We start from the raw sequence: 52,223 nt of genomic DNA, 5'->3' as shown, positions 1-52,223 counted from the left end.
ACGAATTTCCCAGCGCCGTTCCTCTACCCGCGGCTTCGGGCTCACAGGGACTACCCGCCCTGCCCGCGCCATCTCGTGCCGACGCTGCCGCGTCCACCGCAACCCGGCCCGCGTTTCGAACGACTCGCGAACCGCCCCTCTTCGTCGGGCCGGGCTGTGTCGACTTATGCCGCAATTCCGAATTTCGGTAAAGCGTAATATTTTTTCGGGAAGGGATTGACGGGGTGGCGACACAGCAATCTTGTAAGGTGGGTTAGCGAAGCGTAACCCACCTCTTTTGTGTCTGCATCGACAGAAGTGGTGGGTTACGCCAGCGGATGCGCTCTGCGCAGCCGCTTGCTAACCCACCCTACGAAACCTCACGCCACCGCCATGTCCGGAATCCTCGCCGCTTCCATCGGCGCCTTGCCGCGGATCAGATCCGAGGCGCGGTCGGCGATCATCATGGTGGAGGCGTTGAGGTTGGCCGAGATCATGCGCGGCATGACCGAGGCGTCGATGACGCGGAGGCCTTCGAGGCCGTGGACGCGGAGCTGGTCGTCGACGACGGCCCAGGTCGAATCCGCCGGGCCCATGCGGCAGGTGCAGCCGGGGTGGAAGGTGGTGGTGCCCCGCTCTGTTGCCGCGTGCAGGAATTCGTCGTCGCTGTTGACGTTCGGGCCCGGGAAATCCTCGTAAGCGTAATAGGGCGACAGCGGTGCACTCTTCAAAAGACGCCGCGCGAGCTTCATGCCGCCGACGATGACGCGGCGATCGAGCTCGGCATCGAGATAGTTGGTCTGGATGATCGGCGGCGCGAACGGATCGGGCGAGCGGATGCGGACATAGCCGCGGCTCTCCGGGCGCTGCTGCCAGGACGCGACCGTCATGCCGGGCTCGTCCTCGAGCTGCCCCTGCACGCCTTCCTTGTAGCTCGCCGGGGTGAAGGTGAGCTGCAGATCTGAACTATCGGCGCTCTCGCCGGAGTGCCAGAAGCAATAGACCATGGTCGGCGACAGCGACAGCAGGCCCTTGCGCTGGGTCGCCCATTTCATCGCCTCGACCCAGAGCCGCCAGCCGCGGCGAAGCTCGTTGATGGTCTTGATGTCCTTGACGCGCGCCACCGTGCGCGGGGCATAGTGGTCCTGCAGGCCTTCGCCGACCGGCAGCGCGTGACGCACGGTGATGCCGTGGGCGTTCAAGAGATCGGGCGCGCCGATGCCGGAGAGTTGCAGGAGCTGCGGCGAATTATAGGTGCCGCCGGAGAGGATGACCTCCTTGTTGGCGCGCACCTCCACCGGCGTGCCGCCGCGACCGCCCTTGGAGTAGCGCACGCCGACGGCGCGCTTGCCCTCGAAGATGATCTCGGTCGCGTGCGCATGGGTGTGCACATGCACGTTGGGCCGCTTCATCGCCGGCTTCAGGAACGCGGTCGCGCCGGAGACGCGCAAGCCGTTGTTGATGGTGCGCTGGCAGTAGGAGACGCCTTCCTGCTTCGCGCCGTTGTAATCAGGGTTGCGCGGGATGCCGAGCGAGACCGCGCCTTCCATGAAGGCCTCGCAGAGCGGATCGCGCCAGTCCATGGTGGTGACGGTGAGCTTGCCGTCGCGGCCGCGAAACGTGCTGTCGCCCTCGCCGACCCGCTTCTCCAGCCGCTTGAAGTACGGCAGCACGTCGGCATAGCCCCAGCCGCGATTGCCCATCTGCGCCCAGGTGTCGAAATCCATGCGCTGGCCGCGATTGTAGATATGGCCGTTGATCGAGGACGAGCCGCCGAGCGTCTTGCCGCGCGGCGCATAGATGCTGCGCCCGCCGGTGTAGGGCCCCGGCTCCTGCTGATAGGCCCAGTTGATGCTCTTCATGTGGAAGGTCTTGATGAAACCCGCCGGCAGATGGATGTAGGGGTGCCAATCGTTCGGACCCGCTTCGAGCACGCAGACGCTGGTGTTGGGATCTTCGCTGAGCCTGGAGGTGAGGATGCAGCCGGCGGAGCCCGCGCCGACAATCACGTAGTCAAATCTATCCATGGTGCCTCGGCCGCCCCTAGCGCGGCTTTTCGTTGAGTTGATAGTTCAAATGCGCTTTCACCGTCGGCCATTCGGCGGCAGTGATGCTGTAAACGACCGTGTCGCGCAACGTGCCGTTCGGCGCGATCTGGTGGCTGCGCAAAATGCCGTCCTGCTTGGCGCCGAGGCGCTCGATGGCACGGCGGCTCTGGTGGTTGAAGAAATGCGTGCGGAATTCGACCGCGATGCAGTTCAGCGTCTCGAAAGCGTGGGTGAGCAGAAGCAGCTTGCACTGCGTGTTGAGCGGGCCGCGCTGCGCGCTCTTCGCATACCAGGTCGAGCCGATCTCGACGCGGCGGTTGGCGGCATCGATGTTCATGTAGGTGGTCTGGCCGACGATCTTGCCGGCGGCGTCAAACACCGTGAACGGCAGCATCGAGCCTGAAGCCTGCAGGGCGAGGCGTCGGTCGATCTCCTTGGCAACGTTGTCCGGCGTCGGGATCGCGGTATACCAGATCGTATAGAGCTCGCCGTCCTTGACGGCCTCCACCAGCCCCTCGCGATGCTCCTTCGACAACGGCTCGAGACGGGCGTGCTGTCCACGCAGGGTAATGGGATCAGGCCAGGGCATTGCAATCTCTCTCCGTTGTCATTGCGAGCGAAGCGAAGCAATCCAGAACCTTACCGCGGAGGCAGCCTGGATTGCTTCGTCGCCAGCGCAAAATTGCTTCGCAATTTTGTCGCGGGCTCCTCGCAATGACGGCTTGGCTCACTTATTCAGAAAATTCAACGGCAAACCGCCCCGCGGCCAGTCCATGGCGACGAGCTCGCCCTTGCCTGATAATGTGATATAGGCGGTCTTCAGCTCCGGGCCGCCGAAGGCGATGTTGGTGGTGACGCGGTCGCCGGTCGGGACCTGCTCGACCAGGGTACCATCGGGCGCGATCACCGAGATGCAGCCGGACACGAGCGTGGCGACGCAGACATTGCCATTCGCTTCCACCGCGAGCGAGTCGAACATCTGGTAGCCGCCGAGGCCGCAGATCGGCTTGCCCCGTTCGCCGCGGTAGATCACGTCGCGTGGCTTCAAGGTGCCGGGCGCGGACAGCTCATAGGCCCAGAGCCGGCCCGTGGGCGTCTCGGCGATGTAGACGGTGTTTTCATCCGGCGACAGGCCAATGCCGTTGGCCGGCAGCACGCCATGCACGATTTCGACGATCTCGGTCATGCCGGGCTTGAGGTAATACATGCCGCCGACATCCATCTCGCGGGCGCGGCGCTTGCCGAGATCGGAGAACCAGAGGCCGCCATGCTTGTCGAATACGAGATCGTTCGGCCCGCGCAGATCGTGCTCGCCGCATTTGGTTACGACGGTCTCGACCTTGCCCGATTGCAGATCGACGCGCTGGATCGAGCCGCCGAGATAATCCTGCGGCTGCGGGCCGGGCATGATCATCTTGCCGGTCGGGATCCAGGAGAAGCCGCCATTGTTGCAGATGTAGATCTTGCCGTCGGGACCGAGCGCGGCGCCGTTCGGACCTCCCGGCACTTTCGCGACGATCTCCTTGCGGCCGTCGGGATGGACGCGGGTCAGACGCTGGCCGCGGATTTCCACCAGCACCACCGATCCGTCAGGCATCACGACCGGCCCCTCAGGAAATTCGAGGTCGGTGGCGAGAACGCGGACGTTGGACATGGTGGGGCCCTCCCGGCTGCTTGTTATGGCTTGCGCGGGATGTCCGACACGGGCCCCGCAGGCAAGATTTGCCTGCGGTTATGACAAAGCCGCTTCCGCTTGCCAAGCAAGCGGGACGGTATGCCAGCGTTGCGCGTTACTCCTTCACCGGCACCCAAATCTCGAAGCCACCGTCGCCGGTGACGGGATCGAATTTCTCGTCGTAGCGCTCGAAGTTCGGTGCGTCCGCGGCCTTCAGGCCGGAGGCCGGCAGCCATTGATTCCAGATCGCGTTGACGGTGCGGCGGACCGAGGCGACGTGGTCGGCATGGGTGAAGACCGCATAGCGCTGCTCGGGGATGCGGATGTGACCGAACCCGCGGGGCAAGTCCGAGAAATCGGCGACCTCGACGCCGGCGATGTAATCGAAATTGCCGACATCATCGCCGTTGCAGCAGACGCCGTAGGCAACGTTGCCGATGCGAGCGGGAATGTCGGCGACCTCCTGGTGGAAGCGGTGCCACAGGCCGGGAATGGCCGCGCCGTTGTCGCAGGAGATGCGCTCGGCGAGGCCGGCGATAAGGAAGGCCTTGGCTGTTTCGAAACGCGGGCTAGCGAGATTGTCTGACATGGTGGAGTCCATGAGGATCGGCTCCTGGAGCTTGAGAGCGTCAGTGCATTTCGCGGCCCGGACCGCTTCGGGGGTGGTGCCGAACTGGTCGCGGAACGCGCGGGTGAATGCTTCGTGCGAGCCGTAATCCGCCTCCAACGCGACGCTCAGAATGTCCTGCGCGCCCCCGGCCAGGCTGCGCGCCGCCTCACTCAGCCGCCGTGCGCGCACGTAACGCATCACCGGATAGCCAGTGGCTGCGGCAAACGCGCGCACGATGTGGAACCGCGACACGCCACCGATCGCAGCGATTTCGTCGAGCGTCATCGGCTCGGCCAGATGGCTTTCGATGTACCAGAGCGCGCGCTGGGCCGGGTTCATGGGTTAAGGCTCTCGTTCGAAGCCTGGACGGTTTAAGTGAACGCGAGGCGCGCCGCTTGATCGCCATTGCTCTCGTGCCCGGACGCGGCGCAGCACTTTGGTGATGCGCTGCAGAACCGGGGCCCATCTCACCACGTCGCGTGGAGCTCCTGGGTCCCGGCTCTGCGTCGCGTCATTTCATGCCGCGCCGCGTCCGGGACACCGCACCATTTACTTCGCTGCATCCTTCGGCGGCGGTGCATCTTGCTTCTTCTTCAGATCCTCCGCCGTCTTCGTCTGTGCCGCCTGCAGATCGCCGATGGTCTTCTGCAGGCCTGCAAGCGTCACCTTCAGCGCATCGATCTGGCGGCCCGCCGCATCGATCTTCTGCTGGTGGTCGAGATTGAGCTTGGTGATGGTCTTCTGCAGGAAATCGACATTGCTCTGCAAGCAGCTGGTGCGCCGCTCCATCGTCTTCTCGACTGTGCAGATCTCGATGCCGGGGACGTCCTGTGCCAGAACCGGCGCGTGCACGACGAAGGGTAGCACAACGAAACAGACGGCAACGATCCGGCGCGGCATAAAGGTTCCTCGTCAATTGATCACGGCAATGTGCGCCGATTGCGCGCAGCCGCGTAAGGCTACCACACTCGCACCGCATTCTCGCGTTGAGCTTGACGTGTTCCCTTTGGACGGGAGCAGTGAACCGCGCGCGGAAGAAGTGGGCGCTCTTTCCGCGGCTTTGATTAGGGGAGATTTTTGGAATGGCAACGCGCGAAAGACGTCTGGCGGAGTTCGATGGCGCCGGAGAACCACCGCCTGGCCTGCCGCTCGAGGTTTTGTGCGAGGATCACAGCGGAACGTATCAGCTGCCGTTCGCCTGCCGCTATGTCGAGGGACGCTGGCAGAACCACGCGGCGGGCGTTCCCGTGGAAGCCACCGTCATCGCCTGGCGCGTGCCGCGCGTGAAGCATTCCGGCGCGGCCTGACGGCTTGCATCTGTCTCAAAATGCAACGGGGCCGCGCTCCGTCTTAACGAAGGGAACGCGGCCCGAACGAATCACGTCCGAATCAGCCTGACAGCCCTGTACGCTGATGTTCACGGCTAGATGTCGACAAGGCGGTGCCGGCGCGCACAACATCTGTGCGGCGCAAAATCCTTCCTCGCCGGTTACCGGTGCCAAAAGTTAACGATGGCAAAGAGATAGAAGCCAGGGAAGGCAGCGGCCGTCGCCGCCCCGGAAACAGGCAGGGCTGCGCAGGACTTGCCTAATATTCGACCTCGAGCTCCTCGATCTCGGCCGGCTCTTCCCGCGCCGCAGCAATCCATTCTTTCATCTCGGGCATGCCCATGATGGTGTCGGCATAGGCCTTCAGCCGCGGCTCAAGCTTGACGTCATAGGTGACGAAGCGCGTCACCACCGGGGCGTACATCGCATCCGCCATGGTGCGCTTCTCGCCGAACAGGAACGGGCCGCCCGACTTCGCCAGGCAGTCGCGCCAGATGAACCAGACGCGGTCGATATCGGCCTGGGCGCGCGACCAGACCTTGAAGCCGGGGAAATGCCCCTTCAGATTGACCGGCAGCGAGGCACGCAGCGTGGTGAAGCCGGAATGGATTTCCCCGCAGATCGAGCGGCAATGCGCGCGCTGGACGCGGTCATCAGGCAACAGGCCGGCCGACGGCATCACCTCGTTGAGATATTCGGCGATCGCCAGCGTATCCCAGACGGTCGCGCCCTCGTGCCGCAGGCAAGGCACCAGGATCGAGGACGACAGCAGCAGGATTTCCGCGCGCGCCGACGCGTCGTCGGGCGCTGTGATGATCTCCTCGAAATCGAGCCCGGAGAATTTCGTCAGCAGCCAGCCACGCAGCGACCAGGATGAGTAGTTCTTGCTGCTGATGGTCAGTGTCGCCTTCGCCATAGGGCCTTTCCCTCACGTTTCCGGCCCAACGCGCAGCAAGCGACGTGCCAATTTTGCCGGCCGGCACCTCTTGTCTGGCTCCGATATTGCATGGCGAGGCAGGACAGGTGGGCGCTTCAGTATGATGTCGATGTATTATCAGGCCTTTCAGAACCATATGGACTTGACGGCGCCGCTTCGGGCGGGCGCCTCGTCCGCACTCAAATTCCTCAACCTGGTGCCCCAGGGCATGTCGGACCAGGTCGTCGGCCGGCTCTCGGCGGCGCTGGAGCTGATCTCGCGCTCCACCCTCACCTATGACCGCCCGGCCTACGGCATCGACAGCGTGATGATCGGCAATCGCGAGGTTGGCGTCACCGAGGAGATCGCCTATGCGACGCCGTTCGGCTCGCTGCTGCACTTCAAAAAGGACGGCGTGGGCGAGCAGCCGCGCATGCTGCTGGTGGCGCCGATGTCCGGCCATTTCGCAACGCTCTTGCGCGGCACCGTGAAGACGCTGCTGCAGGACCACGACGTCTACATCACCGACTGGCACAATCCACGCGACATTCCGCGCAGCGAGGGCCGCTTCGGGCTCGACGACTACACCGAGCACCTGATCGACTTTCTCGGCCAGCTCGGTCCGCGCCCGCATATGGTGGCGATCTGCCAACCGTCGGTCTCGGCGCTCGCGGCCGCCGCGATCATGTGCGAAGGCAACCATCCCTCGCGGCCCGCGACGCTGACGCTGATGGCGGGGCCGATCGACACGCGGATCCAGCCGACCAAGGTCAACGAGTTCGCCAAAAGCAAGCCGATCGAATGGTTCGAGCAGAACCTGATCAACTACGTGCCGGTGCAGTGCCGCGGCGCATTCCGCAAGGTCTATCCCGGCTTCGTGCAGCTCACCGCCTTCGTCTCGATGAATCTCGAGCGGCACATCAAGCAGCACATGGATCTGGCCAACCACATCGCCAAGGGCGAGAAGGAGAAGGCGGCGACCATCAAGACCTTCTACGACGAATATTTCGCGGTGATGGATCTGCCGGCCGAATTCTACATCGAGACCGTGCGCGACGTGTTCCAGGAGCACCTGCTGCCGCAGGGCAAGCTGATGCATCGCGGCCGCCCTGTCGACACCAAGGCGGTCAGCCGCATGGGGTTGATGACGGTCGAGGGCGAGAAGGACGACATCTGCTCGATCGGCCAGACGCTCGCTGCGCAAGACCTCTGCACCGGCGTGCGCGCCTATCGCCGCGTCCACCACATGCAGGCCGGCGTCGGCCATTACGGCGTATTCTCCGGCAAGCGATGGAACAACGAGATCTATCCGCTGCTGCGGGATTTCGTGCACGTCAATTCGTGAGGCTCAAGCCTGCGTCTCAGGCCGACCACTCCTGGCCCCACGCCTGCACGACGTGGCCCGGTGATACCTCGCGATACTGCCGCGCCGGCGGCTGGTAGTCCGGCGAGCGCACCGGGCTTCTGATCTCATCGTTGGCGATTTCGCGCCTGCTGCCGCGGCGTGCGGGGTCGGGGACAGGCACGGCGGCCATCAGCTTCTTCGTGTAGGGATGCTGCGGGTTGCCGAACACATCCGCGCGCGCGCCGATCTCGACGATCTCGCCGAGATACATCACCGCGACGCGGTGGCTCATGCGCTCGACCACCGCGATGTCGTGCGAGATGAAGAGATAGGCAAGGCCCATGCTGGCCTGAAGATCGAGCATCAAATTGACGACCTGCGCCTTGACCGAGACGTCGAGCGCGGAGACCGCCTCGTCGGCGACGATCAGCTTCGGTCCGAGCGCGAGCGCGCGAGCGATGCAGATGCGCTGGCGCTGGCCGCCGGAGAATTCGTGCGGAAAGCGCGCGCCCATGTCGGCGGAAAGACCGACGCGCCCGAGCAGGTCAGCAACCTTGTCGCGCGCCTGCGACGCCGTGGCGAGGCCGTTGGCGAGCAGCGGCGCGGCAATCGCCGTGCCCACCGACATGCGCGGATTGAGGCTCGCGAACGGATCCTGAAACACGATCTGCATGTGCTTGCGGAAATCGCGCAAGGTACGACCGCTCATGGCGAGCACGTCCTGGCCGTCGATCAGGACGGTGCCGCTGTCTGGCTCGGTCAGCTTGAGGATGGAGCGGCCCGTGGTCGATTTGCCGCAGCCGGACTCACCAACCAGCGCCAGCGTCTCGCCGGCACGCAAGGTGAAGGAGATGTTCTCGACCGCATGGACGCGGCCCGAGACCTTGCCGAACAGGCCCGAGCGGATCGGAAAGCGCGTCGTGAGGTTCGAGACCTCGAGCAATGGCCGCTCCGCGGTCGAGATCGTATCCGGCGTCTCGGCCGGCTCGTCGGAGGTGCCGGTGACCTTGTCGACGACAGGAAAGCGCATCGGCCGCGGACGTCCGTCCATCGAGCCGAGCCGTGGGACAGCCGACAGCAGTGCGCGGGTGTAGGGATGAGACGGCGCGGCGAAGATGCGCGCGGTCGCATCCGTCTCCACCGCCTGGCCGCCATACATCACGACCGTGCGGTCCGCGATCTCGGCGACCACGCCCATGTCATGGGTGATGAAGAGGATCGACATGCCCTCTTCCTGCTGAAGCTCTTTCAAAAGCTCCAGGATCTGGGCCTGGATGGTGACGTCGAGCGCGGTGGTCGGCTCGTCCGCGATCAGGAGCTTCGGCTTGCAGGCGAGCGCCATCGCGATCATGACGCGCTGGCGCATGCCGCCGGAGAAGCGATGCGGATGCTCGTGAAAACGCGACTTCGCCGCGGGAATGCGGACACGATCCAGCAGGCGGACGGTCTCGGCCTCGGCGGCCGCGCGCGACAGGCCACGGTGCTGGATCAGCGCTTCCGCGATCTGGAAGCCGATTGTGAGCACCGGGTTGAGGCTCGTCATCGGTTCCTGGAAGATCATGGCGACATCGTTGCCGCGGATGTCCTTCATATCGGCTTCCGCCAGCGCCAGCAGATCGCGGCCGGCGAGCGTCACCCGGCCTTCGATCCGGCCGATCTCTTTCGGGATGAGCCGCATGATCGACAGTGCGGTCACGCTCTTGCCCGAGCCGGACTCGCCGACGATCGCGACGGTCTCGCGCGGCGCGATGTCGAACGAGACGTTGCGAACGACGGGTATCCATCGGCGTTCCAGCATGAAGGACGTGGTCAGGCCCGCGACCGACAGCACCGGCGCCTGCGCTGCGGCGACGACTTGGTTGCTGTTTGCGCCGATGCTCATGTGACGATCCTAGTAGCCGAGGTCACGGTCGACACGCCCCGGCAATTCCTCGCCGCGGCGATGGCGCGCGATGGTGTCGAGCACGTAGTCGACCGCGGTTTCCGGCTTCGTCGTGCTGGCGATGTGCGGCGTCAGCAGGATGCGCGGATGGCTCCAGAACGGATGGCCCGCCGGCAGCGGCTCGGGCTCGGCGACATCGAGCACGGCGGCGGACAGCGCACCGTTGTCCAGCGCCGCGATGAGATCGGCCTCGACCAGATGCGCGCCCCGCCCGACATTGAGCAGCCGCGCACCGCGTGGCAGACGCGCGAACAGATTGGCGTCGAGGATGCCGCGCGTCTCCGATGTCAGCGGCAGCAAACAGACGAGGATGTCGGTCTGCGCCAGGAAATCAGGCAAGGCGTCGGCGCCGGCATAACAGGTGACACCGTCGATCTCCCGCGGCGAGCGGTTCCAGCCGCAAAGCAAGAAGCCGAATGATTTGAGCCGTTCGAGCACGGCCTGGCCGAGCAGGCCGAGCCCCATCACGCCGACGCGCCGCTCGCTTGTATAGGTCGGAGGGAGCTCGTGCCAGACCTGGGCGCGCTGCTGGCCGATGAACTGCACGAGATCGCGATGCAATGCGAGCACGGACATGCAGGCATATTCGACCATGCGATCGGTGATGCCGGGCTCCATCATGCGGATCAGCGGAACGTGCGGCGGCAGCTTCGTGATATCGAACTGATCGACGCCGGCGCCGACCGAGAACACCAGTTCGAGATTGGGGAACGTCGCCGCGATGTTGTCAGGCGGCTGCCACGCCACCAGATAGCGCACATCAGCGGGATCGCCCATATCGGGCCAGAGCCGGAAGGGCACGCCAGGGGCGCGCTCGGCGAAGAAGCGCGCCCATTCCGCGCCGCGAACCAGATTGGCCTTGTAGAGAACCGTCATGCCGCAAGCGCCCTCAGAACGGGCTGACCGGCGCGAGCCGACGGCCGTCGATCATGCGCTTGTGGCTGTAGGGCGCGGGATCGACCAGCGGCGTTGCGCCGGTCACGATGTCGGCGGCAAGCTTGCCGGCCGCGGGGCCGATGCCGAAACCATGACCGGAGAAGCCGGTAGCGAGGAAGAATCCGGGCAGTGCATCGACCGGCGAAATCACCGGGATCGTGTCCGGCGTGCAGTCGATGGTGCCGCCCCAGGCTTCCGCGATCTCGATATCCTTCAACTCGGGGTTCGACTTGATCAGCGCCGCGAGCGCGGCAGTGACCAGCGACATATCGGGCGCGGGATCGCGCACGCGCTCGGCTTCGAACGGAGACGGCTTGTCGAAGCTCCAGCCGGTGCCGCGCATGAGCTGGTCGAAGAACGACTTGCCGAACGACAGCTTCAATCCGTTCTTGCGGTGCTGATAGGTCGGCCAGAAGGTGCGCGCGTAGCGGAAGAGGTCGGGCGATAGCTCGACCGTGCCGCGGTTGCGCAAGGCCAGCGTGAAGCCGCCATCGAGGCGGCGGCGGATGCAGTAGAAATCGGTGCCGAGCGCGCCCGAGGTGATCTCCGGCCCCGGCGTGGTGCGGCACGCGGTGGCGTTGACGAGACCGATCGGCAGCTCGATACCGTGGCGGCGACAGAACAGCGACGACCACGCGCCGCCCGACAGCAGCACGGACTGCGTGCGGATGGTGCCCTTCTCGGTGACGACCGCGCTAACCTTCCCGCCTGTCGTCTCCAGCCCGCGCGCGGCGCAGCCCTGATGAATGGTGACGCCGTGCTTGCGCGCGGCGGTGGCGAGTGCCGGCACGGCCATCGACGGTTCGGCGCGGCCGTCGCTTGGCGTGTGCAGGCCACCGACCCATGTGTCGGTATTGCCAGGCATGCGCTCGGCCACCTCGGCCGGCGTCAGCACGGTCGAATGCACCTGCATCTCGCGCGCGACCGCCGCCCAGCGCTCCCAACTCGCGAGTTCGTCCTTGCTCTTGGTCAGGAACAGCACGCCGGTGCGGCGGAAGCCGGCATCGACGCCGGCATCGTTCTGCATGTCTTCCCACAGACGCAGGGCTTCGCGAGCAAGCGGGATTTCCTCGCGGGCGCGGCCCTGCTGGCGGCACCAGCCCCAATTGCGGCTCGACTGCTCGCCGCCGACATGGCCCTTTTCGACCAGCGCGACCGAGAGGCCCTTCTTCGCAAGATGATAGGCCGCGGAGACGCCGATGACGCCGCCGCCGATGACGACGACATCTGCCTGCGCCGGCAGGCGTTCGTCGCTGTTTATACGGTTGAGCGGCGGGGACATGATGCACTCCTAAAGATCAGTTCGAATCTCTTTGTCATGGGATGTTCATCCGCGGATCGAGCGCGTCGCGCAGGCCGTCACCGAGGAAGTTGAAACTCGTCACCGCCAGCGTGATGACGATGCCGGGCGCAATCGCAAGCCACGGCGCGCTGGTGAGATAGATCTGCGCGTTGTTGAGCATGTTGCCGAGGCTCGCCGCCGGCGGCTGGATGCCGTAGCCGAGATAGCTGAGATAGGATTCCAGCAGGATCGCCTTGGCGACGTTGAGCGTCGCAGCCACCAGGATCGGTGCCATCGCATTGGGCACGAGCTCACGGAACATGATCCGCAGGTTCGACGAGCCGAAGGCGAGGGCTGCGACCGCAAATTCGCGCTCCCGCAGCGAGCGCACCTGGGCCTCGACGACGCGGGCCACCCACATCCAGGCTGTCGCCGCGATCAGCACCGTGGTGGTGGCGAAGCCGGGCTCGGTGAGCGCCGCCAGCGCGAGCAGCAGGAAGATGGTTGGAAAGCACAGCACGGCATCGACGAGCCGCATCAGGACCGCACCGACGACGCCGCCATAGAAGCCGGCAAAGGCGCCGACGACGATGCCGACCACCATCGCGATCACCATCGCGACGAAGCCGATCGACAGCGAGACGCGCGCGCCCATCATCAGCCGCGCCAGCACGTCGCGGCCGAGCTCGTCGGTGCCGAGGATATGCGCGCCCGAGAGCGGCGGGGCAAACCGCTTCATGATGTCGATATAGGTGTCGTCGAACGGCAGCAGGTAAGGACCGAAGGCGGAGGCGAGGACAAGCAGCACAATGGTCAGGGCGCCTGCAAGCGCGAGCCGGTGCCGGCAAAACCGTCGCCACGCGGCGAGACGGGGTGCGGGATGAGCGGTGGAGAGAGCCACGGTCGCCATTGCTTCAGCCCACCCGGATGCGCGGATCGACGACGGCGTAGAGTATGTCGGCAAGCAGCGAGCCGATCAGCACCATGATCGCCGAGAACATCAGGATGCCCATCACCACGGGGTAGTCGCGATAGCCGATCGAATCCAGGAACAGCCGGCCCATGCCGGGCCAGGTGAACACGGTCTCGGTCACCAGCGCGCCACCGAGCAGCGTCGGAAATTGCAGGCCCGCCACCGTGATCATCGGCAGCAGCGCGTTGCGCAAGGCATGGACGGTGAGGATGCGCCATTCCGGCATGCCCTTGGCGCGTGCGGTGCGGATGTAATCCTGGTTGATCACCTCGAGCATGGAGGAACGCATGAAGCGCCCCCACATCGCGGTCTCGACCAGCCCCAGCACCATCGCCGGCGCAATGAGATGATGCAGCAGGTCGAGAAAGGAGCCGTCGCCAACCGTCTCGCGGTTGCCGGCGGGCAGCCAGCCGAGCGTCACCGAGAACACGTAGATGGTGACGAGGCCGAACCAGAAGGTCGGGATCGACAGCGCGATCATGGCGCCGACCGTCGCGAGCGAATCGAACAGCGAGTAGCGCCGGAGCGCGCCCAAGATGCCGATCCAGCAGCCGAGCAGCACGGCGATGATGGTCGCTGTCGTCATCAGCTCCAGCGTCGCACCGAGATGCGAGGAGATCACCGACAGCACGGCCTCGCCGTCGCGATAGGACTTGCCCCAATCGCCTTTCAGCATGCGGCCGAACCAGTCCAGATATTGGATCGGCAACGGACGATCGAGCCCGAGCTGCCTGGAGACGCGGTCGAGATCCTCCTGCGTCATCTGCGCGGAGGCTGCGAATTGCGACAGCGGGCCGCCGGGCGCCAGATGCAGCAGCGCGAAGCCGATCGCGGAGACGATCACCAGCATTATGACCGCCTGCGCCAGGCGGTTGAGGACGTAACGGGCCATCTCAAGCGATCCAGCTGGCCAGAGGCATCAGGCCCAGTACCATTCGCGGATGTTCCAGCAATTGCTCGAGGTGTTGATGTTGGGCCGGAAGCCCTGCAGCCCCTCCTTCACGCCCTCGGCGATGAAGCCCTGGAACAGCGGCAGGATCGCAAGGTCGTTGCGGATCAGTTTTTGCAGGTCGCCATAAGTCTTCTTGCGCTGTTCGAGATCGAATTGCCTGGCGCCCTCGGCAAGGAGACGATCGGCCTCCGCGCTCTGATATTGGTAGGTGTTGTAGCCACGGCCGCCCTTGGCCGGAATGGCGCCGGAGCCGAACCGCGGCGTCACATCAGGGTCGCTGCCCAGCATGAAATTGACCCCGACGATCACCGAGTTGAACTTCGACTGCTGCCAGAAATCGCCCCAGATCACCGCGGCCGGCATGTTGTTGACGCGCATGCTGGCGCCGATCGCGCGCCAGTCCTGGATCAGGAGCTGCTGCGTCTGCTCGCGCACGGCATTGCCAGAGGTCGTCGAGTTGGTGAATTCGAGCTTCACGCCGCCCTTCTCGCGCACGCCGCCGGAGTCCCGTACCCAGCCGGCAGCATCGAGCAGCGCGTTGGCCTTGGCCGGATCGTATTTGTGTTGCGGCAGGCCCTGCTGGAATGACCACGCCTCCTGCGGCACGAAGCTTTCGGTCTGGGTCGGCAGGCCGTAGTTCAGCGCATCGATGATCGCCTGCTTGTTGATGGCAAGGTAGAGCGCCTCGCGCACCGCGCGATCGGCGAACGGGCCGAACTCCAGATTGGGCGCGATGTGCTCCACCGACGACGTCGACGACACGAAGATCTTGCGCGCCTTCAGCGCTTTCGCCTCCTGCACGAAGTTCGGCAAAATGCCCTGCAGGCCGGTGTAATCGACCTGGCCGGTGCGGAACTGGGTGTAGAGGACGGTCAAACTGGGAATATACTTGAAGACCACGCGTTCGACGTAAGGTCCCTTGCCATGATAGCCGGCATAGGCGTTCAACTGAATGTGGTCGCCGGGCACCCGCTCGCCCCAGCTGAACGGCCCGGTGCCGACGGGCGCGTTGTGGAACGGCGACGAATTCGGATCCGACACCTTCTCCAGGATGTGCTTGGGCACGATGAAGGTGAGCGACAGGATCGACATGTAGGGCGAATAGGGAGCTTCCATTCGCCAGTGGATCTCGTCGGGCGCGACGATGGTGATGTCCTTGACCAGGCTGTGGCCGACACGATTGCGGACGCGGAAGTCGGGATTGTTGATCAGATCGAGCGAGAACTTGACGTCATCGGCCGTGAAGGCGGTGCCGTCGTGCCACTTCACGTCCTTGCGCAGCTTGACCTTCCAGGTGAGGCCGTCGGCCGACAGGCCGCCGTTCTCGACGGTCGGCACTTCGCGCGCGAGGTCGGGCACGAACTTGCCGTCGGGATCGATGAACCAGAGCGGGGAAAATACCTGCCACCAGACGCCCTGATCGACCTCGATGCCGGGCATCAGGGGATGAAAGACGGTCGGCTCCTGCGACAGCGCCGCGATCACCTGCCCGCGTGGCTTGTCCGGCGGAGTGCCAGGACGCTCTGTCTGCGCAAGGGCATTGCCTGACAGCGTCAATCCGGCTGCGGCGCCGGCGCCAAGCTGGAAGAATTGTCGGCGAGTTGGAATGCCGAGAGGATGCAGTCCGCCAACGCCGAACTTGCCGGTGTTGTCTGCCATGACCAGTCTCCGTTCCCGCACGCGGCACCGTCTCCCGCGCCCCCGAGACCCCGGCAAAGGGACAGGAGTGGGCTTTAGTGCTTCTAAATTTTTCGATCAAAATTTCACCATGACTAAATACAGCTGTCAATCGCATTGCTAGTATGCGCCGTCTTTTCACTCCGACTGAAGCTTCGGATCGACGCGGTCCGCGGCCAAGACGATGCATGGGAGAAGCGGCATGGATGGTCGCGGCGACTCGAACCACACCAAGGAGGCTCCGGCGATCGAAGCCGAGGATGCGACCGACCAGCGCCTCGGCGAGACCGTGCGGCTCCTGCGCCAGCGCGCCGGCCTCTCGATCCAGGACGTCGCCAACAAGACCGGCCTCTCCACCGGCATGATCAGCCAGCTCGAACGCGCACGCGCCATGCCCTCGATTCGGACGCTGCGCCTGCTCTCGATCGCGCTCGACGTGCCGATCTCCTATTTCTTCGAGACCAGCGATCCCACTGATGTGCAGCGCTACATCGTGCGCAAGAACAACCGGCGACTGCTGCGGCTCACCGCCAGCGGCGTCGTCAAGGAAGCGCTCACCCCGGAAGGCAAGGGCCAGCTCGAACTCTACGAGCTCACGCTCAATCCCGGTGCCTCCTCTGGCACCGACTTCCTGCAGCATACCGGCGAGAAGGCCGGCTACGTCCTCTCCGGCAGCCTGCGGCTGTGGCTCGACAACCAGGCCCATGTGCTCGAAGCGGGCGACAGCTTCCGCTTCCCGAGTATCGTACCGCACATGTTCGACAACCCGACGCAACAGGCCGCGCGCGTGGTCTGGGTCACGACGTTGCGCCAGACCGATTCGCCGGCAAGTTGAGCCCGAAAACCTCGCCCCGATACCGCCGGAAATTGCCCTCGACGTCGCCGCAGGGAGTCTGTAGCTCACAGGAAGCCGGACTCATTTGACAGGCGGACTTTGGGGGTCCGCGGCTGACGTCGTCGGTAGGAGACCATGGCACTCAGGGGGCTTCTGACAGCAGCGATGGCCGCACAGGCCGTCGTGACCGCCGTGGCGCTCGTCGTTTCCGGCCCTGGGTTCGGCGCCGCCCAGATGGTTGCGCTGCTCGTCAGCGCCGCCGTGGCAGTGTTGCTCGCGCGGCTCTGCGCAACCAGGATCGCGACGTCGCAGCAGGCGCGCCTCGCCGCGCAATTGGCGGAGCAGGCGCAGGCACGCGCCGACAGCGTGCAGATGACGCAGGCGGTCATCAAGACTGCGCTCGATGCCTTCATTCAGACCGACGACGCCGGCAAGGTGCTGGAGTGGAGCCTCCAGGCGGAGGCCCTGACCGGATGGTCGCGCACCGAGGCGATCGGCGCCGACGTCGTCGCGCTGCTCGTCGCCGAGCCGCTGCGCGCAAGCTTCAAGCAACGCATGACGCGGCTCTTGCCGGAACTGTCCGATACGCCGATCGGTATCCGCTTCGAAGTGAGCCTCGTGCACCGGAACGGCGACGAGATCCTGGTCGAGGTATCGAGCTCGGCGCTTCGCCTCGGCAGCCGCACCATCATCAACGTCTTCGTCAAGGACGTGACGCAGAAGCGTGCCGCCGAGGAGCAGTTGATCCAATCGCAGAAAATGGAGGCGGTCGGCCAGCTCACCGGCGGCATCGCGCACGAATTCAACAACATGCTCACGGTGATCACGGGCACGATCGAGATTCTCGCCGACGCCGTCAAGGACAACCCACCGCTCGCCACCATCACCAAGCTGATCAGCGAAGCCGCCGATCGCGGCGCGGTGCTGACCTCGAGCCTGCTGTCCTTTGCGCGCAAGCAGGCCTTGCAGCCGGCGGAGATCGACGTCAACGACCTGCTCGAGGAGCTCGCGAAGCTGCTGCTGGCGACCTTCGACAGGAAGATCGAGATCGTCAGGAAGTTCGACGACAACGTCTGGCTGGCCTTCGCCGATCGCGGGCAGCTCTCCTCGGCGCTGCTCAATCTCGCCATCAACGCCCGCGACGCCATGCCGGACGGCGGCCGCCTGACCCTGAGGACGCGCAACGTCGTGTTCGGCGTACGCGAGGCCGTCGCGGTCGGCGCCGGCTATGCCGGCGATTATGTCGAGATCGAGGTCGCCGACACCGGCACCGGCATTCCGCAGGCGATCGTCGAGCGCATCTTCGATCCGTTCTTCTCGACCAAGGAAGTCGGCAAGGGCACCGGTCTCGGGCTCAGCATGGTGTTCGGCTTCGTCAAGCAGTCGGGCGGCGGCATCAAGGTCAGATCCGAAGAAGGCCAGGGCACGGTCTTCACCATCTACCTGCCGAAGGCCGAGACCAGCGCGCTGCGCCCCGCAAGCTATGATGCGCGTAAGATCGTGGGCGGCACGGAGACCATCCTCTGTGTCGAGGATGACCCCGACGTCCGCCAATACGTCACGGTGCAGCTGAAGAGCCTCGGCTACCAGGTCATCCCCGCCGCCAATGCGACCGAGGCGCTCGCGATTGCCGCCAGCGGCACGCGGTTCGACCTGCTCTTCACCGACATCGTGATGGCCGGCGGCCTCAACGGACGCGAGCTCGCCGATCAGATGGTGGCCGCGCGGCCCTCGCTCCGGGTGCTGCTCACCTCGGGCTACGCCCACGACACCCAGCACACGCCGGGCGGCGCCACCATGGGCGCGCCGTTTTTGACAAAGCCCTATCGCAAGGCCGAGCTCGCGCGCATGCTGCGCCGCTGCCTCGACACGGCGGTCGATGCCGCGGGCGATGCGATTCCGACACCCTATTCGGTGCAGGCCGATCTCGAAGGCTTCCTGCGCAAGCAGGCGTCCGACGACCGCGCAACGCGATCGCGACCGGGAACTCCCGGCGCCTCTCGCTAGCTCATCCGTCGCCGCAGCGTTGCCGACGGTGCCTCACCGAATTTCGCGCGGTAGGCGCCGGCCATGCGGCTGAGGTGAGTAAAGCCGAGATCGAAAGCCATGTCGGTGATCGAAGCGTCGGCCGGCGCCTGCGCAATCCGGGCGTGGAGACCGGCGAGCCTGATATCAAGCAGCATTTGCGAGATCGACATCCCATAATGACGGCGGAAGCCGAGCTGAAGCGCACGGATGCCGATGCCGGATGCGCAGGCGAGTTGCACGAGGTCCAGCGGTTCACCGGCATTTTCGGCAAGATAGTCCCGCGCGATGCGAAGCGCGCGCGGCATGCGTTCGGCTTGCCCGGAGAACGTCCTGATCGCATCCGACAGGTCATGCCGCAGTCCGGCGAGCAGACCATCGAGCAATGCCTCGCGCCAGTCGGCCAATGCAACCGGCGAAAGCCGGGCGGACGGCCCGAGACGCTCGGCGAGCATCATCAGCTCGGCAAGGTCGGTTTGCAGGCGGCGACCGGACGGCGCATTCAGGTCGATCTCGGCATCGAACTCGATCGTGCCGGCCGCCCTGCCCGACAGCGCCGCGGCGCGTTGCTCGACCATGCGGCGGTCGAACAGCAGGATCGCTTGTGCACAGTCGCGCCACGTCATCAGGGTCGGGATGGTCGGCGACAGCAGCGATGCCATCCTTGCGGGCGCGACGTCGAATCCGCTCCTGCCCGAACAGATGCGGGCTGTGCCCGCAAGTGGGATCTGCACGAGGAAGAAGCGGTCGAGACACCCGGGATCGATGCTGACAGTCCCGCCATAGCCGACATAGTTGATGGAAAAGCCATCGAAATCAGCGCAATTGTGCCGGGCCGAGAAGCCGCAAGCGCGGGCCTGCGCGGGCTTGAGATCGTGCGGACAGAAGATGCGACCGATCTGCTCGGCGGCCTCATCAACATCGTCGGTGGTGACGCGGGCGAAGTCCGCAAGCCGTTCGGCTACGGGCGGCCTTGCGCTCATTTCCAGCACGGCTGCGGACATGGTCGACCACGCTTCGCGTCACGGAATTGCTTTAAGCCTATAATAGTTCGCAAGGTGCGAAAAGAGCCGCGCCGGCAAAATCGTCGTGCTGCATGGCAACAGCGATATCCGGATTCGTTTGGCGGATAGACAGCCGCCCGCGCCTGGCCGAAGCTCCATCCTCGCCGGAATCCAACAGGAGGCGAGCCATGACTGCACTCGAAAAGGGCATTACCGCAAACGGCACAGGCTACGGCGGCAAGACCTGGAACATCCTTGGGCAAGTCTACTTCCCCAAGGCCGTCACGGACTCCACCTTCGCATTCGAAACCAACAGCGATCCCGGCCAATTCGTGCCGGTGCACATCCACCCGACCCAGGACGAATTCATCCTGGTGCAGGAAGGCACGCTCAACCTCAAGCTCGACGGCGTCTGGGTCAAGGCCCATGCCGGTGATCTCGTGCGCATGCCCCGCGGCATCCCGCACGGCTATTTCAACAAATCCGACAAGCCGTGCCGCGCGCTATTCTGGGTCTCGCCGATGCAGAAGCTGGAGGCGCTGTTCAACCAGCTCCACAATCTGACCGACCCGGCCGAGGTCGTGCGCATCTCGGCGCTGCACGAGGTCGACTTCCTGCCGCCCGAGGCCAACGACTAGGCGCTTCGCCTCCTCGTCCGCTTTCATCTGCTTGCAGCTCAGCCGGCCGCGCCTTGCGGCCGAACGAGGCCGCTTGCGCGCGAAACACATCGATTGCGAGCCCTCCCATGGTCAACCCCAAGCATGTCTGCGTGATCGGCGCCGGCGTCTCCGGCCTTGCCACCGCAAAGGCGTTCTCCACCCGCGGCCACTGCGTCACCATCGTCGAGCGCAGCGGAGATCTCGGCGGCGTCTGGGAGCCGGCGCGCTCCTATCCTGACGTACAGACGCAAAGCCCGAAGGACCTCTATCGCTACACCGATCGCGCCATGCCTGAAACCTATCCGGAATGGCCGACCGGGCCGCAGGTACACGCCTATCTCGCCGGCTATGCGCGGGAGCTCGGCCTCGATCGCATGCTGCGCCTCAACACTGAAGTCGCAGGCATGGCGCGCCGCGCCGACGGCAAACCGGGCTGGACACTGACGCTGACGACCAGGCACGGCGCGACCACGAATGAGGATTTCGATTTCGTCGCCGTCTGCATCGGACAGTTCAACGAGCCGCGTGAACTGCATTGCCCGGGCGAAGACGGCTTCCTGGCGCAGGGCGGACGGATCCTGCATTCGTCGAAATACAGCGACCCTGCGCTCGCAAAAGGACGCCGCGTCGTCGTGCTCGGCGGATCGAAATCGGCGACCGACATCGCCGTCAACGCGGTGAAATCAGGCGCGCGCGAGGTCACCATCGTGATGCGCGAACCGGTCTGGCGCATCCCCTATTTCATAGGCGGCCTCGTGAACTTCAAGCGCATCCTCTACATCCGCGCGCAGGAGGAGATGTTTCCGGGCTGGGGCATCGGCACGATGTCGCGGCTCGCCTACCGCCTCGCCGCGCCGCTGATCTGGGCCAACTGGCGCGGGCTGGAGAGCCTGTTGAAGGCACAGCTCAAGCTTGGCAGGTGCAAGATGGTGCCGAAGGAACGGATCGAGGATGGCGTCAACTGCTCGGTGCCGATCGCAACGCCGGGCTTCTACCCGATGGTCGCCGACGGCCGCATCAAGGCGGTGTTCGGCACGTTCGATCACTATGACGGCGACAGCATCGTGATGAGCGGCGGCGAGCGTGTTGGTGCCGATATCGCGGTGCTCGCGATCGGCTACAAGCTCGGTGTGCCCTTCTTGCCGGACAGCTACCAGCAAAAGCTGGTCGATGCGGACGGGCAGTACCGGCTCTACCGCCTGATCGCCAACCCCGATCTGCCCGAGCTCGGCTTCGTCGGCTTCAACTCGTCGTTCTGCACCGTGCTCTGTGCCGATCTCGCCGCGAACTGGCTGGTGCGCTATGCCGACGGACAGCTTGCGAACCAGCCGACGGCGCAAGCGATGCGCGACAACATCGAGATGATGCTGCACTTCAAGCGCGTCGAGCGGCCGGCCGCCGGCGTCTATGGCGGCCTGTGCGTCGCGCCCTATCACTATCGCCATTTCGACGAGTTGATGACCGATATCGGCGCAAAGATCAGCAAGCGCGGCGGCCTCAAGGGACATTTCCTGCCGCCGGATGCGGATGCCTATGCCAAGTTCCTGGAGACGGCGCCGGCATACCGGGCGACGCAATGTTAGTTGGTGATGCGGGCTTCCTGCACTGCATGATTGAACATTGCGTTCAACGCCGCGGTGATGTCGGCGGGCGTGTTCGCGGTATAGAAGAAGCCTGGCGAGGCGCAGTTCTGCAGGCTCGTCGGAATGTCCGGAATGTTCCAGTTGGCGTAGTCGTCCTCATCCCCGGCGAAGGACGTGTTGACCGGATTGATCTTCTGATAAGGAATGTACAGCACAGAAATGATGATGCCGCGGTTTTTCAGCGGCGTGCATGAGGTGGCAGGATCGATCGTCGTGGCATGATTGCTGCCCGACCAGGAGCCGTTGGGGACGCCCTTGACCTGCGGATCCTGCGCACCATCGGTCACAAGGAAAACGTAGGGCAACGTGTTGTTCCAAGCACTGCCGTCACCCACGCTCGTGATCAGCGTATTAACGCTCGACAACGCGGTGTCGATATGCGTCCCGCCCGACCCGAGGTTCGCGTTCATGTTGGTATCGAGCAGCGTCGCCAGGTTGGCCGCAGCATAGTTGATCGTCGACGGGTTGGTAATCGAGCCGTTGATGCTGCTGGTCAGCGGGAAGTACGAATAGAGGTAGCGGATGAAGGGATAGAGACCGATGCGGAACTGGTTCGCCACTTTCTCGGTGTTGTTGGCCGTAACGAACAACTGGTTGACCGCATAGCCGACGGCATCAAGCCGCAACTGAATGCAGGAATCAGTGCCGTCCGTCGGGCAGTTCGCCACCGTCGTAAGATTTGAGTAGAGCGAGTTCGGCAATCCGGAGACAATCGACGATGGCAGTTGAACGCCCATGGGGTTGCTCGTCTTTGTCTGGAGCAGCGCCCTGTACCCACTCTGGCTAACGCGCGAGATCGCATATCCCAAGCAGTAATTGTTCGTGGGATAGCCTTGCGTTCCCGAATCCGTGCAGGCGCTGTTCTGCGGCGAGAAATGGCAGGCTAGGGTGCAGCCGGTCGGATATTGCCGGTAGTTGTCGGGATTGATCGACTGCATGCGCTGGGCCTCCGCCGTGGTCGACGGCAACCCCATCGAACCCGAAACGTCCAACGTCAGATAGAAGTCCAGATACAGCGGCAGGGTCGTCGACGAGGAGGAAGTACCTGACACCGTCAGCTTGTGGTAGCCCAGAAGCTGCATGAAAGTGACCGGCACATCCGCACTGAACTGCACGGACGAGGTCATCCTGGATCCGGTCTTGGTGACCGTGCTCGTCTCATTCAGATTGGTGTAGCTGTTGAAAAAAGCGGAGGCATTCCCCTTGAAGATATTGTCTGCCTCCACAACGCCTGCAGCAACCGATCCGTTCGACGCCATGGACATCGCCGCGTTGTAGCCGGCAGAATTCACCGAGATCGAGGCGACGCTTGCGGAATCTGCCGCCCCCTGCAGCTTGGCCTTGATGCGAGTCGCCATGCTGTAATCGATGGCGCATCCAATCGACGTGATAATCGGGATGAGTGCAATAGCAAAAGTGACGCCGATGTTGGCACCGCTGTCGCGCTTGTATCGCGATACGAGCCGGCCAACGCGACGCATGAACTCAATATCCGGCATGTATTCAGCCCTTTGAAAAAAGATTGAGGCGAACTGCAACGAAGACGGGAAACGATGCCACGACGAACTTATGGTAGCGAAGGGAGCAAGCCTGCCCGTGAGGAGGCCGCGCCAAATAAGAGCCTCATAGTGCCGGCGCGAAACTACTGAAACGTAAAAACGTTTCGTAAGGCTCCTGTAAGCTCCGGTGAGTTCATCCGTGATTCTACGTAGATTTGGACGAGCTTCCTCGACCACAGCCGCGCGAACACTTACGATCTACAATCGCCGAATCGACAACGACAGGCCCCGCGATGCTATCGCGACGTCACTTCAATGCATCGCTTGCCCTGCTCTGCGCAGCACCTGGCGCAAGCCCGGCACAAGCGCTGACGCCGGCGCAATCGGAGGCGCAAGCCGCCTATGATCGCGCGCTCGCCGATTTCAAATCGATCCTGGCCGAGCGGCGCCGCCAGATCGAGGCGAAGCAGCCGTTGCCGAACCTGCCGGGCCAGGCACTTTATCTGGCGCGCGTCGCCGTCATCAGCACCTTCAAGGATCTCACCGACGTCCTGCGGTCGCGGATCGGACGACCGAACAAGTTCGGGATTCCTCCGGCCTATTTCGATGCCGACATCGAGCCGCTGGTCGACGAATATGCAGACATCTTCGACATCATGGAAGCACCGCCGGCAAGCGCGCAGAATTCGGCGACACCGTTCAAGGACGTCGTCGATCTCGGCACCGCGATTGCGCGCGCGAAAGGGCTTGGACCTGCTGACGCCGAGGCCGCGGGCCGCATCAGCCTCGGACTGTTCTATGCGGAGACCAACGGCAAGCAGAACGTCCGCAATGCGCGATCGAACACCTATATGGGCAGCTTTCAGACTGGCCCCTCCGAGGACCGCAACGGCCAGCGCAAATGGGAGGCGATCAAAGGGACGATCGCGGCCGCCGATCCCGCCTTGAACGCGCGCGACGACAAGGAGGAGGCGCGGTCCCGCGGCACGGATCGGCGCTTCAATCACTGGACCAATGTCCGCGACGGCCTGATGAACGCACATGCGGAGCTGTTTGCCGAGATCCCGGCGATCGTGAAGACGTTGCCAGATCCGATCGATCAGATGAAACTGTTCGAGCTGATCCAGATCATCCCGGCGCCGACGCGCTCAGCACTGAAGTCGGGTGACCTTCTGAACTACCGGGTCTCCAATCCCACCATCATGAAGCATCTGCGCAACAACAGCATCTTCGCCTTCGGAAAGGTCGACCGGGCGCGAAGCTCGGCCAGCTTCCGCGAGATCCTGGGCGCGATGTGGCCGTTCAAGCGGAAGTTCGACAAGGCGATGGTGAAATATGCGGAGATCAGGCCGCGCTAGGGCCACAACGGGCCGCACGCACCTTGCTGCTCCAGCTTTCAGCTATCGATCGAGCGAGTTCAGAAACTGGTCGGCGATCGCACGCCAGCGCTCGGGATAGAGCCGCAGCAAATGGCCGTCACCAGGGACGCCGTGCAGCAGCTCAAAGCGAACCGTGCCACCGGCGGCCGCAAACGCCTGCTGATAGTCGCGGATCAGCTCTTCCTTGTAGAGGCGATCGTTGTCGGTATAGAGCCAGAGTTGCTTGACCTTGTCGCCTGCGCCGCGGCCAGCATTGGCATAATATGGCGTCGTCACCGGCCCGTACGGGTACCAGCCGCCGCAAAAGTTCACCACGCCCATCACCTCTCCAGGCTTGAGGCCGGCATAGTGCATGGCAAGGAAGCCGCCGCGCGACTGGCCGGCGAGCAGCACCCTGCCAGGCTTGACCCCCGGGAGCGTGCGACCAAAGGCGATCGCGGATTCGAGATCCTCGACGGCCTCGGCGACACCTGAGGAGACGTCGATCAGGCTGCCGTCGTGAGCGCGTCCAAAGGTTTCTTCGCCGTTGATTCCTTCCGAGCTGCCGCGTCCGCGGCGCATCAGCGCCAGCACCGCAAATCCATTGTCGCGCAGCCAATGGGCCTCGGTCGAGAACGACCAGGACCTGAGCTGATTGCGGCCGATGTCGGAGCCGTGGGTGAAGATCGCGAGCGGTGCCGGCCCCTGCCCTGACGGCGGATAGAACGTGCCCTCGAGCGTGATCGGCCGTGCGCCGTCGGGCGTTCGAACCGTCAGGTGCGGAATCCGCAAGCGTTCGCCGGGCCACGGCCAGTCGACCGGCCGCTCGCCTTCGGCAAGACGGGCCGGATCGGTGCGGACCAGCGCCCCCGATGTGACGATCCCGTTCTTGAGCGTCGCCGTCATGTACAGCCGATCAGGTCCGTCGAAGGCATAACGGAAGATGCGAAATCCCGTCATCGTCAGCACGCCGTCGACGACCGTCGCCTGGTCCCGCCACCATTCGCGATTCATGCCGTTGAAGGCCGAGTCCGACCGCGCGAAGACGAGGTCGGCATGCCCGTCAGCCCTAACACGCTCGACCACGAGGATGTGCCGGTCGTCTTGCCAGGTCCCGATCCATGCGCCCTGGAAGCGCGCGATCTCGGGAGCCACGTCGGACGCCGGCACCTCCATATCGAACCCGGGCGGCAACGGGACGATGGTCTCGGGGTCGACCGTCAGCGGCTGGGCGCGAGCGCTCTGCATCATCGAGGCCAACATCAATGTCGTGATTGCAATCCAACGTCCAAACATGCGCGCCCAGTCGAATTCCATTATGGCCAACCTATTCAGTGCGGATCGGCGCGTCCTTCAGCCCGTTATTGTCATAGGCCTTGCGCAAGGTGCCGTTGGTGACGGCCTCGGTCATGAACCTGCTGACGAAGGCCAGAGCCTGGCTGTGGCCAGGCGGGACAGCAACGGCGGTCACCGTCTTCTTGAAGGTCTCGTCCAGCACCCTCGTCCCCGGTATCGCCTGCGCCATCTTGTTGAGCTGGTCGCGCGACAGCGCAAAGGCGTCGATCTCGCCGCTTTTCAGCAGCCCGAAGATTTCATCGTAGGTCTGGTAGCCCGTGACCTTCGCATTCTTCAAATGTGCGACGGCGCCGCGCATCGTGGTCGTGGCGTTGACGGCCGCGACCTTGATGCCCACCTGGTCGAGCGTGGCAAAATTGGTGATGCTCGAACCGGCCTTGACGATATAGGTGGCGTCCGCGACCTCGTAGATCGGGCCGAACATCATCCTGGCCTCACGCTCGGGGTCTTTCGGCAGCCAGGTGACGTCCCAAGCGCCTTTACCGGCGGCATCCGTGATCTGCCCGGAATTCTGGTACACGATATATTCGACGGGGACGCCGAGCTGCGCGGCCATCTCCTTGCCGAGGTCGACGGGGACGCCGGCATAGCCCGCTTCGGTCTTGGTCGACCAGAACGCGCCCCCCGCCGGGCTGATCGCGATCGCGACCCGAAGCTTGCCGGTCGGCGCGATGTCGCCTTTCAGGCCATCTGCTAGCGCGGGCATGGCAATCGCGGCCGCAACAGCGAGCCCGGCAAGAGCCGACCAGAATGGCGTTGGCATGTCATCGTCTCCTCGCGCTTCTTCTTGTGATGTCCACGTGCCTGTCCGTTGCCCGCCCTGCGCCGGTCACACGGCCTTTGACACAATTCTGGTCGATCATGCGCTTGGTGAAAAGCGGTTTGTCATGACAAATCTGTCAAAGGTCACGTCACCGTTTGCAGTGCAAGAGCTGTGACTGCCATGGCTATGGTGTTTCACGTCGGGCCGTTTGTTGCTAGCCTGCCGCACCGACAGACAATCATCTGGGGCCCACCGAATGACCTGCGCGAACTCCGCCCGTCTTGAACAAAGCCATCGCGCGTGGAGACATATCGGACGAGCGTTGGCCGCGACGGCCGCCGTGGTAGCGCTGGCCGGCTGCGAAGACAAGAACACCTTCGTCGCGCCGCCGCCGCCGAAGGTGGACGTCGCCACACCGGTGCAGCGCCCGGTGACGCGCTATGTCGAGGCCACCGGCAACACCGCGCCGATCAAGAGCGTCGATCTCGTCGCGCGGGTGCAAGGTTTTCTGCAGACGATCGACTACACCGACGGCACCTTCGTCAAGCAGGGCACGCAGCTGTTCACGATCGAGCCGGAGACCTACAAGCTCAAGCTCGAGCAGGCGCAGGCGGCCGAGACCGGCGCGCAGGCCTCGCTCAAACAGGCCGAGGCCGACTACAAGCGGCAGGTCGATCTGGTGCAGCGCCAGGCGGTCTCCCAGGCGACCCTGGACACCTCGACCTCGACGCGCGACAACGCCCAGGCGAACCTCCAGCAGGCGCAGGCCAACACCAAGCTCGCCGAAGTCAACTACGGCTACACCAAGGTGACTGCGCCGTTCGACGGCATCGTCAGCGCGCACATGGTCTCGGTCGGCGAGCTCGTCGGCGTCTCCTCCCCGACCCAGCTCGCCACCATCGTCGCGATGGACCCGATCTACGTGAACTTCACCGTCAACGAACAGGACGTGCTGCGCATCCGCGCCGAGGCCGCGCGCCGCGGGCTGACCGCCGCCGACCTCAAGCAATTCCCGATCGAGATCGGCCTCCAGACCGAGACCGGCTATCCGCATGAGGGCAAGCTCGACTACGTCGCGCCGACCCTCAATTCATCGACCGGCACGCTCGCCGTGCGCGGTCTCGTGCCCAACGACAAGCGGGTGCTGCTCCCGGGCTACTTCGTCCGCGTCCGCGTGCCCTTCACCCAGGAGAAGGATGCTCTCCTCGTCCCCGACACCGCACTCGGGAGCGATCAGGGCGGACGCTATCTGCTGGTGGCCAACAAGGACAATGTCGTCGAACAGCGCAAGGTGCAGATCGGCCCAGCCGACAACGGCCTGCGGGTGATCGAAAGCGGCCTGAAGCCCGATGACCGCGTCGTCATTTCGGGGCTGCTGCGCGTGATCCCCGGCCAGAAGATCGATCCGCAGCAGACCAAGATCGAGCAGCCGCAGGCCTCGAGCAAGTGAGAGGCCGCGCGCCATGATCTCGAAATTCTTCATCGAGCGGCCGGTCCTCTCGAACGTCATCGCGCTCCTGATGATCCTGATCGGCGGCGTCGCGCTGTTCAACCTCGCGATCGCCCAATATCCCGACGTGGTGCCGCCGACGGTGCAGGTGACGACGCGCTATCCCGGCGCCAGCGCCAAGACCGTGATCGACACCGTGGCGCTGCCGATCGAGCAGCAGGTCAACGGCGTCGAGGACATGCTCTACATGCAGTCCTACAGCGGCTCCGACGGCACCTACACGCTGACGGTGACCTTCAAGATCGGCACCGATCTCAACTTCGCGCAGGTGCTGGTGCAGAACCGCGTCTCCAGCGCGCTGTCGCAACTGCCGTCCGCCGTGCAGAACCAGGGCGTGACCGTGCAGAAGCGGTCGACCTCGATTCTCCTGTTCGTGACGCTGACCTCGCCGGACAAGACCTTCGACAGCCTTTACCTGAGCAACTACGCCACCATCAACATCCGCGACGAGCTCTCCCGCCTACCCGGCGTCGGCAACGTCACGGTGTTCGGTGCCGGCCAGTATTCGATGCGGGTCTGGCTCGATCCGAACAAGCTGCAAGTCCGCGGCCTCGTGCCGCAGGATGTCATCAACGCGATCCAGCAGCAGAGCCAGCAGGTCTCGGCCGGACAGGTCGGCGCGCCGCCGACGCCGCCGGGACAGGCGTTCCAGTACACGCTCAACGTCAGCGGACGGCTCGACGACGCCACCCAGTTCGAGAACATCATCGTCAAGACGGGCTCCAGCGGCGACGTCACGCGCGTACGCGACGTCGGCTCGGTCGAACTCGGCGCGCAGACCTACAGCCAGATCTTCTCGCTGAACAAGCAGCCCGCGACCGGCATCGCCGTGTTCCAGTCGCCCGGCGCCAATGCGCTCGAGGTCGAGCAGGCAGTCGAGAAGAAGATGGTGGAGCTTGCCAAGCGCTTTCCGGAGGGCATCAAGTACGACACGCCGTTCGACACCACCAAATTCGTCAACGCCTCGGTGCACGAGGTCTACATGACCCTGATCGAGGCCGGCCTCTTGGTGCTGGTCGTGATCCTTGTGTTCCTGCAGGACTGGCGCGCGATGCTGGTGCCGGCGACCACCGTGCCGGTCACCATCATCGGCGCCTTCGCGGCGATGGCGGCGCTCGGCTTCACCATCAACATGTCGACGCTGTTTGCGATCGTGCTGGCGATCGGCATCGTCGTCGACGACGCCATCGTCGTGGTGGAAGGCGCCGCGCACAATATCGAGCAGGGCATGAACGGCCACGACGCCGCGATCAAGGCGATGGACCAGCTGTTCGCGCCGATCGTCGGCATCACCTTGGTGCTGATCTCGGTGTTCCTGCCGGCCTCGTTCCTCGCCGGCCTCACCGGGCGCATCTATTCGCAATTCGCGCTGGTGATTGCGGCGACCGCGCTACTGTCCGCCGTCAACGCGGCGACGCTGAAGCCGACGCAATGCGCGCTGTGGCTGCGGCCGGCGGTGCCGCCCGAGCAGCGCAATTTCTTCTACCGCGGCTTCAACGCCGTCTACGACAAGGTCGAGCGCGGCTATGCCAGGCTGATCACCTTCCTGGTGAAGCACGCCACCGTCTCGGTCGCGTTCGCATTGCTGGTGATCGGGGCCAGCGGCTACGGCCTGTCGCGAGTGCCGACCGGCTTCCTGCCGATCGAGGACCAGGGCTATCTCATCGCCGCGGTGCAGCTGCCCGACGGCGCCTCGCTGGAGCGGACGCAGAAGGTGCTCGACAAGGCCGCCGACATCATCAAGGGCACGCCCGGCGTCCAGCAGGTCATAACCATCGCCGGCATTTCCGCGCTCGACAACAGCGCCAGCCTTGCCAATGCCGGCGTCGCCTACATCATCCTGAAGGACTGGGAGGCGCGCGGCAAAGGCGAGGACCTGCGCTCGCTGGTCTATGGCCTCAACGACAAGGTCGCTAATATCATGGAGGCGCGCACGCTGGTGCTGCCGCCGCCGCCGATCCAGGGCATCGGCAATGCCGCCGGCTTCTCGATGCAGGTCGAGCTTCGCGACGGCAACAGCGATTTCGCCAAGCTGCAGGCGATCACCGGCGCGATGGTCAGCAACGGCCAGAGCCAGAGCGCGCTGCAGCGCGTGCAGTCCTCGTTCCGCTCCTCGGTGCCGCAGTTCAACGTCGAGATCGACCGCGTCAAGACCCAGACGCTGCACGTGACGACGGACCAGGTGTTCGCGGCGCTGTCGACCTATCTCGGCTCGTCCTTCGTCAACCAGTTCAACAAGTTCGGCCGCGTATTCCAGGTCTACACCCAGGCCGATCCCGCCTTCCGCGTCACCGAGCGCGACATCGCCAACATGATGGTGCGCAACTCGAACGGCGACATGATCCCGATCGGCACCGTCGCCACGATCACGCCGGCCACCGGCCCGTCGCTGATCAGCCTCTACAATCTCTACCCCTCCTCGACCGTGATCGGCCTGCCGGCGCAGGGCTACTCCTCCGGCCAGTCGCTGACGCTGATGGAGGACATCGCCGACAAGACGCTGCCGCCCGGCACCGGCTATGAATGGACCGCGATGTCCTACCAGGAGAAGGCGGTCTCCAACCAGATCTATTGGGTGTTCGGCCTTGCCATGCTGCTGGTCTATCTTGTGCTCGCCGGCCAGTATGAGAGCTGGTACGCGCCGATCTCGGTGATCCTCGCCGTGCCGCTGTCGCTGCTGGGGCCGATGCTGATCCTCTCCGGCCTCAAGATCGACAACAACCTCTACTGCCAGATCGGCCTGATCCTCCTGATCGCGCTCTCGGCCAAGAACGCCATCCTGATCGTCGAGGTCGGGCTCGAGCTGCACGGCCGCGACGGCAAGCCGATCGTCGAATCCGCGATCGAGGCGGCGCGCGCCCGCTTCCGCCCGATCCTGATGACCTCGTTCGCCTTCATCCTCGGCGTGGTGCCGCTGGTGCTCGCAACCGGCGCCGGCGCCAGCGCGCGCAAATCGATCGGCATCACCGTGTTCTCGGGCATGCTGGCCTCGACCTGCCTCGCGGTGCTGTTCGTGCCGGCCTTCTTCGTCGTGGTGCAACGGTTCGAGAACTGGCGCGCGAGCAAGAAGGCGCCGAAGGCGGGGCCGGCGGTTGAGGCGAAGCCGTAAGCACGAAACAACCCCATGCACAGTAGAGAGGGGGTTGAAAAAGCAAAGTAATTTCGCTTTTACAGAAAATCACTTGTGCCGTCGGGCAAAACACTGGCATAGTAGCATCGTGGGTGGTGTGGGTGAGGCGCCGCGCCCCCTCTCCCGTCATTGCGAGCGCAGCGAAGCAATCCAGAGTCCCTCCGCGGAGACAGTCTGGATTGCTTCGTCGCAAGAGCTCCTCGCAATGACGTGGAAAGATCGGTGTTCGCAATGACTCACACGTCGACGCGGAAGCCGACCTCGATCACGGCGTCATGGGGGATCTTGAAGAAATCGGGCGCGCGGCTCGCGATCCGGTTCAGGAACGAGAAGACGCCGAACGAGACCGGATCGATCGCCGAGCCGGCCTCGCGGCGGACGATGGTCTCGTGGGCGAGATAATAGTTCTTGTGCTCGAGATCGGCATCGAAGCCGAGCTTGTTGCAATTGTCGAGCGTCAGCGGAATGTCCGGCGTCTGCATGAAGCCGAGCCGGACCTGGATGCGATAGAAGCCGCGCCCGAGACGATGCACCGAATGCCGCTCGCCGAACGGCACGCGCGGCCGCCGATCCGAGACATAAGTCAGCAGCACGACCGTCTCGTGCAGCACGCGATTGTGCTCGATGTGGCGGAGCAGCATCGGCGATGCCCCGTGCTCGACCTTGGTCAGCCAGACGCCCATGCCCGGCGCGCGGCCGATCACTTCATTGTCGGCATAGCCAAGGAATTCCTTCAGCGGCATCGACATGTCGTTGAGGCGATGCCGCACCGCCGACGAGCCCTTGCGCCACGACAGCATCAGCGCGGCGATGAGCGTACCGACCACCAGCGGAAACCAGCCGCCCTCGACGATCTTCAGCGAGTTGGATACCAGGAAGGTCGCATCGATCGCGCCGAAGACCGAGATCACCGGCAGCGCCAGCGCACGCGTCCATTTCCAGCGCGAGCGCGCAACATGATAGAGCAGGGCCGTGGTGATCAGCATGGTGCCTGATACGGCGATGCCGTAGGCGGCAGCGAGGTTCTCCGACGAGCGGAACATGATCACCGTGAGCAGCGTGCCGGCCATCAGCAGCCAGTTTGCGGCAGGCACGTAGATCTGGCCGGCTTCGTCCCAGGAGGTCGGCGTGATCCGTGCACGGGGCGCCAGTCCCATCTGCATCGCCTGCCGCGTCAGCGAGAACACGCCCGAGATCAGCGCCTGCGAGGCGATGACGGTGGCGAACGTTGCGAGAATCACCATCGGGATCAGCGTCCAGCCAGGGGCGAGCTTGTAAAAGGGATTGTCGGCCGCCGAGGGATCGGCCAGCACCAGCGCACCCTGCCCGAAATAATTCAGCATCAAGGCCGGCAGCACCAGCGCGAACCAGGCGCGCCGGATCGCGGTGGCGCCGACATGGCCCATGTCGGCATAGAGCGCCTCGCCGCCGGTGAGCGCGAGGAAGACGGCGCCGATCACCACGAACGAGACCTTGGGATCGGCCACGAGAAAGCGGCCGGCTTCGAGCGGATTGACCGCCAGCAGGATGGCCGGCGCCTGCCAGACGTTGATCGCGCCGAGCGCGGCGATCACGACGAACCAGATCACCATGACCGGCCCGAACAGTTTTCCGATGCTCCCCGTGCCGTGGCGCTGGATCACGAACAGGCCGATCAGCACCGCCAGCGTTGCCGGAAGGATGAACGGTTCGAACGCGGGCTGAACCAGCTTGAGGCCCTCCATCGCCGAGAGCACGGAGATCGCCGGCGTGATCACGCCGTCGCCGTACAGCAGCGAGGCGCCGATGATGCCGAGCAAGACCAGGATGGGAAGCTTCGCGCCGTCAGCGACCTTGTCGGCAGCGACCAGCGACAGCAGAGCGAGAATGCCGCCCTCCCCGTCATTGTCCGCCCGCAGAATGAACACGACGTATTTGAGCGCGACCATGGCGACCAGCGCCCAAAGAATGAGCGAGACGATGCCCGTGACCTCGGCCGCGACGGGCGCGGCATGGCCGAGGCCTGAGAGCGCGACCTGGAAGGCGTAAAGCGGGCTGGTGCCGATGTCGCCGAACACGACGCCAAGCGCCGTCAGCGCCAGAAACCATGGACTGCCGAGATGATGGACGAATTTGGGGTGCTCGCCCGCCACTGCAAGCGGATCGTCCACGACGCCGGTCGCGGCGCGATCGATCAGGCTCCGGACCGGAAGATCGGACGGCATATCCATGCGGGCCTCGGTGAGAAGCAGATACCCGCAAGGGAGAAATGCAAGCGGCGTGCCGGGCCGGTTGGCATCGTCGGTGGCGCGCATGGCGTCCTCGCTCCCCCGTCATTGCGAGCGTAGCGAAGCAATCCAGGCTGCCTCCCCGGTGGGAATCTGGATTGCTTCGTCGCATCCGCGCAAAATTGCTACGCAATTTTGTCGCTGAACTCCTCGCAATGACGGGAAGAGAGGCCTTCACACCACCCGCGGCGCCTTGATCTCGCGCGGCAGGATGATCGCGGCGGCGATCGCCAGCAGGCAAAGGCCCGCAAACGCGTGCAGCATGGTGACGAAGCCACCCTGCTCGTAGAGCCAGGCGACGAGGCCCACCGAGGCGCCGGCCGCGGTGAAGCCGATGAAATAGCGCACCGCATAGGCGCGCGAGCGCCATTCCTCGCTGGTGTATTTGCCGACCATGGCGTCGTTCACCGTGACCTGGCCGAACGCCCCCATGACGATGCCGATCGAGACCACGATCAGCGGCAGGTTCGACAGACTTGCGGCCAGATACAGGAACGGCGCCAGCATGAAGGACAGCGGCAGCGCCACCGTCTTCAGCGAATAGCGGTCGAGCAGCCGGCCGATCGTGTACTGCGTCATGGCGCCGAACACATAGACGCAGGCGGCGATGACACCGAGCAGCGCCGGGCTCCTGGTAAGGTCGGCGAGCCGTTCGGCGAACAGCTTCGGCAGCGCCACGGTGACGGCATTAAACGTGGTGGAGATCGCGATCACGACGATCAGCAGCGACAGCACCACGCGCCACATGTCCTGCTTTGCCACCCGCGCCTGTGCGGCGGCCTGCTTGGAGCCCTTGCGGTCCTCGTGCACCACCAGCATCGCGAAGGCGATGCCGATCAGGATGGTGACGATGCCGGGGATGATGAACGCAAAGCGCCAGCCGAGATATTGGCCGATCACGCCGGTGACCAGCGCTGAGGAGGCGACGCCGAGGTTGCCCCAGACGCCGTTGATGCCCATCTCGCGGCCGAGCCTGTCGGCATAGGACACGATCATCGCGGTGCCGACGGGATGATAGATCGAGGCGAACACGCCGATCGCGAGCAGCGCGGCACCGAGCTGCACGGGCGTCTGCACGAAGCCGACCGCGATCATGGAGGCGCCGATGCCGACGAAGAAGATCAGCATCATGTGGCGGCGGCTCCAGCGGTCTCCGAGCCAGCCGGTCAGCAGCGAGCCGGCGCCGAAGGCGATGAAACCCGGGGTCGCGTAGGGCAGCAGCTCTGAATAGGCCATGCCGAGCGCCGGTCCCATGATGATCACGGCAGCGGCGAAGATCAGCATCGCATAATGGTCGATGAAATGGCCTGCGTTGACGAAACTGATGACCCTGACAGGGCTGTTCATTCGGAATGCTCTCCTGCTCCGAAATGAGGTATATGTCATCGGCATGACGGGATGCTGCCAATGACTGTCTTGAAGGCGCCAATCGTGGAAACGCCAATCTTGGAAACGCCAATTCTGCGGGAGGTCCAGGGCAACCACCGCTCGCCGGCGGGCGTGCACCTGGTCGCGCGCGATTATCCGAGAGGCATGCGGATCGATCTGCACATGCACCGTGAGGCGCAGCTGATCTATGCGGCCAAGGGCACGATGCAGGTGAACACGCCCGCCGGGCGCTGGCTGGTGCCGCCGGACCGCGCGGTCTGGGTGCCGGCCGGGCTCGAACACGCCATCGACCTGCTCGCCGACATCGAGATGCGCACGCTGTATTTCGACCTCGCCTGGCTGAAGCGCGAACAGCGCTATGAGGGATTGACCAGGGAGTTCGTGGTGCGGGTGTCGCCGCTGCTCAATCAGGCGATCCTCGCGCTGTTTGAGTCCCGCAATACGTCTGAACGTACCGAGTTGCTGGTGCGCCTCGTCATGCTGGAATTGCACCAGGCCGAGGATTCCGCGACCTTCGTGCCGCTGCCGCGCGAAGCGCGCTGCCGCCGCGCCGCGATGATCGTGCTCGACGATCCCACCGCCCTCTACGACATCGGCACGCTGGCGCGCGAGGTCGGCACCTCCGCGCGCACGCTGTCGCGGCTGTTTTCGAGCGAGACGCAGCTGAGCTTCAAGAGCTGGTGCCAGCGCGCGAGGATTGCGGCGGCGATCCACAGGCTGTCGACCGATGCGAACGTCTCGGTGAAGCAGCTCGCGACCCAGCTCGGCTACGCCAGCGTGCCGGCGTTTTCGGCGGCGTTCCGGCAAGTGACCGGGCGGACGCCGACGGAGTTTGCGGGGAAGGGCTAGCTCTCTCCACGTCATTGCGAGCAACTGTAGGGTGGGCAAAGCGGAGCGTGCCCACGCATTTTTCGCAGTCGAGAGAGATCGTGGGCACGGCGCAAGTGCGCCTTTGCCCACCCTACGGCACCGATCGAACCGCCCCACATGACGGTTTCCACATGGCCGACTAAAGATGCCGCATTCCGCCTGCTTGATTGTGATCGGCTTCCGCCTAAATCCCGTGTAAGCTTCCGCATCGCACAAACCCGGATTCGAAACGCCCAGATGGCCAATGCCTTCTTCTCCGACCTGCTCGCCACGATTTCCGAGCGCGGCCGCACGCTGCTGCGCCGGGGAGATTCCGCCGACACCAAGCAGGATGCCGACGGGCTGATCGAGCTCTGCGGCGCGCTGCTGTCGGGCCGTGGCGAGGCTTCCGGCACTGCCATGGCGCGCGAGGTGCTCGACATCTACCAGGAGTTGGATGCGGCAGGACGCCGCGCCTTCTTCGAAGGGCTGGTGCGCGATTTCGGTCCGGATCGGGAGCGCCTGAGCAAGGCGATCGAGAAGTGGCGCACCAAGCCTGATGACGAGGACGCCAGCGCGCTGCATTTCGCCTCGGAGCCGCGGCGGCAGGAACTGATCCGCCGGCTCAACCGCGCCCCTGGTGGCACCGGCGATCTCGTCGCCATGCGCGCCGATTTGCTCGGCATGATGAACGGACACACCGATCTCGCCGCGCTCGACCGCGACGTCTCGCATCTTCTCTCTTCGTGGTTCAACAGGGGGTTTCTCGTGCTGCGCCGGATTGACTGGTCGACCCCGGCCAACATCCTCGAAAAGATCATCCGCTATGAAGCGGTGCACGAGATCTCGGACTGGGACGATCTGCGCCGCCGCATCGATCCGGTCGACCGCCGCTGCTACGCCTTCTTCCATCCCGCGATGGTGGACGAGCCCCTGATCTTCGTCGAGGTGGCGCTGACCGAGACGATTCCGGGCGCGATCGCGCCGCTGCTCGCGGTGGATCGCCAGCATCTGTCGATCGCGAAGGCGCGCACCGCCGTGTTTTATTCGATCTCGAATACCCAACGCGGCCTCGGCGGCATCTCCTTCGGCAGCTTCCTGATCAAGCAGGTGGTGGAAGAGCTGCGCCGCGAGCTGCCGAAGCTCGACACCTTCGTGACGCTGTCGCCGGTGCCGGGCTTCATGCCATGGATCAGACAGGACAAGGACCTGCCGCTGTCGGATGAGGACCGCGAGATCCTCAAGCGCCTCGACGATCCCAAATGGTACGAGAATCCGGAGACGACCGCGCAGCTGCGCGGCGTGATCGAGCCGCTCGCCGCGCACTACTTCCTGAAGGCGCGCACGCCGAAGGGCCGCCTGATCGATTCCGTCGCCCGCTTCCACCTCGGCAACGGCGCGCGGCTGGAGCGCATCAACTGGCTGGGCGACCTCTCGCCCAAGGGCCTGCGCGAATCCGCCGGCGTGATGGTCAACTACCTCTACCGCCTCGACGACATCGAGAAGAACCACGAAGCCTACGCCAATGACGGCGAGGTCGTGGCCTCGAGCGCGGTGAGGAAGCTCTTGAAGGGCGAAGGGCGGCGGCTATTGGACATGCGGTTGTCTTAGGCCCCTGCTCTCGCCACATCGTCATTGCGAGGAGCTCAGCGACAAAATTGCGTAGCAATTTTGCGCGGATGCGACGAAGCAATCCAGACTGTCTCCGAGGAGGGATTCTGGATTGCTTCCGCCTTCGCCAAGGCTCCGGCGGACAAGTCGCTGCGCTCGCAATGACTGAGTGTGCAGCGCGGCCGTCGCTCTTGCCCCGGCGCCCACCCTACTCCGCCAGCGCCTTCATTTCCTTGTAGAGATCGGACTTGCCCTCGAAGCCGATGCCGGGGAGATCCGGCATGGTGATGTGGCCGTTCTCGACGCTGATACCGTCGGGGAAGCCGCCATAGGGCTGGAACAGATCCGGATAGCTTTCGTTGCCGCCGAGGCCCAGGCCGGCCGCGATGTTGAGCGACATCTGGTGGCCGCCGTGGGGGATGCAGCGGCTCGGCGACCAGCCGTGGGTCTTCAGCACCTCGAGGGTGCGCTGGTATTCGCACAGACCGTAGGACAGCGCGCAGTCGAATTGCAACCAGTCGCGGTCGGGGCGCATGCCGCCGTAGCGGATCAGATTGCGCGCGTCCTGGTGGCTGAAGAGGTTCTCGCCTGTCGCCATCGGGCCCGGATAGAATTCGGCGAGCGCGGCCTGCAGCGCGTAGTCGAGGGGATCGCCGGCTTCCTCGTACCAGAACAGCGGATAGTCGCGCAGCATTTTTGCGTAGGCGATGCCGGTCTCCAGATTGAAGCGGCCGTTGGCGTCGACGGCGAGCTGCGCGTCCTTGCCGATCTCCTTCAGCACCGCCTCGATGCGGGTGCGGTCTTCGTCAATCGGCGCGCCACCGATCTTCATCTTCACGACATTGTAGCCGCGATCGAGATAGCCGCGCATCTCGGCGCGCAGCATCGCAAGATCCTTGCCGGGATAATAGTAACCGCCGGCGGCGTAGACGAAGACGCGCGGATTGGCGGCGACGCCGTGACGCTCGGCGAGCAGGCGGAACAGCGGCTTGCCTGATATCTTCGCCACCGCGTCCCACACCGCCATGTCGATGGTGCCGACCGCGACCGAGCGCTCGCCATGGCCGCCCGGCTTCTCGTTGCTCATCATCGCAGCCCAGACCTTGTCGGGGTCGAGATTGTCGCCGCTCGCATCGAGCAGCGATTTCGGATCGGCGTCGAGAATGCGCGCGGCGAAGCGCTCGCGGATCAGGCCGCCCTGCCCGTAGCGGCCGTTGGAGTTGAAGCCGTAGCCGACGACGCGCCTGCCGTCGCGCACGACATCCGTGACGACGGCGACGAGGCTGGTCGTCATCTTCGTGAAGTCGATATAGGCGTTGCGGATCGGGGACGAGATCGGCTTGGTGATCTCGCGGACGTCGACGATGCGGACGGACATGGACGGGGCCTTTGGTGGTCGAGAGGCATTTCGCCGCTGTCTTCCCGTCATCCTGAGGTGCGAGTGATGGGGCGCTCAGCGCCCGATCGGGAGCCTCGAAGGATGTACGGCCGAGATGCAGCCGGGCCGTCGCCCTTCGAGGCTCGCCGAAGAGGCGAGCACCTCAGGGTGACGGGGAAACATTTAGGCGCGGCTCTTACTTCTTGTCCCTGAAATACGGCTCGACCGGCCCGTGCACCTTGATGGTCAGCGGATTGCCGTAGCGGTCCTTGGCGTTGCCTGCGGTGACGCGGACCCAGCCTTCGCTGATGCAGTACTCCTCGACATTGGTCTTCTCGATGCCCTTGAAGCGGATGCCGACGTCGCGCGAGAGGATGTCGGCGTTGTAATAGGGGCTATTGGGGTCAACGGACAGGCGGTCCGGGAATTCATCGCTCATGGATGTCTCGCTCATAACAGGGTCTCGATTTGCTTCCGCAATCCTTCCGGCCGGGCGGTCGGCGCGTAGCGCGCGATCACGCGGCCGGCACGGTCCACCAGGAATTTGGTGAAATTCCATTTGATGGAGGCGCCCAAGAGGCCGGATTGCTGACGTTTCAGGTATTCGTACAAGGGATGCGCGTGGGCGCCGTTGACGTCGATCTTCTCGAACAGGGGAAAGGTGACGTCGTAATTGGTCGAGCAGAACGTCTGGATCTCGTCGGCCTGCCCCGGTTCCTGCGCGCCGAACTGGTTGCAGGGAAAGCCCAGCACAGAGAAGCCGCGCGGCGACAGATCGCGGTAGAGATCCTCGAGGCCGCGATATTGCGGCGTGAAGCCGCATTTGCTCGCGGTGTTGACGATCAGGAGCACCTGCCCCTCAAAGCGGCGCAGCGCGACCTCTTCGCCATCAAGCGAATTGGCCTTGAAATCGTAGATCGCAGACATCGCTACCCCACGGGATCGATCGGCGAAGCCGGCACGCCGCCTGCCTCGATCGCTTCGCCGGCGAGCAGACACAGATCCTCACGATAGCGGCCGGAGACGATCTGCACGCCGACTGGACTCTTGCCGACGAGACCGGTGGAGACGACCAAACCCGGCAGCCCCATGAAGGGCGTGGCGATCTGCGGCATCTGCGCTTCCCAGACGCGCTCGAAGGATTCGGAATCCTTGCGGTCGAGATGATCGGGGAACGGCAGCTCGCCGGACACCGGCGTCAGCACCACGGCGTAGGTCTCGAAGAACAGCATCCAGTCGCGCGTCAGCGTGGCGCGGCGGGTCAGCGCCTGCGCGTAATTGGCCTGGTCCATCGGCGTGACCTTGGCGCGGTTGCCGTTGAGGCAGGCCAGCGCGCCGGGGTCACCCTCGCGCTCGGCCATTGCGAGCTGCGCCTCGAAGCCATCGCCGAGCCAGAGTTTGCGTTGCCACTCGACCGCCTCGCGCATCGGGGGCGTGTTCTCGATCACATCGACGGCCCACCCCGCGCGCTCCAGCCGCTTGCCGGCGTCGGTCACGGCCGCCTTCACCTCAGGCTTGGTGGCGAGGCCGTCCGGATTGAGACAGATCGCGGCGCGCTTCTGCCGCGCCGGGCCTTCTAGCGGCGCCGGCACATACCAGGGATCGCGCACGTCGCGGGCCGACATCGCCGCGAGCGCGATGCGCAAATCGTTCACGGTGCGCGCCAGCGGGCCCGAGACCGCCATGATCTGCGGGCCGATCGGGCGCTCCGGCAGCGCCGGATTGAAGGCGGGAATGCGGCCGAGCGTCGGGCGCAGGCCGTGCACGCCGCAGGCATAGGCGGGATAGCGGATCGAGCCGGCGATGTCGGTCCCGTGGGCGATGTGGCCGATCCCGGCCGCGACCGCCGAGCCGGCGCCGCCGGACGAGCCGCCCGGCGTCAGTGCGGCATCGCGTGGGTTCTTGGTGTCGCCATGGACGAGGTTGGTGGTGAACCAGCGATAGGAGAAGGCGGGGCAGTTGGTGCGTCCAAGGAGAACCGCGCCGGCCTTGCGGAAATTGGCGACGACCGGATTGTCCTCGCGCGCAATCAGGTCCTTCTGGAGCTTCAGGCCGTTGGTGGTGGCAAAGCCCGCCTGGTCGACATTGGCCTTGATGGTGACGGGGACGCCCGCGAGCACGCCCGCGTCCTCGCCCCTGGCGATGGCGGCATCGACCGCGTCGGCCTGCTTGAGCACGTCCTCGGGCCGGTGGTCGATCACGGCGTTGAGCTTGGGATTGACGGCATCCAGGCGGTCGAGTCCGGCCTTGGCCGCCTCCCGGGCGGACACTTTCCTGGATTTGACGAGGGTGGCGAGGTCGGCGGCCGACAGGCGCCAAAGATCTGGCATGATGTGCTCCGTGTAACCGGCGTCTTTTAGCGCCGGGAACGCGGCAAAGCCATGCGGATTTCGCGGGGGTACTTCGTCATTGCGAGCGAAGCGAAGCAATCCAGACTTGTCACCGCAGAAGCAGTCTGGATTGCTTCGTCGCAAGGGCTCCTCGCAACGACGGGGAGAGAGCGGAGGCCGCTAATGCCGCGTCGCGGACTGGTCCGGCATATCAAGCAGGGCCTCGCTGAAGGGGAACTCCAGCACGATCTCGCCGGCGACGTCGGTGACCTCGATGACGGCCTCGAGCAGGGCCGGCTGGGCACCTTCGGACTTCACCACCTCCAGAATCATCTGGCGGGCGACCTCCCAGGCACGATCGGGATTGCGCAGATCCTCGCCGTCAGGATCCACGATCAATTCGTCGCCGATACGGGTGTTGAAGAAATATCTGGGCATGCCTGATCCAATGGGGTCGCCTGTAGCTGATTGAAAGCCGTTCCGTACTCACAACTGGTTTATCCCGACAGCGAGCACGACCTATCGGCGGGCCCTGCACATCTTCATTCCCCGGCTTTGCGGCGGCAATACGCTCTCTTTGCAGCGCAGCAATTCTGCGGACCTACTACCTATGTCCGGGAAAATTTCACTAGCGAACTTTTCCGCCCGCAGTAATTTAGTCGTTGGGCGGATACGTCCGAAATCGCGAATGGAGAGCCAAAATGGCCTGGAAAGCCCCGAAGATCGTCGAAGTGCCCTGCGGCATGGAAATCAACATGTATGTGAGCGCCACCCGCAAGTGAGCGGTTGGTAGTTAAGCGTTCTGCGCAGGTGGGTCTTGCGCTCACGGCCGGTTTCCGCACGGAAACCGGGTCGGCCCAATCATTGAGGCCTGAGATCCACCTCGCGACGTTGCCTCCAGGAGACGGATCATGCTTCGCGTCGTCGTCCTGGGCGCCGGGGCCGGCGGCGGAGTCCCGCAATGGAATTGCGGTTGCGAGGGTTGCCGGACGGCACGTAGCTTTGGACATGAGCTTTATCGAACCCAGGCCTCGGTCGCCTTCAGCGGCGACGGCGAGCACTGGTTCCTGATCAACGCCTCCCCCGACCTGCGCCAGCAATTGAATGCCACGCCGCAGCTGCATCCGAAGGCCGGCGCGTTGCGCCATACGCCCGTTGCCGGCGTGATCCTGACCAACAGCGAGGTCGATGCGGTCGCGGGCCTGTTGTCGATGCGCGAGGGCTCGCCCTTCACGGTCTATGGGCATGAGAAGGTGCTGGCGATCCTGGCCAGCAACAGCATCTTCAACGTGCTGAACGAGAAGACCGTGAAACGCCAGCCGATCGGAATCGGCGAGCGGTTCGAGCCGCGGCTCACGGATGGCACGCGCTCAGGCCTCGAAGTGCTGCCGTTCGCGGTGCCGGGCAAATCGGCCTGGTATCTCGAGGGCAAGGCGCATCCCGGCGGCGAGGGCGGCGACGGCGATACGCTGGGCCTGAAGATATCAGACAAATCATCCGGCAAGTGCTTCTACTTCATCGCCGCCTGCGCCGACATCACCGACGCGCTCAAGGCCGAGATCGACGGCGCCGCGCTGGTGTTCTTCGACGGCACGGTGTGGCGGGACGACGAGATGATCCGCGCCGGCCTCGGCCACAAGACCGGCAAGAGCATGGGACATGTCGCGATGTCCGGCGAGGACGGTGCGATCGCGCGGCTGGCCGATCTCAATATCGACAGGAAGATATTTCTGCATATCAATAACTCGAACCCGGCGCTTCTGCCTGCCTCGCCTGAACGCAAGACTGCTGAACAGGCGGGATGGCAGATTCCCGCCGACGGAACGGAGATCGTGCTGTGAATGCCGCATCCATGACTGGAATGACCGCGCTCTCTGTTGGCAAGGACATCAGGCTCAACTCGGCCGAGGAGCTCGAGGCTGTGCTGCGCCATATCGGGGCGACGCGCTATCACAGCCTGCATCCGTTCCATAAGCTGCTGCACGGCGGCAAGCTGAACAAGGGCCAGGTGCAGGCCTGGGCGCTGAACCGCTACTATTACCAGAGCACCATCCCGATCAAGGATGCGGTGGTGATCTCGCGCTTCCGCGACCGTGCCACGCGCCTGGAATGGCGCCACCGCATCGAGGACCATGACGGCGATGTCGGCAGCGAAGGCGGCATCGAGCGCTGGCTGAAGCTGACCGAGGGCCTCGGCCTCGACACGGCTTACGTGGAATCGACCGAAGGCATTCTTCCCGCAACGCGCTTCGCGGTGGAAGCCTATGTGCACTATTGCCGTGAGAAGAGCCCGCTGGAGGCGATCGCCTCCTCGCTCACGGAGCTGTTCGCGCCTGGTATCCATGAAGAGCGCATCGCCGGCATGTTGCAGCACTACGATTTCGTCAATCCTGACATCATGAGCTACTTCAAGCGCCGCCTGACCCAGGCGCCGCGCGATGCCAATTTCGCGCTGGAGTATGTCAGGACCCACGCCACGACGCCGGAGCAGCGCGCGCAGGTGTGCAACGCGCTGATCTTCAAGACCAACGTGCTGTGGGTGCAGCTCGACGCGCTCCAGCATGCCTATGTCGAGGGCAACATTCCGCCGGGCGCGTTCGTGCCCAAAGCGAGTTGAGGGATAGCTGCAATGGCCGGGCCGCGGAACATCAGCGTCAGCGAGGCCAGCCGCCCCGTGCTGCCGCGGCATGCCAAGCTGAAATATGACGAGACGCGGAAAGTCTGGGTGATCCTGGCGCCCGAGCGCGTGCTGGCGCCCGACGAGATCGCGGTCGAGGTGTTGCAGCTCTGCGACGGCAAGCGCAGTGTCGGCGAGGTGTCCGACCAGCTCGCCGCGAAATATGCCGCGCCCCGCGAGGCGATCCTCACCGACGTCATCGCCATGCTGCAGGATCTCGCCGACAAGGGCTTTCTCACCGAGATCAGGGAGAAGACGCCATGAGCGACGTGCCCCTGGTCATCCCGCCTGACGCCAGCGATAGCCTCGCCGTGCTGGAGAAGCAGCGCTCGACGGCGGAAACGTTCGGCATTCCGCTCGCGGTGCTGCTCGAGATCACCCACCGCTGCCCGCTGCAATGCCCCTATTGCTCCAACCCGGTCGAGCTCGATCGCGCCGGCAAGGAGCTGACCACCGACGAGTGGAAGAAGGTTTTGAGCGAGCTCGCCGAGATCGGCGTGCTTCAGGTGCATTTCTCCGGCGGCGAGCCGACGGCGCGAAAAGACCTGGTCGAGCTGGTCAAGCATGCCAGCGACGTCGACCTCTATACCAATTTGATCACCTCGGCCGTGCTGCTGACACGCGAGAAGCTGGGCGAACTGGCCGACGCCGGCCTCTGCCACGTCCAGATCTCGTTCCAGGGCATCGAGGAAGGCCTCGCCGATCGCGTCGCCGGCTACAAGGGCGGCCACCGCAAGAAGCTCGAAGTGGCAAAGTGGACCCGCGAGCTGGATCTGCCGCTCACCGTCAACGCGGTGATGCACCGGCAGAATTTGCATCAGCTGCCCGACATCATCCAGAGGTCTGTTGATCTCGACGCCGACCGGCTCGAGGTCGCCAATGTGCAATATTACGGCTGGGCACTGAAGAACCGCGCCGCACTGATGCCGACGGTGGCACAGCTCGACGAATGCACCCGCACCGTCGAGGAAGCGCGCGAGCGGCTGAAGGGCCGGCTGACGATCGACTACGTCGTCCCTGATTATTACGCGCTGCGGCCGAAGAAGTGCATGGGCGGCTGGGGCCGGCAGTTCTTCAACATCTCGCCCGCCGGCAAGGTGCTGCCCTGCCACGCCGCCGAGAGCATCACCGGGCTCGACTTCCTGTCGGTGCGCTCCAACCATTCGATCGCCTGGATCTGGCAGAACTCCGAGGCCTTCAACCGCTATCGCGGCACCGGCTGGATGAAGGAGCCGTGCAAGTCGTGCGAGTTCCGCGAGATCGATTTCGGCGGCTGCCGTTGTCAGGCCTTCGCGCTGACCGGCGATGCCGCCAACACCGACCCGGCCTGTGCACTGTCGCCGCTGCACGAGACCATCTTCAAGCAGGCGGAAGCCGAGGCCGAGGGCGAGACCAACCGCTTCCTCTACCGCAACTTCGCCAGCGGCACCCTGGAATCCGAGAATGGCGGCTGACGCCGATGCAGCCACAGCCGCAAGGCGCGCCGATCCCTTTGCGCCGCTGACCTCCGACATGCTGGACGTCGGCGATGGCCACGAGCTCTATGTCGAGAGCGTCGGCCGCGCGGACGGCATCCCCGCGATCTATCTGCATGGCGGGCCGGGCTCCGGCTGCCAGCCCGATCATCGCCGGCTGTTCGATCCCGAGCGCATGCATGCCGTGCTGTTCGACCAGCGCGGCTGCGGCCGCAGCCGCCCGAAGGGATCGCGCGAGCACAACACCACGGCGCATTTGATCGCGGACATGGAGAAGATACGCGAGAGGTTTGGATTAGAACGCTGGATGGTGGTCGGCGGCTCCTGGGGCGCGACGTTGGCGCTGGCTTATGCAGAGACGCACCCCGAGCGCGTCTCCGGCATTGCGCTGCGCGCGACGTTTCTGGGCACGCAAGCAGAGGTCGAGACCGCCTTCACATCGCGCTTGGCGCAATTCTACCCGGCGCTGCATGAGGATTTTCTCAGCGTGCTGCCGCCGGAGGAGCGCGCACGACCGGTGCAAGCCTATTATCGCCGTATCCTCGATCCCGATACGGCCGTGCACGGACCCGCCTCGCGCGCCTGGCACGACACCGAGCGCGCGCTGTCGGAGCACAAGGCAGCCAAGACGCGGATTGACCTCGCTTCACTGAACGTCTGGCGCACGCTGCCGGCGACGCCGTTCATGGAGGCGCATTATTTCGCCAACAATTCCTTCATGAGCGACGACCAGTTGTTGCGAAATGCCGGCAAGCTGAAGGGCATTCCCGGCATTATCGTGCAGGGGCGCTACGATCTGCTGTGTCCTCCTGAGACATCCGCGCGGCTCGCGCAAGTTTGGTCGGGTTCCGAGATCAGAATCGTGGAAGAGGCCGGACATTCGCTCTATGATGCCGGCGTGCGGGACGCGGTCATGAGGTCGATCGCCGATCTCGCCACGAAGGCCGCGCGCTGAGGCGCGAAACAAGGACAACAAGAAAATGCCGCTCGCCGGGACGGGCATGCTGCTGACGTCGATGAACATCGACGAAAGCGACGAGGCCGATTTCAACCGCTGGTACGATCGCGAGCATCTGGAAGAGCGCGTCGCCATCGAGGGATTCCTGGAAGCGCGGCGCTATGTCGCCCACGCCGCTAATCCCAAATATCTCTCGCTCTATTCGACCGCGACGCTGGAGGTGCTCGACGGTCCCGCCTACCGGGCGCGGCTCGCCAACCAGACCGAATGGTCGCGGCGGACCATGGCGCATTTCAAGAACATGCTGCGCGTGGTCGCGCGCATCACCATCAGCAAGGGCACCGGCCGCGGCGCCGCGCTCGGCCTGGTGCGGCTGCGGCCGACGCCTGAGAATGCCGGCGCGTGGCGTGATGCACTGCAAGAGAGGCTGGCCCCGCAGAATCGCGACGGCATCATCTCGATGCATCTGCTTGAGAGCGAGCCGGAATTATCGGGAGCGACGGCGGATATTCCGGCGGTGCGCAACGAGGGCGCGCGCGACTGGTTCGTGCTGATCGACGGCACGCATGTCAGCGCGGTCTCGGCCGTCATCGCCGAGCGCTTCACCGGGCCAGCGGCCGCGCCCTTCCCGCTGCCCGTCTCTGTCGGCACCTACAGCCTGATGTGGGACCTTGCGAAGAGCGACATCGCGCGGGGCTGACCGCCGCTGTCATTGCGAGGAGCGCTTGCGACGAAACAATCCAGGAATGTTTCCGCGCTGCGATAGACTGGATTGCTTCGCTGCGCTCGCAATGACGGGGCTTGTGATGCTGCACCGCACGCCCCTCGCGCGCGGCGCGTTAATGCTGTGCGCGCTTGGCTCCCATGAAAGCCGATGATCTCGCAAATTTGCCGTTGTGCTTCGGAACAGTTCTAATAAGCTAACCCAATGACGTCATTCAGAAACCAGATCGCCGCGCATTAAGCGTACGACAAGCTCAAAGAAAAGGCCGCCGGGTCTTTGAGCCTGCGCGGAGAGGGTAGGAATGAAACCGACCGATATCGCGGCCCCCGACTACTTTCACAAAGTGGTCGATTGTCAGTGGGCCTGTCCTGCGCACACTCCGGTTCCCGAATATATCCGCCTGATCGCGCAAGGTCGCTACAGCGACGCCTACATGATCAATTGGAAATCGAACGTGTTTCCCGGAATCCTGGGACGCACTTGCGATCGTCCCTGCGAGCCGGCGTGCCGGCGCGGACGTGTCGAGGAGACGCCTGTTGCGATCTGCCGCTTGAAGCGCGTCGCTGCCGACTTCAAGGACGACATCAAGCAGCGCCTGCCGAAGCCTGTGCCGAAGAACGGCAAGCGCATTGCGTTCGTCGGCGGCGGTCCGGCCTCGCTGACCGTGGCCCGCGACCTGGCACCGCTCGGCTATCACTGCACCGTGTTCGACGGCGATCCCGAGGCCGGCGGCATGATGCGGACCCAGATCCCGAAATTCCGCCTGCCCAATTCCGTGATCGACGAGGAGACCGGCTACATCCTGGGTCTCGGTGTCGAGTTCAAGGGTGGCCATCGCATCGACAGCATGAAGGCGCTGCTCGCGGAGAAATACGACGCGATCTTCGTCGGCTCCGGCGCGCCCCGCGGGCGCGAGCTCGACATTCCCGGCCGGAAGGAAGCTGCCGGCAATATCCATATCGGCATCGACTGGCTCTCATCGGTCTCGTTCGGCCACACCGACAAGATCGGCAAGCGCGTCATCGTGCTCGGCGGCGGCAACACCGCGATGGATTGCTGCCGCACCGCGCGCCGGCTCGGCGGCGAGGACGTCAAGGTGATCGTGCGCTCGGGCTTCGAGGAGATGAAGGCCTCGCCCTGGGAGAAGGAGGACGCGATCCACGAGGACATTCCGATCCTCAACTTCCTTGTCCCCACCGCCTTCATCCATGACGACGGCAAGCTTACCGGCGTCACCTTCCAGAAGGTGAAGGCCGAATACGACGCCAAGGGCCGCCGCAACCTCGTGCCCTCGGGCGAGCCGGACCAGACGTTCGAGTGCGACGACGTGCTGGTCGCGGTCGGCCAGGAGAACGCCTTCCCCTGGATCGAGCAGGATTGCGGCATCGAGTTCGACAAATGGCACATGCCCAAGGTCGATCCGAAGACCTTCGTCTCGACCAATCCAAAAGTGTTCTTCGGCGGCGACGCCGCGTTCGGCCCGAAGAACATCATCTGGGCGGTGGCGCAGGGGCACGACGCCGCGCTGTCGATCCACAAGATGCTCTCCGGCGAGGACATCACCGAGCGGCCGCTGCCGGAGGTGCAAATCTCCTCGCAGAAGATGGGCATCCACGAATGGAGCTATGACAACGACATCTCCATCGACAAGCGCTTCAAGGTGCCGCATCGCGACAAAGTCGTCGCGCTGAAGGACATCCGCACCGAGGTCGAGCTCGGCTACGACGTCAAGCTCGCGCTCGGCGAGGCGCATCGCTGCCTGAACTGCGACGTGCAGACGGTGTTCTCGACCTCGCTCTGCATCGAATGCGATGCCTGCGCCGACATCTGCCCGATGGACTGCATCACCTTCACTGGCAATGGCGAGGAAGACGATCTGCGCACGCGCCTGAAGGCGCCCTCGCCGCATCCGGACCAGGACCTTTACGTCTCCTCCGATCTCAAGACCGGGCGGGTGATGGTCAAGGACGAGGACGTCTGCCTGCATTGCGGGCTGTGCGCCGAGCGATGTCCCACCGGGGCCTGGGACATGCAGAAATATTTCATCGAGATGACTCACGCAGGTTCGACATGTCCGACAAAAAGCCGATCAGCCGCGTAAACGACTTCGTCGTCCGCTTCGCCAACGTCAACGGCTCGGGCTCGGCCAGCGCCAACGAGATGTTCGCGCGCGCGATCCTGCGCCATGGCGTGCCTGTCAGCCCGCGCAACATCTTCCCCTCCAACATCCAGGGCCTGCCGACCTGGTACGAGGTGCGCGTGACCGAGGACGGCCATCTCGGCGCCCGCGGCGGCGTCGACATGATGGTGGCGATGAACCCGCAGACCTGGGACAAGGACGTCGCCGGCATCGAGCCCGGCGGCTATCTGTTCTACGATTCCACCAAGCCGACGCCGTCGACCAAATTCCGCGACGACATCACCGTGATCGGCGTCCCCTTAACCGCAATCACCAACTCGACCTACACCGATCCGCGCCAGCGCCAGCTGTTCAAGAACATCATCTATCTCGGCGCACTCTCCGCGCTGCTCGAGATGGATCCGAAGCTGATTGAGCAGCTGATCGGCGAGCAGTACAAGGGCAAGGAGAAGCTGCTCTCCTCCAATGTCCATGCGCTGCATCTCGGGCGCGACTGGGCCTTGCAGAATCTGAAATGCCCGATCGGGCTGCGCGTCAAGAAGTCCGATAAAGTCGGCGACCGCATCTTCATCGAGGGTAACAGTGCAGCCGCGCTCGGCGCCGTCTATGGCGGCGCGACGGTGTGCGCGTGGTATCCGATCACGCCGTCCTCCTCGGTGGCGGAGGCCTTCACCGCGCATTGCAAGAAGTACCGGCACGATCCCGAAACCGGCAAAGCCAAGTACGCCATCGTGCAGGGCGAGGACGAACTGGCCTCGATCGGCATCGTCATCGGCGCCTCCTGGAACGGCGCGCGCGCCTTCACCGCGACCTCGGGCCCGGGCATCTCGCTGATGACCGAGTTCATCGGCCTCTCATACTTCGCCGAGATCCCGGCCGTGATCATGAACATCCAACGTGCCGGCCCCTCCACAGGCATGCCGACGCGCACCCAGCAATGCGACATCATCGCCTGCGCCTATGCTTCGCATGGCGACACCAAGCATGTGCTGCTGTTCCCGGAAGATCCGGCCGAGGCCTTCGAGTTCGCGGCGGCCGCGTTCGATCTCGCCGAGCGGCTGCAGACGACGATCTTCCTGATGCTCGATCTCGACATCGGCATGAACCACCGGCTCTGCCGCCCGCTGAAGTGGGACGATTCCAGGCAATACGACCGCGGCAAGGTGATGACCGCGGAGATGCTGGAAGAGGGGCGCGACTTCGGCCGCTATCTCGACGTCGACGGCGACGGCATCCCCTACCGCACCTATCCCGGCACGCATCCGACCAAGGGCTCGTACTTCACCCGCGGCACCTCGCGCGACCGCTATGCGCGCTATTCCGAGGAAGGTTCGGTTTATGCCGACAACATGCAGCGGCTGGTGCGCAAGTTCGAGACCGCGCAGGACCTCGTGCCGCGGCCGCTGCAGGCCAATGCGGAACGGCCGACCAAATACGGCGTGATCTACTTCGGCTCGACCTCGCCGGCGATGGATGAGGCGATCGGATTGCTCGAGGCGCGCGGGCACCAGCTCGATCGCCTGCGCATCCGCGCCTTCCCGTTCCACTCCAGCGTCGCCAGCTTCCTCGCCGAGCACGACTTCGTCTACGTCGTCGAGCAGAATCGCGACAGCCAGCTGCGTCAGCTCATCGTCAACGAGAACGGCATCGATCCGGTCCGCCTCGTGCCGATCGTGCATTATGACGGCACCCCGATCACCGCCCGCTTCATCGCAAAAGCCATTGGCGACCACCAGGATCACCTCAAGGTGACCCCGCTCCGCAAGGCCGTGTCATGACCTACATCGCAAAGCCGAAATTCCATCATCCGGGCCTGAAGAAGAACGAGCTCGGCTACACGCATCGCGACTACGAGGGCAAGATCTCGACGCTGTGCGCCGGCTGCGGCCACGACTCGATCACGGCCTCGATCATCGAGGCCTGCTACGAGCTCTCGATCGAGCCGCACCGGGTGGCGAAAATCTCCGGCATCGGCTGCTCGTCGAAGACGCCTGACTATTTCCTCGGCAATTCGCACGGCTTCAACTCCGTGCACGGCCGCATGCCGTCCGTGCTGACAGGCGCCAATCTCGCCAATCGCGATCTGATCTATCTCGGCGTCTCCGGCGACGGCGATTCAGCCTCGATCGGCTTCGGCCAGTTCGCGCATTCGATCCGGCGCGGCGTCAACATGACCTATATCGTCGAGAACAACGGCGTCTACGGCCTGACCAAGGGCCAGTTCTCGGCCACCGCCGACCGTGGCTCGAAGAGCAAAAAGGGCGTCACCAACACCGACAACGCGATCGACCTCGTCGCCATCGCGCTGCAACTCGGCGCCACCTTCGTCGCGCGCTCCTTCTCCGGCGACAAGGCCCAGCTGGTGCCGCTGATCGCGGCGGCGATCGGCCACAAGGGCGCCTCCTTCATCGACGTCATCAGTCCCTGCATCGCCTTCAACAACCACGCCGGCTCGACCAAGAGCTTCGACTATGTTCGCGAGCACAATGATGCGGTGAATCGGCTCGACGTGCTGGTCGGCCGCGATCCCATCGCGGTGGACTATGCACCTGGCACCGTGCAGGTGGTCGAGCAGCATGACGGCAGCAAGATCGCGCTGCGCAAGATCGACGCCGATTACGATCCGCATGACCGGCTGGGCGCGCAGACCTTTCTCGCCAGGCACGCCGCCAAGGGCCAGATCGTCACCGGGCTTCTCTACGTCGACCCCGATGCGGACGATCTGCACGCCCATCTCAACACGGTCGAGACGCCGCTCAACACGCTGGAAGCCGATACGCTCTGCCCGGGCTCGGCGGTGCTGGACAAGATCAACGCAAGTTTGCGGTGAGGCTGCTTGACCTCTCGGAGTCGGTAGGGTGGGCAAAGCGCAGCGTGCCCACCATGTCTCGCGATCTTGAAAGAGATCGTGGGCACGGCGCAAGCGCGCCTTTGCCCACCCTTGTATTAGCGCGCCGGGTTAGGATGAGCCCCGTTCCGT

Annotated in this window: 44 protein-coding genes; 21 read left to right on the top strand and 23 right to left on the bottom strand. The window is 64.5% G+C overall.

What is annotated here, in order from left to right; all coding sequences use genetic code 11:
* Positions 1 to 359: 359 nt before the first annotated feature.
* The 5 genes from G8O24_RS33550 to G8O24_RS33530 form a co-directional block, all read right to left on the bottom strand.
* The gene (locus tag G8O24_RS33550) at positions 360 to 2,006 is read right to left on the bottom strand and encodes a GMC family oxidoreductase (protein ID WP_188106822.1); all 1,647 of its coding nucleotides are present in this window, start codon (positions 2,004 to 2,006) and stop codon (positions 360 to 362) included.
* 16 nt (positions 2,007 to 2,022) lie between these two features.
* On the bottom strand, positions 2,023 to 2,616 hold the full coding sequence (locus G8O24_RS33545) for a GNAT family N-acetyltransferase (protein ID WP_188106821.1): 594 nt from the start codon (positions 2,614 to 2,616) through the stop codon (positions 2,023 to 2,025).
* A 138-nt stretch (positions 2,617 to 2,754) separates the two neighbouring features.
* Positions 2,755 to 3,681, bottom strand: coding sequence for an SMP-30/gluconolactonase/LRE family protein (locus G8O24_RS33540; protein WP_188106820.1), 927 nt, complete (start codon positions 3,679 to 3,681; stop codon positions 2,755 to 2,757).
* A 136-nt stretch (positions 3,682 to 3,817) separates the two neighbouring features.
* Positions 3,818 to 4,651 (bottom strand): AraC family transcriptional regulator, encoded by an 834-nt coding sequence (locus G8O24_RS33535; RefSeq protein ID WP_188106819.1) that lies wholly within the window; start codon positions 4,649 to 4,651, stop codon positions 3,818 to 3,820.
* Positions 4,652 to 4,861: 210 nt separating this feature from the next.
* Complete coding sequence (locus G8O24_RS33530) at positions 4,862 to 5,212, bottom strand: hypothetical protein (RefSeq protein WP_188106818.1); 351 nt, start codon at positions 5,210 to 5,212, stop codon at positions 4,862 to 4,864.
* 182 nt (positions 5,213 to 5,394) lie between these two features.
* Between G8O24_RS33530 and G8O24_RS33525 the strand changes: the two genes are divergently transcribed.
* Positions 5,395 to 5,619, top strand: coding sequence for a hypothetical protein (locus tag G8O24_RS33525; RefSeq protein WP_188106817.1), 225 nt, complete (start codon positions 5,395 to 5,397; stop codon positions 5,617 to 5,619).
* Positions 5,620 to 5,899: 280 nt separating this feature from the next.
* On the opposite strand, the gene G8O24_RS33520 is transcribed toward G8O24_RS33525, so the two are convergent.
* Complete coding sequence (locus G8O24_RS33520) at positions 5,900 to 6,556, bottom strand: glutathione S-transferase family protein (protein WP_188106816.1); 657 nt, start codon at positions 6,554 to 6,556, stop codon at positions 5,900 to 5,902.
* A gap of 121 nt (positions 6,557 to 6,677) precedes the next feature.
* Here G8O24_RS33520 and G8O24_RS33515 point away from each other — a divergent pair, with 121 nt between their 5' ends.
* Positions 6,678 to 7,901, top strand: coding sequence for a polyhydroxyalkanoate depolymerase (locus G8O24_RS33515; RefSeq protein WP_188106815.1), 1,224 nt, complete (start codon positions 6,678 to 6,680; stop codon positions 7,899 to 7,901).
* 16 nt (positions 7,902 to 7,917) lie between these two features.
* Here G8O24_RS33515 and G8O24_RS33510 read toward each other — a convergent pair whose 3' ends face one another.
* Genes G8O24_RS33510 through G8O24_RS33485 form a run of 6 tightly spaced genes read right to left on the bottom strand, consistent with a single transcriptional unit; the run spans position 7,918 to position 15,645 of the window.
* Positions 7,918 to 9,783, bottom strand: a complete 1,866-nt coding sequence (locus tag G8O24_RS33510; RefSeq protein WP_188106814.1) for an ABC transporter ATP-binding protein — start codon at positions 9,781 to 9,783, stop codon at positions 7,918 to 7,920.
* 9 nt (positions 9,784 to 9,792) lie between these two features.
* Positions 9,793 to 10,719: a 2-hydroxyacid dehydrogenase gene (locus tag G8O24_RS33505; protein WP_188106813.1), complete on the bottom strand. Its 927-nt coding sequence runs from the start codon at positions 10,717 to 10,719 to the stop codon at positions 9,793 to 9,795.
* A 13-nt stretch (positions 10,720 to 10,732) separates the two neighbouring features.
* Entirely contained in the window at positions 10,733 to 12,061 is a 1,329-nt protein-coding gene (locus G8O24_RS33500; protein WP_188106812.1) for an NAD(P)/FAD-dependent oxidoreductase, read from the bottom strand.
* A gap of 34 nt (positions 12,062 to 12,095) precedes the next feature.
* Positions 12,096 to 12,971: an ABC transporter permease gene (locus G8O24_RS33495; protein ID WP_188106811.1), complete on the bottom strand. Its 876-nt coding sequence runs from the start codon at positions 12,969 to 12,971 to the stop codon at positions 12,096 to 12,098.
* Positions 12,972 to 12,975: 4 nt separating this feature from the next.
* Positions 12,976 to 13,926 carry an ABC transporter permease gene (locus G8O24_RS33490; protein ID WP_188106810.1) on the bottom strand — a complete coding sequence of 317 codons (951 nt, stop codon included), beginning with the start codon at positions 13,924 to 13,926 and terminating at the stop codon, positions 12,976 to 12,978.
* Between the two features lie 27 nt (positions 13,927 to 13,953).
* Entirely contained in the window at positions 13,954 to 15,645 is a 1,692-nt protein-coding gene (locus G8O24_RS33485; protein WP_188106809.1) for a peptide ABC transporter substrate-binding protein, read from the bottom strand.
* A gap of 220 nt (positions 15,646 to 15,865) precedes the next feature.
* On the opposite strand from G8O24_RS33485, the gene G8O24_RS33480 reads away from it, so the two are divergent.
* Positions 15,866 to 16,498: a helix-turn-helix domain-containing protein gene (locus tag G8O24_RS33480; protein WP_188106808.1), complete on the top strand. Its 633-nt coding sequence runs from the start codon at positions 15,866 to 15,868 to the stop codon at positions 16,496 to 16,498.
* A gap of 135 nt (positions 16,499 to 16,633) precedes the next feature.
* Positions 16,634 to 18,505 carry an ATP-binding protein gene (locus G8O24_RS33475; protein WP_188106807.1) on the top strand — a complete coding sequence of 624 codons (1,872 nt, stop codon included), beginning with the start codon at positions 16,634 to 16,636 and terminating at the stop codon, positions 18,503 to 18,505.
* On the opposite strand, the gene G8O24_RS33470 is transcribed toward G8O24_RS33475, so the two are convergent.
* Positions 18,502 to 19,527 carry an AraC family transcriptional regulator gene (locus G8O24_RS33470; protein WP_188106806.1) on the bottom strand — a complete coding sequence of 342 codons (1,026 nt, stop codon included), beginning with the start codon at positions 19,525 to 19,527 and terminating at the stop codon, positions 18,502 to 18,504. The genes G8O24_RS33475 and G8O24_RS33470 overlap by 4 nt on opposite strands.
* Positions 19,528 to 19,715: 188 nt before the next feature.
* On the opposite strand from G8O24_RS33470, the gene G8O24_RS33465 reads away from it, so the two are divergent.
* Both G8O24_RS33465 and G8O24_RS33460 read left to right on the top strand, forming a co-directional pair.
* A complete protein-coding gene (locus G8O24_RS33465) occupies positions 19,716 to 20,165 on the top strand; it encodes a cupin domain-containing protein (protein ID WP_188106805.1) in 450 nt (149 codons plus the stop codon).
* 107 nt (positions 20,166 to 20,272) lie between these two features.
* Positions 20,273 to 21,769, top strand: a complete 1,497-nt coding sequence (locus G8O24_RS33460; protein WP_188106804.1) for a flavin-containing monooxygenase — start codon at positions 20,273 to 20,275, stop codon at positions 21,767 to 21,769.
* Here the strand turns inward: G8O24_RS33460 and G8O24_RS33455 are convergent.
* Positions 21,766 to 23,328 (bottom strand): TadE/TadG family type IV pilus assembly protein, encoded by a 1,563-nt coding sequence (locus tag G8O24_RS33455; RefSeq protein ID WP_188106803.1) that lies wholly within the window; start codon positions 23,326 to 23,328, stop codon positions 21,766 to 21,768. The genes G8O24_RS33460 and G8O24_RS33455 overlap by 4 nt on opposite strands.
* Positions 23,329 to 23,621: 293 nt before the next feature.
* Here G8O24_RS33455 and G8O24_RS33450 point away from each other — a divergent pair, with 293 nt between their 5' ends.
* A complete protein-coding gene (locus G8O24_RS33450; protein WP_188106802.1) occupies positions 23,622 to 24,686 on the top strand; it encodes a hypothetical protein in 1,065 nt (354 codons plus the stop codon).
* Positions 24,687 to 24,728: 42 nt separating this feature from the next.
* Here G8O24_RS33450 and G8O24_RS33445 read toward each other — a convergent pair whose 3' ends face one another.
* Positions 24,729 to 25,937, bottom strand: a complete 1,209-nt coding sequence (locus G8O24_RS33445) for a serine aminopeptidase domain-containing protein (protein ID WP_244646146.1) — start codon at positions 25,935 to 25,937, stop codon at positions 24,729 to 24,731.
* Between the two features lie 76 nt (positions 25,938 to 26,013).
* Positions 26,014 to 26,805, bottom strand: a complete 792-nt coding sequence (locus tag G8O24_RS33440) for an ABC transporter substrate-binding protein (RefSeq protein WP_188106800.1) — start codon at positions 26,803 to 26,805, stop codon at positions 26,014 to 26,016.
* 256 nt (positions 26,806 to 27,061) lie between these two features.
* Between G8O24_RS33440 and G8O24_RS33435 the strand changes: the two genes are divergently transcribed.
* Together G8O24_RS33435 and G8O24_RS33430 are read left to right on the top strand one after the other, a co-directional pair.
* Positions 27,062 to 28,255: an efflux RND transporter periplasmic adaptor subunit gene (locus G8O24_RS33435; protein ID WP_188106799.1), complete on the top strand. Its 1,194-nt coding sequence runs from the start codon at positions 27,062 to 27,064 to the stop codon at positions 28,253 to 28,255.
* Positions 28,256 to 28,268: 13 nt separating this feature from the next.
* Positions 28,269 to 31,424: an efflux RND transporter permease subunit gene (locus G8O24_RS33430; RefSeq protein WP_188106798.1), complete on the top strand. Its 3,156-nt coding sequence runs from the start codon at positions 28,269 to 28,271 to the stop codon at positions 31,422 to 31,424.
* A gap of 257 nt (positions 31,425 to 31,681) precedes the next feature.
* Here G8O24_RS33430 and G8O24_RS33425 read toward each other — a convergent pair whose 3' ends face one another.
* Positions 31,682 to 33,739 (bottom strand): potassium transporter Kup, encoded by a 2,058-nt coding sequence (locus G8O24_RS33425; protein WP_244646145.1) that lies wholly within the window; start codon positions 33,737 to 33,739, stop codon positions 31,682 to 31,684.
* A gap of 147 nt (positions 33,740 to 33,886) precedes the next feature.
* Positions 33,887 to 35,059 carry an MFS transporter gene (locus G8O24_RS33420; RefSeq protein WP_188106797.1) on the bottom strand — a complete coding sequence of 391 codons (1,173 nt, stop codon included), beginning with the start codon at positions 35,057 to 35,059 and terminating at the stop codon, positions 33,887 to 33,889.
* Positions 35,060 to 35,110: 51 nt separating this feature from the next.
* Between G8O24_RS33420 and G8O24_RS33415 the strand changes: the two genes are divergently transcribed.
* Both G8O24_RS33415 and G8O24_RS33410 read left to right on the top strand, forming a co-directional pair.
* Complete coding sequence (locus tag G8O24_RS33415; protein ID WP_188106796.1) at positions 35,111 to 35,950, top strand: AraC family transcriptional regulator; 840 nt, start codon at positions 35,111 to 35,113, stop codon at positions 35,948 to 35,950.
* A 258-nt stretch (positions 35,951 to 36,208) separates the two neighbouring features.
* The gene (locus G8O24_RS33410; RefSeq protein WP_188106795.1) at positions 36,209 to 37,561 is read left to right on the top strand and encodes a malonyl-CoA decarboxylase; all 1,353 of its coding nucleotides are present in this window, start codon (positions 36,209 to 36,211) and stop codon (positions 37,559 to 37,561) included.
* A gap of 208 nt (positions 37,562 to 37,769) precedes the next feature.
* On the opposite strand, the gene tarD is transcribed toward G8O24_RS33410, so the two are convergent.
* The 5 genes from tarD to G8O24_RS33385 form a co-directional block, all read right to left on the bottom strand.
* Positions 37,770 to 38,939, bottom strand: coding sequence for a D(-)-tartrate dehydratase (gene tarD, locus G8O24_RS33405; RefSeq protein ID WP_188106794.1), 1,170 nt, complete (start codon positions 38,937 to 38,939; stop codon positions 37,770 to 37,772).
* A 196-nt stretch (positions 38,940 to 39,135) separates the two neighbouring features.
* Positions 39,136 to 39,393 (bottom strand): DUF3297 family protein, encoded by a 258-nt coding sequence (locus G8O24_RS33400; protein ID WP_092237479.1) that lies wholly within the window; start codon positions 39,391 to 39,393, stop codon positions 39,136 to 39,138.
* Positions 39,390 to 39,866: a glutathione peroxidase gene (locus tag G8O24_RS33395; RefSeq protein ID WP_188106793.1), complete on the bottom strand. Its 477-nt coding sequence runs from the start codon at positions 39,864 to 39,866 to the stop codon at positions 39,390 to 39,392. The genes G8O24_RS33400 and G8O24_RS33395 overlap by 4 nt, the downstream gene beginning before the upstream one ends.
* Before the next feature lie 2 nt (positions 39,867 to 39,868).
* Complete coding sequence (locus G8O24_RS33390) at positions 39,869 to 41,269, bottom strand: amidase family protein (protein WP_188106792.1); 1,401 nt, start codon at positions 41,267 to 41,269, stop codon at positions 39,869 to 39,871.
* 180 nt (positions 41,270 to 41,449) lie between these two features.
* Complete coding sequence (locus G8O24_RS33385) at positions 41,450 to 41,707, bottom strand: DUF6894 family protein (RefSeq protein ID WP_188106791.1); 258 nt, start codon at positions 41,705 to 41,707, stop codon at positions 41,450 to 41,452.
* Positions 41,708 to 41,970: 263 nt separating this feature from the next.
* On the opposite strand from G8O24_RS33385, the gene pqqA reads away from it, so the two are divergent.
* The 10 genes from pqqA to G8O24_RS33335 all read left to right on the top strand — a co-directional run bounded on the left by pqqA (position 41,971) and on the right by G8O24_RS33335 (position 52,073).
* Positions 41,971 to 42,051 carry a pyrroloquinoline quinone precursor peptide PqqA gene (gene pqqA / locus G8O24_RS33380; RefSeq protein WP_007595659.1) on the top strand — a complete coding sequence of 27 codons (81 nt, stop codon included), beginning with the start codon at positions 41,971 to 41,973 and terminating at the stop codon, positions 42,049 to 42,051.
* 129 nt (positions 42,052 to 42,180) lie between these two features.
* Complete coding sequence (gene pqqB / locus G8O24_RS33375; protein ID WP_188106790.1) at positions 42,181 to 43,110, top strand: pyrroloquinoline quinone biosynthesis protein PqqB; 930 nt, start codon at positions 42,181 to 42,183, stop codon at positions 43,108 to 43,110.
* On the top strand, positions 43,107 to 43,886 hold the full coding sequence (pqqC, locus tag G8O24_RS33370; RefSeq protein ID WP_188106789.1) for a pyrroloquinoline-quinone synthase PqqC: 780 nt from the start codon (positions 43,107 to 43,109) through the stop codon (positions 43,884 to 43,886). Before pqqB ends, pqqC begins: the two co-directional genes overlap by 4 nt.
* A 12-nt stretch (positions 43,887 to 43,898) precedes the next feature.
* Entirely contained in the window at positions 43,899 to 44,210 is a 312-nt protein-coding gene (gene pqqD, locus G8O24_RS33365; protein ID WP_188106788.1) for a pyrroloquinoline quinone biosynthesis peptide chaperone PqqD, read from the top strand.
* Positions 44,207 to 45,400 (top strand): pyrroloquinoline quinone biosynthesis protein PqqE, encoded by a 1,194-nt coding sequence (gene pqqE, locus G8O24_RS33360; RefSeq protein ID WP_188106787.1) that lies wholly within the window; start codon positions 44,207 to 44,209, stop codon positions 45,398 to 45,400. Before pqqD ends, pqqE begins: the two co-directional genes overlap by 4 nt.
* Positions 45,390 to 46,376, top strand: a complete 987-nt coding sequence (gene pip, locus G8O24_RS33355) for a prolyl aminopeptidase (RefSeq protein ID WP_188106786.1) — start codon at positions 45,390 to 45,392, stop codon at positions 46,374 to 46,376. The genes pqqE and pip overlap by 11 nt, the downstream gene beginning before the upstream one ends.
* Before the next feature lie 25 nt (positions 46,377 to 46,401).
* Complete coding sequence (locus G8O24_RS33350) at positions 46,402 to 47,079, top strand: DUF4286 family protein (protein ID WP_188106785.1); 678 nt, start codon at positions 46,402 to 46,404, stop codon at positions 47,077 to 47,079.
* A 325-nt stretch (positions 47,080 to 47,404) separates the two neighbouring features.
* A complete protein-coding gene (locus G8O24_RS33345; protein WP_188106784.1) occupies positions 47,405 to 49,204 on the top strand; it encodes an FAD-dependent oxidoreductase in 1,800 nt (599 codons plus the stop codon).
* Complete coding sequence (locus G8O24_RS33340; protein WP_188106783.1) at positions 49,174 to 51,021, top strand: 2-oxoacid:acceptor oxidoreductase subunit alpha; 1,848 nt, start codon at positions 49,174 to 49,176, stop codon at positions 51,019 to 51,021. The genes G8O24_RS33345 and G8O24_RS33340 overlap by 31 nt, the downstream gene beginning before the upstream one ends.
* Positions 51,018 to 52,073 carry a 2-oxoacid:ferredoxin oxidoreductase subunit beta gene (locus G8O24_RS33335; protein ID WP_188106782.1) on the top strand — a complete coding sequence of 352 codons (1,056 nt, stop codon included), beginning with the start codon at positions 51,018 to 51,020 and terminating at the stop codon, positions 52,071 to 52,073. The genes G8O24_RS33340 and G8O24_RS33335 overlap by 4 nt, the downstream gene beginning before the upstream one ends.
* The last annotated feature ends 150 nt before the right edge of the window (positions 52,074 to 52,223 follow it).

Source organism: Bradyrhizobium campsiandrae (genome assembly GCF_014529705.1).
GTDB lineage: Bacteria > Pseudomonadota > Alphaproteobacteria > Rhizobiales > Xanthobacteraceae > Bradyrhizobium > Bradyrhizobium campsiandrae.
Note: the sequence above shows the minus strand (reverse complement) of the source record. Positions and strands in the feature narration are given on the sequence as shown.

Bases quoted from the DNA above. Each gene is read 5' to 3' on its own strand.
- G8O24_RS33545 (WP_188106821.1), bottom strand. From the start codon at position 2,616: ATGCCCTGGCCTGATCCCATTACCCTGCGTGGACAGCACGCCCGTCTC.
- G8O24_RS33480 (WP_188106808.1), top strand. From the start codon at position 15,866: ATGGATGGTCGCGGCGACTCGAACCACACCAAGGAGGCTCCGGCGATC.
- G8O24_RS33345 (WP_188106784.1), top strand. From the start codon at position 47,405: ATGAAACCGACCGATATCGCGGCCCCCGACTACTTTCACAAAGTGGTC.
- G8O24_RS33410 (WP_188106795.1), top strand. From the start codon at position 36,209: ATGGCCAATGCCTTCTTCTCCGACCTGCTCGCCACGATTTCCGAGCGC.
- G8O24_RS33475 (WP_188106807.1), top strand. From the start codon at position 16,634: ATGGCACTCAGGGGGCTTCTGACAGCAGCGATGGCCGCACAGGCCGTC.
- G8O24_RS33450 (WP_188106802.1), top strand. From the start codon at position 23,622: ATGCTATCGCGACGTCACTTCAATGCATCGCTTGCCCTGCTCTGCGCA.
- G8O24_RS33335 (WP_188106782.1), top strand. From the start codon at position 51,018: ATGACCTACATCGCAAAGCCGAAATTCCATCATCCGGGCCTGAAGAAG.
- G8O24_RS33500 (WP_188106812.1), bottom strand. From the start codon at position 12,061: ATGTCCCCGCCGCTCAACCGTATAAACAGCGACGAACGCCTGCCGGCG.
- G8O24_RS33550 (WP_188106822.1), bottom strand. From the start codon at position 2,006: ATGGATAGATTTGACTACGTGATTGTCGGCGCGGGCTCCGCCGGCTGC.
- G8O24_RS33350 (WP_188106785.1), top strand. From the start codon at position 46,402: ATGCCGCTCGCCGGGACGGGCATGCTGCTGACGTCGATGAACATCGAC.
- G8O24_RS33425 (WP_244646145.1), bottom strand. From the start codon at position 33,739: ATGCGCGCCACCGACGATGCCAACCGGCCCGGCACGCCGCTTGCATTT.
- G8O24_RS33520 (WP_188106816.1), bottom strand. From the start codon at position 6,556: ATGGCGAAGGCGACACTGACCATCAGCAGCAAGAACTACTCATCCTGG.
- pip (WP_188106786.1), top strand. From the start codon at position 45,390: ATGGCGGCTGACGCCGATGCAGCCACAGCCGCAAGGCGCGCCGATCCC.
- G8O24_RS33420 (WP_188106797.1), bottom strand. From the start codon at position 35,059: ATGAACAGCCCTGTCAGGGTCATCAGTTTCGTCAACGCAGGCCATTTC.
- pqqB (WP_188106790.1), top strand. From the start codon at position 42,181: ATGCTTCGCGTCGTCGTCCTGGGCGCCGGGGCCGGCGGCGGAGTCCCG.
- G8O24_RS33490 (WP_188106810.1), bottom strand. From the start codon at position 13,926: ATGGCCCGTTACGTCCTCAACCGCCTGGCGCAGGCGGTCATAATGCTG.
- G8O24_RS33445 (WP_244646146.1), bottom strand. From the start codon at position 25,937: ATGATGCAGAGCGCTCGCGCCCAGCCGCTGACGGTCGACCCCGAGACC.
- G8O24_RS33530 (WP_188106818.1), bottom strand. From the start codon at position 5,212: ATGCCGCGCCGGATCGTTGCCGTCTGTTTCGTTGTGCTACCCTTCGTC.
- tarD (WP_188106794.1), bottom strand. From the start codon at position 38,939: ATGTCCGTCCGCATCGTCGACGTCCGCGAGATCACCAAGCCGATCTCG.
- G8O24_RS33400 (WP_092237479.1), bottom strand. From the start codon at position 39,393: ATGAGCGAGACATCCATGAGCGATGAATTCCCGGACCGCCTGTCCGTT.
- G8O24_RS33440 (WP_188106800.1), bottom strand. From the start codon at position 26,805: ATGCCAACGCCATTCTGGTCGGCTCTTGCCGGGCTCGCTGTTGCGGCC.
- G8O24_RS33435 (WP_188106799.1), top strand. From the start codon at position 27,062: ATGACCTGCGCGAACTCCGCCCGTCTTGAACAAAGCCATCGCGCGTGG.
- G8O24_RS33465 (WP_188106805.1), top strand. From the start codon at position 19,716: ATGACTGCACTCGAAAAGGGCATTACCGCAAACGGCACAGGCTACGGC.
- G8O24_RS33540 (WP_188106820.1), bottom strand. From the start codon at position 3,681: ATGTCCAACGTCCGCGTTCTCGCCACCGACCTCGAATTTCCTGAGGGG.
- pqqA (WP_007595659.1), top strand. From the start codon at position 41,971: ATGGCCTGGAAAGCCCCGAAGATCGTCGAAGTGCCCTGCGGCATGGAA.
- G8O24_RS33495 (WP_188106811.1), bottom strand. From the start codon at position 12,971: ATGGCGACCGTGGCTCTCTCCACCGCTCATCCCGCACCCCGTCTCGCC.
- G8O24_RS33415 (WP_188106796.1), top strand. From the start codon at position 35,111: ATGCTGCCAATGACTGTCTTGAAGGCGCCAATCGTGGAAACGCCAATC.
- G8O24_RS33510 (WP_188106814.1), bottom strand. From the start codon at position 9,783: ATGAGCATCGGCGCAAACAGCAACCAAGTCGTCGCCGCAGCGCAGGCG.
- G8O24_RS33515 (WP_188106815.1), top strand. From the start codon at position 6,678: ATGATGTCGATGTATTATCAGGCCTTTCAGAACCATATGGACTTGACG.
- G8O24_RS33340 (WP_188106783.1), top strand. From the start codon at position 49,174: ATGTCCGACAAAAAGCCGATCAGCCGCGTAAACGACTTCGTCGTCCGC.
- G8O24_RS33460 (WP_188106804.1), top strand. From the start codon at position 20,273: ATGGTCAACCCCAAGCATGTCTGCGTGATCGGCGCCGGCGTCTCCGGC.
- G8O24_RS33430 (WP_188106798.1), top strand. From the start codon at position 28,269: ATGATCTCGAAATTCTTCATCGAGCGGCCGGTCCTCTCGAACGTCATC.
- G8O24_RS33535 (WP_188106819.1), bottom strand. From the start codon at position 4,651: ATGAACCCGGCCCAGCGCGCGCTCTGGTACATCGAAAGCCATCTGGCC.
- pqqE (WP_188106787.1), top strand. From the start codon at position 44,207: ATGAGCGACGTGCCCCTGGTCATCCCGCCTGACGCCAGCGATAGCCTC.
- G8O24_RS33525 (WP_188106817.1), top strand. From the start codon at position 5,395: ATGGCAACGCGCGAAAGACGTCTGGCGGAGTTCGATGGCGCCGGAGAA.
- G8O24_RS33470 (WP_188106806.1), bottom strand. From the start codon at position 19,527: ATGTCCGCAGCCGTGCTGGAAATGAGCGCAAGGCCGCCCGTAGCCGAA.
- G8O24_RS33395 (WP_188106793.1), bottom strand. From the start codon at position 39,866: ATGTCTGCGATCTACGATTTCAAGGCCAATTCGCTTGATGGCGAAGAG.
- G8O24_RS33385 (WP_188106791.1), bottom strand. From the start codon at position 41,707: ATGCCCAGATATTTCTTCAACACCCGTATCGGCGACGAATTGATCGTG.
- pqqD (WP_188106788.1), top strand. From the start codon at position 43,899: ATGGCCGGGCCGCGGAACATCAGCGTCAGCGAGGCCAGCCGCCCCGTG.
- G8O24_RS33390 (WP_188106792.1), bottom strand. From the start codon at position 41,269: ATGCCAGATCTTTGGCGCCTGTCGGCCGCCGACCTCGCCACCCTCGTC.
- G8O24_RS33505 (WP_188106813.1), bottom strand. From the start codon at position 10,719: ATGACGGTTCTCTACAAGGCCAATCTGGTTCGCGGCGCGGAATGGGCG.
- G8O24_RS33455 (WP_188106803.1), bottom strand. From the start codon at position 23,328: ATGCCGGATATTGAGTTCATGCGTCGCGTTGGCCGGCTCGTATCGCGA.
- G8O24_RS33485 (WP_188106809.1), bottom strand. From the start codon at position 15,645: ATGGCAGACAACACCGGCAAGTTCGGCGTTGGCGGACTGCATCCTCTC.